This is a genomic window from Raoultibacter massiliensis (genome assembly GCF_900199545.1).
Lineage (GTDB): Bacteria > Actinomycetota > Coriobacteriia > Coriobacteriales > Eggerthellaceae > Raoultibacter > Raoultibacter massiliensis.
This window is the reverse complement of the sequence record NZ_LT962671.1, coordinates 2,374,003-2,431,673: the sequence shown is the minus strand read 5'-3', so window position 1 is coordinate 2,431,673 and position 57,671 is coordinate 2,374,003. Positions and strand designations below refer to the sequence as shown.

The window sequence follows — 57,671 nt, the reverse complement described above, 5'->3', positions numbered from 1 at the left end:
CGGAGGTTCTTTCTTCGGGCGCAAGAGCGCGTGCCATATCGCTGGGTTTCACGGCATCCCTTCCGGATCAAACGGTTGGCCCATTGTACCGCAAGATGATACCGCGGTTCTTCCATGGCGCTTTGATCAGGTTAATTGCGGGGTGACAAGCGGGGTGAGCTGCAAATCACCCGGCGTTTCCGGGGTTCACCCGCGACAAGGCGGACCTTGCGCGGCATGATGGCGATGCGCTGGAAGAGGGCGCATCCCGGCAAAGCGGATCGAGAGAACCCGGGGCCGGGCAATCGATTGGGAATCCTCAGGAGGGATCGACATGACGAAAGAAACCAAAGGTTTGACGCGTAGGAACTTCTTGGCGATGGGGTCGCTTGCTGCGCTGGCTGGAACCGCCGCTTTGGCCGGTTGCGCTCCGAGCGCCTCGTCTTCGGAAACCAAAGCGGGGGCTGATGAGGCCGCCGATGCGAACGCGATGGCAACTGCCGATGAGACCAAGGAATGCGATATCGTGATTCTGGGCGCAGGCGGTGCCGGCATGTGGGCGGCGGTCGAAGCAGCCCGCGCGGGCAAGAGCGTCATCGTGATCGAGAAGGGCAACAACGTGGGCGTTGCGAACGGTTCGCTTGCGGGCGGTCCGTTCATGGTGGGCTCGAAGCTGCAGCAGGAAGCCGGCATCGAGTTTACCTACGAAGAAGCCTTCAACCATATCATGGAGTACAGCCACTGGTCCACGAACGCTGCGGCCATCAAGCAGGCGGTGCTGCTTTCCGGCGACACGATCGACCGTTTCACCGAGGAATTCGGCGTTGCCACGGGCCTTCGCCCCGACAACTACGGAGCGGGCCATGCTTCGGTTCGTGCGAACTTCCAGTCCGATCCGAAAGACTCCAAGACCCAGGCGAAGGGCGAAGATCGCATGGGCCCGCTTCAGAAGTGGGTCGAGGAGAAAGGCGGCGAGTTCATTTTCGATACGACGGGCAAGCGCCTCATCATGGAAGACGGCGTGTGCACGGGCGTGCAGTGCGAGCAGGGCAAGACCGTCCTCGATGTGAAGGGCAAGGCCGTCATCGTGTCGACGGGCGGATTCCTCGGCAACGTCGAGATGATGAAGGAGCGCTTCGGCACCTTCGTGAACCCGCTTGGCAACATCCTCTCGATCGGCGAGGGCATCGACATGGTGCAAGCTGCCGGCGGACAGGTCTCCACGCAGTGGGGCATCGCGGGCAACGAGTTCACCGGTTCCAACCAGAAGGCCGACGGCCTCTACGAGCGCGGCAACGCCGCCTTCACCATCGGCATCTACGGCACGCTTCTGGTGAACAACCAGGGCCGTCGCTTCTCGAACGAGGGCAAGTTCGCGAACCTGCCGCTCGCTCTCGGCGGAGCCATCTCGCTTGTCGGCGGTCAGTACTATGCGGTGGTCGACCAGGCGTACGTCGACGGTCTCAACGCCGGTACCGATGCGTGGACGCTGTGCGGAGCCGACGAGGTGAATTGGCGCACCGGTATGATGACGCTCAAAGACAAGCCGCTCGAGAACGTGCAGGCGAACATGGACGCTGCGGTTGAGGCAGGCTGGGCGTTCAAGGCCGACACGATCGAAGAACTCGCCGAGGCTATCGGCGCCCCCGATCTCGTGAACACGCTCGAGACTTACAACGGCTACTGCGAAGCAGGCAAAGACGAGGACTTCTACAAGCCCGCCTGCTTCCTGCAGCCTGTGACGACCGGCCCGTTCTATGCGTTGCAGTACGAGCCGAGCGCGTGGGTCACTATCGGCGGCATCCGCACCAACGATCGCCTTCAGGCGATCGACGGCGAGGGCATGCCGATCAAGGGCCTCTACGTTGCAGGTGCCGACAACGGTACGCTCATGAGTGCTCCGTACTGCGACTACGAGGGCTTCTCGCTCATGTGCGCCTACAGTGGCGGTCGCATGGCCGGCATGTACGCTGCCGAAGAGATCGACGCGTAAAGCGATTTCGGGCGGATGCAAGCCCCATATTAACCAATCCCGCGAAGCGCGTGCCGACTCCTCCCTCCCTCCTCGCTCGCGCCTTCCGCATGACTCCGCCCGGCAGCTTCGGCAGCCGGGCGGCTTTTCATGTCTGAACCCACCCTGGCTCACCCCGTCTGCAATCCGGGTAAAAAGGATGATCGGCCACATAGAAAATACTTTCTAGTCATTCTGTTCCCTCTTGAAGTAATGGAATCGGTTCTGCCACCATTCATAGAGCAGTGAGGGGAAAAGAGGGAGTACATGGATAATAAGGTAACGGCAGACGATTACTCGCTGTTGGAACGCGCCCTTTCGCTGTCTTCGATGCGGGCGCAGACCCTTGAGTCTCTTTCCGCGGGTCTGGGGGAAACCGTCGAAGATGCTTCGCTTTACTGGTTTGCCGCCAACAAGCTGCGAAGAAGCCAGGGCCGCTACCTTCCCACCCCCTACGATGCGCCGCTCGACGAGAGGGGCGAGCAGCAATGCCCCTCCGACAGCTGGTATTCGCAGACATGGCGCTTGGGTCGGCTGCTCGAACGGTTTCAGATCAACGAAGCCCTTGCGGTCCACTACGTGGACATCCTCACCGATCCCGAAGGCGGCCACTACGAGCTCAATCTTGCCGCAAGCGAGGTCGTGCTGGCGGTCTGTTTCGAGAACGTATCGCTTGACAAGCAGCGGATGAAGCGGGTGTGCGTTCACGCCTGCGAGCCGACCAACGGCATCGAGCTGCTCGTATCGAATGCGGGGAAGATCCTTCTGAGCGTCGAAGACTACCGCGACAAGCCGATTACCGCCGCTTTCATCGAAGGGCTGTACGCGCGGCTTGTGGAAGGAATCTCCATCAAAGAGGTGAGCGAGGTTGAGGAGCACGACGCCAATACGGTAGAGGATCTGCGCAAAAAGGCGCTCGATTCCTTCTGCTGCTGTCTCTGGCCTCGCGAAGGAGGCGCCGCTGAGCTTGGCTTAGACGGTGCCGACTGCCGGCATCTCGGCGATTGCGGCAACCACTCCCTGGTCAATGCGCTCATTGCGCTTCATTACTTCAAAACGTTTCGCCTGTTTCCAGCTGGGAACAACGTGCTTGCCTACTTGCTGTACTTTCTTATTCTGCATCGCGAGGGATATCACTTTTCAGCGCACGTTCCCGTTTTCAAGCTGCTGTACGCGTGCGACGAAGCCGGTGACCCGCGGGCGGGTTTGCCGTGCGATCCCGACGAACTGGCCGTCGAATGCGGCGGCTATCGCGATCTGACTCGTTTTTTCGAGCAGGCTGTCGAAGCGATCGTCGATGAGCAGCGCTGGACCATGACGAAGCTCGACGGCATGAGTCGGCGTCGTGAGCGGTTTCGCATCATCATCGACTCGGACGAAACCATGAACTTCCGCCAGAAAGAAGTGCTGCTTGAGGCTATCCTCCACAGCAACGCGGAATTCACTTACGGAATCCACGAACAGCGCTACGACGTCTCCTATCCGTGTGCGCGAAGCGATTTCGCCCGTCTGCTCGACATGGGATTCTTGCGGCAGCACGACGATGGCATCAGACATTTCTTCGTCGCTGCTGATGGTTTCGAACAAACGTTTTTGGAGTATTTGAAGAACCATTGCTCACCGGCGTTTTATCGGTACTACAACGAAGACGGTTCGCTGCGCAGCGAATACAGGAGCGCCGAAGCGGCATCGTATGCATTCAACAGAGACATCGGGTTTTACGAAAAATCGCTTTTGGATAAGACGTATATCGAGCACCACGATTTTCGGCGTGCTCCCATAGCCGACTGCGATGGCCCGCGAAGGCGCAGCTGTTTGGGAGACGGCTGATCTTTTTGCACGGCGAATCGACGAACGGGGGAAGTTCGGCGATTGCGCCCGGGCCATCGAGGCGATAGAGGAAGGATATCGGAGGAGAAAGGAGAATCGGAGGTTTTGCTTTCTTACCACTAAGGAGGATCAATGAAAGAAAACGCTGGCGAGCGCTCTACGGCGCGCTCGAAGAGCAAAGTGAAATCGATCATCGTGCTGCTATCGGTCGCCTTGGTCGTCTCGGCTGCCATTTGGGGATGCAGCCCGCAGGCGTCGACCGCCGAAACGAAGTCGACCGATGCCGCGAACGAAAGCGCGAAAAGCGCGAAATCCGACGAAGCGGGAGTCGACGAGCTGTCGGCTTTCAGCGGGTTCCCGACGACGGGGCGTTTCGTCGACGGCGTGGCATCGCTGCCCGACTTCTACAAGAATTCCGAAAAGAACGAGGCCAATGCGAAGGCCGAGGCGCCTCGCCGATACACGGACCGCAACGGCTTTCTCGTGCAGCCGGTTCCCTCTGATCCAGTGAGCTGGAACAACACCTACTTGGATGCCGACAATCGCGGCTGCACTTCGTGCCATACGCTGGAAAACGCCCTCATGAGTCTTCCGACGTACCATCGTCTGATATTCTTCGGGTATCCCACCGAGCAGAGCTATCAGAACTGCGTGGCTTGTCACTCCGATTCGTATTCGGGCATCAAGTTGGCCGATATCATCCATACGACCCACATGACGAGCACGATGTTCAACGACGACGATGAGGGCACATGCCAATCATGCCACTACATCAACCCGAACACCGGCGAGTTCGATCGCTGGGATGAAGTGAAGTACAATCTGTACAAGGGCATCACCGATGTAGCGTCCGATGATCTCGAAGCCGACATCTCCTACGACCAGACCACGATCACCCCGGCGGAAAACCGCATCTTCAAAACCGTTAAAGACGAGCCGAGCGAGTGGCTCACCGATGATTCTGTCGTCGACGAGTCTATTTTCGAGAACTGGGTCATCTCCATCGACGGCGACTGCGAGAACCCGGCCGAGATGACGCTTCCCGAAATGGAAGAGCAATTCGGTACCGTGAAGCAGGTTATGAAGATGGATTGCACCATCAACGGCGTAGGCCAGGCCACCATCATGCAGAGCGAAGTCGAAGGCATTCCGCTTTCCGCGATCATCGATTACGCAAAGCCCAAGGCGGGTGCCAATACGGTAAGCCCCATTGGATCGGACGGCTACGACTACGCCCAGATGAGCATCGATTGGCTGCTTGAAAACGACGCGGTCATCGTGACTAAAATGGACGGCGAAAGACTGCCCAACACTCAGGGATATCCTTGCATGATCTGGGTGAACAAAACTTCCGGAGGCAACTTCACGAAGCGCATCTCGAACCTTACCTTCATGACGAAGGCTGAAGAGGATCTCGACAACCAGCTCTATATCGGTCAGTTCACCGACGATAAGACCGGCGAGATATACTCGAAGCCCAACAGCGGCGTCCTCAACTATCCCACCGGCGTGGTGCTTTCGGGCGACGAAGCTAAAACCGTGCATCTGGAAGGCTTCGCCGATGCATGGGACGAGCCGATCGAAAAGATCGAGTACTCGTTCGATCATGGTGAGACCTGGACCGTTCTCGATACGCCGAACAACAACGCGGATTACTGGACGTATTGGAGGATGGACTTCACGCCTCCGGCGGCCGGTGCGTATCTTCTCGATATCCGCACTACGAGCATTACTCCCGATGGGGCTGAGCGCGTATGCCAGTACGACACCCAGTTCATGTTCACGGTAGAGTAGGGGGAACCAGTATGAAGACAACGACTCGATACGGTCGCACCGCTCTCTCTGCCGTCGCTGGGCTCACCATGGCTGTTTCCATGGTTGCCACGCCGGCGTTGGCGAGCGAGCCTGTTCAGGATGCTGCTGCGACTTCCGGGGGCACTGAAGCGAAAGATGCCGGCACGACGGTCGAGAGCGCACAGATCACCGATGCGGTGGTGGCGGGAGAGTTTTCCTTCGACCAGACCACTATCACGCCCAACGAAGTGATCAAGACGTTCTTCCAGCGTGCCACGCAGGCGATCTGCGGAGCGTCGACGAGCATCGCAGCCGATAACCCGCTTGGATGGCAGCTTTCGGTTACGGGAGACGTGCAAAGCGCATTCACTGCTTCCGTGGGCGATCTTGCCAGCGAAGAATCGGTCAACAAAGTTATGACATGCACGTGCGGCGGCAACCCCGCCGGTGGTCGAGCCATCATCACCGCTGATGTGAAAGGCGTTCCGATCGAATACCTTCTTTCGCGCGCGGGCGCGAACCCAGGTGCGAACGCTTTGACGTTCGTCTCGTCTGACGGCACCGAGGCGACGTTCCCGCTTTCGTATGTGGTGGGTCGTCATGCGGTGCTCAGCTACGAGATCAACGACGAGGATCTGTCGGCCTCTGTGGGCGGCAACAACCAGCTTTGGATGATGAAGACGCCGGCCAACTACTTCGTACGCGATGTGGTGCAGGTCGTCGTATCAACCGAAGCGGTTGCGCCCGAAGCTCCCGGGGCAACCGACGAGCACCCCAACAGCCCCAATGCAGGCGTGCTTGCGGGCGCTCAGGAATAGGGTGAGACGATGATCGCTCCTATGCAGGTCGAGGTCGGCAAGCCGGTAACGTTTAGCGGGTACGCCGAAGATTACGGCAGGCAGATCGTATCGGTTCAGTTTTCGCTCGACAACGGCGAGCATTGGACCTCTTACGACGTCTCCGAATCGTCTTCGGAGCTGTGGGTTCACTGGACGTTTTCCTATACGCCCGAAAGACCCGGCTTCTACCGGCTGCTCGTTCGCTCGGTGAACGACGAGGGCGTCGAAAGCCCCCTTGCCGATGTAGCGGAGTTCACTGCCGCCTAGGATACAGTGCAGGGAGGCTGCTTCAGCGGTCTCCCTGCGCATGTTGCTTTGGGTTCCGAGCGCGATCAGAACCCGGAGCTTCTCTTTGTCAACGGTTTTCTTCGCCGTGCACGGTTATGCTTTACTCTTGATAAAGCTTGGTTTGAACGGGTGATTCGTCGAAAGGGAAGCCATGGCCACATTCAAGGAATTCCTGCGCGTTGCCGAAATAACGGTGAAGGATAAAACGTCAGGCAAGCGCATGAAGGAAATCCGGCAGATACTCGCGAAGCATCATGCGATGTCGGGGTTGACCCCTGAAAAAGCCGTGGCAATCCTCGAAGATCTCGGTCCGACGTACGTGAAGATCGGGCAGATCGCCTCGAATCGCAGCGATCTGCTTCCCAAAGGCTACTGCGATGCATTCGAAAAGCTGCGGGCCGATGTTCCTCCCATGCCGTTCGATACGGTGGTGGAATGCCTGGAAACATCTTTCGACGCCTCCTGGCAGACGGTTTTCTCATCCATCGAGGAAAAGCCGCTCGGTTCGGCTTCGATCGCACAGGTGCACAAGGCGACGCTGCACGACGGAACCGTGGTCGCCGTTAAAGTGCGCAGGCCGGGCATCGCCCAAGAGATGGCCGAGGACATCACGCTCATCAAGCACCTGATCGCTTTGGCCGAGTTCTCCAACATGGCTCCCGACAGCCTCATGCTGACCATCGATGATCTGGTTTCGGAATTGGAGAGGACCACGGCCGAAGAGCTCGACTTTACGATCGAACTGGAAAACCTCAAACGGTTCCACGAGGAAATCAAGGATCAGCAGGGCGTTACGAGCCCGCTTCCGTATCCCGAATACAGCACCGACAGGGTGCTTGTTATGGAATACGTAACGGGCACGCTGCTCGATAACAAGAAAAGGTTGCAAGACCTGGGCAAAAACCTGCCTGCCATCGGGGAGCGGATAGCCCAAAGCTACGTGACGCAGGTGATCGACGACGGGTTCTTCCATGCCGACCCCCATCCTGGCAACATCATGGTCAACGACGACGGCATCGTGTGGATCGACCTCGGTATGACCGGAACGCTCACTTCGAGCGAGCGCGCAATCGTGGGCAAGGTATTCCGCGGGGTTGCTCTCAACGACCCCTATGCGCTCAAGGAGGCTCTTCTGAGCTTGGCGAAGGCGGATGGACCGGTGGATCATGGGATGCTGCTCGAGCAGATGGGCGGCATGCTCGATACGTACGCTTCCGCCGATCTGTCGGATATCAACATCGGCATGGCGTTCGTGGACGTTATCGAAATATTGCGGACGCAGAACCTTTCACTGCCCCCTTCGTTTACGATGCTCGCCCGTGGGTTTCTTACGCTTGAGGGCGTGCTTACCGACATCGCGCCGTCCATCAACGTGGTCGATATCGTATCAGTGCATGTGAAAAAGCAGATGTGGACGCTTTCCTATCTCGAGGGAAAGGCGCAGGAGCTGTTCACCTCGACGGCGGCGTCGGCCGAGGCTATGGCAACCCTGCCCTCGCAGTTGTCTCGCACGCTCGACATGCTCGACCGCGGCCAGCTCAAAGTAGCCATGGATATGAAGCTGCCTCACGACGTCAAGGGAACTCTGTACCAGGTGGCGAGCTTGTTGGCGCTTGCGCTTATCTCGGCTGGCCTGTTCGTGGGGTCGAGCATCGTGTGCACGACGCCCATGCAGCCGCAGATCTTCGATGTGCCGCTTTTGGGTGCGCTTGGGTACCTTGGCGCGTTCGTGCTCGGTGTGTACGTGATAGTGCGCGCAGTCGCGATTCGCCATCAGCAGGTGAACGACGAGAAGATCAAATAGCCGATTCGCCAACGCAGGCGGGTCGCGACAGCGGTTGGACGAGCGCGCGGCTTGCAGCAGGCGATCGCATTGTGCCGACGGGTCTATCCGCCGAGCGCATGGGACCTGGGTTGCTTCGGCTTGATTTGCGGGATCGATCGCTGCCCCTGAAAACCCTTAATACCCTTCCTATCAGCACTGTTACCTAATTATCTGTTAGCTGCTTATCGAAAAAATCTTGACATCCATCGGGGGGGGGTATCATTGCAGCTATAACCGATCGGGTTATACGAAAATCAACAAGCAAGAAACCGCTCCGCGGGTGGTTTCGGATACTGCAGGGGCCCATGCTCAGGCATGGTTGTCCTATTGCGGGTAAAAACGGCCGGACGCAATCCGGCCGTTTCCCGTATACGGGCGGCATTTGCGAGCGACGACCCCGGGAAAGGAGCAAGGATGGATACCATATCCAGGCAGATCTCGAGCATCGCGGAGGAGGCGAGATCGAGAAAGCTGCTGTCCGTCATCTTGGCGTTCATCTTGGCCACCACGCTTATGGTTCCCCATACGGCATGGGCCGAAGGCGATGAAGGAGGCGAAGGGGCGCAGACGACGGGCGTTGCCAAGATCGGCGACACCCCGTACGACACGCTGCAGGCTGCCATCGATAAGGCTCAAGCCGACGATACGATCGTCTTGACTGCCGATACGACCGAAAGCGTTACGATTGCCAAGGAAAAGAGCGTGACGATCGATCTTGGCGGCTGCAAGCTGACGAACGTCGATGGCAAGCATACCATCACCAACAACGGTACGCTGACGGTTAAGGGAACCGGCACCGTGGACAACGTGTCCCACGCGAGGGCGGCTCTTGAAAACGTCGAGGGTGCCACGGCGGTTCTCGACGGCGGCGCCTACACGCGCAGCCAAGAGAACGGACAGAGTTCGACCGATGCGGGCGGCAATTCGTTCTACGTCATCCGCAATCATGGAGCGTTGACCATCAACGATGGCGTCGACGTGTCTCAGAACGGCCACTATTCCAGCATGATCGAAAACGGCTATCAGAATGCCGGGGCCGAGAAGAAGGATCCCGAAAGCGTGCCTTCCCTGACCATTGCGGGCGGTACGTTTGCAGGCGGCCTGAACACCGTGAAGAACGACGACTGCGGCGTTCTCGAAATCACGGGCGGCACGTTTACGAACGTGAGCCAGGCGGTGCTTCTCAACTGGAATGTCGCGAAGGTCTCGGGTGGCGTGTTCACGGCAACCGAAAGCAGCGATGGCGTTATCCTCAATGGCATGAATCCCGGTGAAATCAACAAGGGCGATTTGACTATCACGGGCGGTACCTTCACGGCTGCTGCCGATGCGGAGGTCATCTCCCAGATGGGTGGCAGCACGGGCATCGGCACGATATCGATCTCGGGCGGTACGTTCTCCGCTACCGTGGAGGATTTTTGCGCCAAAGGATACTCCTGCACGCTCGTTGACGGTGCATACGTTGTCAACGAGACCCCGGCTCCCATCGTCGCCAAGATCGGCAACGATGAGTATGCGAGCCTGAAAGAGGCTGCCGAGAAGGCGGTCGCCGGTGACGTCGTCGAGCTTTTGACCGATGTCGAAAGCGAGCCGATTGCTTTTGAGAACAACGTGACGGTTGATCTCGGAGCGAAGACGCTCACGATCGTCGGCGATGACGCAGGCACCGTAGACGGTCTGCTGTTTGCGGGCGCTGGCGACAATGCGCTTAAAAACGGCACCGTGATCGATGCCCGCAGCAACGGCAACCAGACGGCAGGCTGGAAGGCCGTTCACGTTTCGGGTGCCGCGAACCTTGCTACGGAGAACGTTGCCATCCAGGCATACAAGCCCGATACCGAGAGCAACTACAATTATCTGATCTACGTAGGCGGAAAAGGCGATAGCAAGGCGAAAGCCGTATCCCTTGGTGCCGGTACGAAGTTGGAAAACCTCGACAACACGGCGAGCACGAGTGCGGTAACTTACGGTGCGGTTGGCGTTGCTCTCATCGGAACGACTTCAGACGCTTCGGCTGTTGCCGAAAAGGTTTCCCTGACGGTTGCCGAAGGCGTTGTCATCGACACCATGGGCTATGCCATTTCCGGTAACGGTACGTTCCATGGCACCGATATCGTCATAAACGGCGGAGATGTCAAGAGCACCGCTTCGGCGGCGGTTTATCACCCGCAGGCAGGAACCTTGGTCCTCAACGGCGGTACGCTCGAGGGCACGACGGGCATCCAGTTCTGCTCGGGCGAGGGCACCGTCAACACGAGCTTCGATTTCAACGGCGGCGTGGTTAAAGGCGTCGGCGAAGACGAGCGTCCCGGCAAAACGGGCGACGGTCTCGTGAGCGACGGTGCGGCCATTTCGCTGGTGAACCGCAGCTACCCCGGTGGCGCTCCGTCTATCACGATCAACGGTGGAGAGTTCTCTTCTGTCCACAACGAGGCTGTTCTCGCCTACACGTGGTCCAAGGGTCAGTCGTCGGACTGGGCCGAAGCATCTGAGAACATCTCGATCGCGGGCGGTACCTACTCGAGCGACGTGTCTGCTTATGTTATCGATGGCCTTGCCTGCTCGAAGATATCCGACGGTGTTTACCAGATCCAGAAGAAGATCGAAGGCGGCGACGGCAACGTTGAGGTTCAGGCTCCTGTCGTGTCTGGCGACAACGTTCCTGCCGACAAGCCCGGCGTGCCCGAGGACGACGAAGCCCTCAGCACGATCGCCGATTCTCTGAGCGATGCCATCAAGGCAGACGAGCCTGCCAAAGACGGCGCAATCGGCGGCAACAAGATCGAGACGGGCAAGGATAGCAAGATCAACGATCTTGTCAAGGATGCCGATGCTGCCGACGTGTCGGCAACCATGGTGGTTTCGTCTATTCCCGTAGCGGCTGGCGACGTCGATCCTGACGAGGCTGACGCCATCAAGGGCGTGGCCGCCGAAAACAGCGCCATTTCGTTCTACGATCTGAGCGTCAAGCTGGTTGTCTCCACTTCTCGGGATTCGGTCGAGGCGAAGGTCACCGAGACCGCCGCTGCTATTCCGTTCCAGATTAAGGTCGAAGACGGTTTGGTGGGCAAGGACGTTCAGGTTGTCCGCTATCACGACGGCAAGGCCGAGGTTCTCGACGGCGTCGAGGCCGATTACGCCACGAACGTCGTGTCGTTTGCCGGCGACAAGTTCTCAACCTACGCTGTTGTTTTGGCTGATGCCGTTGAAGCAACGGTGACGTTTGACTGCCAGGGCGGTTCCGCTGTCGAGAAGGCAACGGTTGACAAGGGCGATTACGTTGCCGAGCCCGCCGTTCCCACCTACGAGGGCTACACCTTCGGCGGATGGTACACCGACAAGAGCTGCGCGGAAGATACGAAATGGGACTTCGAGTCCGATCGCGTAACGGGCGACATGACGCTGTACGCCCTGTGGACCAAGAACGCCACGCCTGTCGTGCCGACGGCCGCTGCGCGTCTCGGCGGCGATGATCGCTACAAGACCATGGAACTCATCTCCCAGGAGTCCTTCCCGACGGCCGGGTCATGCGAGACCGTGATCATTGCACGCGGAAACGATTTCCCCGACGCGCTTGCCGCTTCGGCGCTCGCCGGTGCGAAAGATGCGCAGGTTCTTATCACCGAATCCAATGCGCTGACTGCCGAGACCAAGGCCGAAATCAAGCGTCTCGGCGCCAAGAACGCCATCGTGCTCGGTGACAAGTGGTCGATTTCCGAAAATACGTTCAACGAGATCAAAGCGCTCATGAGCGGTACGACGACCCGCATCGGCGGCGCCGATCGCCTTGAGACTGCTTACGAGATCTACAAGTCCAACGCCGGAAACTGGGGCAAGACGGCCATCGTGGCGACTGGCGAAAAGGCTGCCGATTCGCTTTCCATTTCATCGGTTGCCTACGCCCTCGAAGCGCCGATCTTCCTTGCGGCCAAGGACGGCACCGTTTCGCAGGACGTGCTCGATGCGCTTTCCAAGGGCGGCTTCGAACGCGTTGTCGTGCTCGGCGACAAATGGTCGGTTTCCGACGATTCGGTTGCCAGCATCAAGAAGGTCGTCAGCAACACGGAGCGTCTTGGCGGCGTTGACCGTTATGAGACTTCGCAGATGACGGCTGAGTGGGCTGTGAAGAACTGCAGCTTCGATTATTCGAACGCCATGCTCACGGCGGGTCGCGACGACAAGTACGCCGACGCGCTCGTTTCGTCGTCTCTCGGCGGCAAGAACGCTTCGCCTCTGCTGCTTATCGACGAAGGCGAACCGGCGTCGTTCATCATTTCGAAGGTGCTTGCGCCCAACAAGGATGGTGTCGAGAAAGCTTACGTGCTCGGTGACAAGTGGACCGTCTCCGATGATCTCTTCGCAGCTATCGAAAAGGCGCTTGCGTAAGGCAGAAAACCAATTTCGGCTCATACGGCCCGAGAGACCCCCGTTTTGCGGGGGTCTCGTCGTTTTTTTGCGCAACCGGCATTGCATCGAGGCGGCAAAACAGGAGTCCCTGCGGGAGCGAAGCGAAATCAGACGATTCCCTGCGCATCTCTTCGCTTGGAATCCGAGGCTGAAGACAGGGCGTATGCCAGCCGAAGCATCTCCTCTGCATTGGTTTTCAAGCGGTAGGATTGCTCCCAGTTGCGCCGTGCGGCTGCTCGCATGGCTTCGACCTTCTTTTCGTCCATCGCCACGAACGCTTCTATCGCGTCGGCGAGGTCCTCATCGGTGAAATCTCGGTCGATCAGCTTTCCGCATACGCCATCATGGATGATTTCGGAAACGCCTCCCACATTCGTTGCCACTACGGGGATGCCGAAGCTCAACGCCTCCATGATGGAAAGGGGGATTCCCTCGTATTCGCTTGCGTTCACGAACAGATCGGTGAACGTCGAGCTGTAGTAATCGAACACCTTTTCGTTGGGCAGCGCGCCCTTGATGTCGACCTCCGTCTTCTTCAGAAGCGCCGCCTTTTCTTTCAGCACGCCAAGCTGATCGCCATCGCCGATGAAGGTGAACCGCAGACGGTGGCCTCTTTCCTCCAGCACGAGAAGCGCGTCGATCACCCGATCGACGCGCTTGAGCGAGACGGCTCGGGAACAGCAGACGATCGAGAAGGCGTCCCCTTTTCGCGAAGGGTCCTGCGGCTGGGTATCCGCCGTTCCCAAGCGCCCGACCCGATAAGCGCCCGATACTTCGGGATCCCTTTCTTTCAGGTAGTTCGCTCCGTTTTGCGAGCAGACGAGAACGGCATCGAGCTTTTCTGCCATCCACCGTTTGAAGGCGTTGTAGCCGCAGGGGCTGCGGTAATCGTAGCAGTCGTATCCGTGCGCCCTGCTTATGCAGACCGGGCGCATTCCGCTTTGCTTTTCAATGCGGCGGGCGAGGCTTTGCATGGCGAGGATCGGCTCGTTGAACCAGTAGCTGTAGAGAAGGACGCGACCTGAGAAGACGATTTTCTGCTCGGCGATTACTTCGAGCATGCGCCGCGCTTTCATGTCGCCCAGCTGAAGAAAGGAGGTGGCGGCGAAAAGCGTTTCGCGCGAGGTGATCCTGCGCCGTTCGGACCATAGGGCACCGAGATGCTTCGCGAGGCATCCCAAGCGTTTCAGCCTGCCGGCAAAGGATTCGCTTGGTATCGTCGCGCAGTCGCTTATCCCGAACGCCGACACGTTTTCCGGCAGGCCTGCTTTGATGGGCCAGCCGTCGAACCATCCTTCATGGGCGAACACGATCACCCGGTCGGCGTGCTCGGCGAGCACCTGCATTTCCCGCTCGAGGTAGCTTTCCGCAGATGGCTGCCCTGAAATGAAGGGGCATTCATGTGAAAGAACGACGATGGTGTCGAATCGGGCGGTCTGATTTTTGTCGTTTGCGAGGAGCGTCGGTTGCGTGCTAAGCATAAGAGGGCACCTCGAAGACCAAGCCGGATTTCGCCATGTCGAGCTTGTTGTAGCGGTAGCAATCGCTCATGACGGCCGCGATGCCGACTGCCCAGGTGCGGGAAGTTGCGTACTGGTGCCAGGGATTCGGGTTTATCGGCGCCATGGCGTTTTGGATATCCCACTTCATCTTGTACAGCGTGTTCTGCGGGTTGGGCTGATCGTTGATGTAGTATTTCGCGATCCACCGGGCGGCTCCCGTGATCGCTTTTTCGGGGGAGTTCCATCCGTTGATGATTGCGAGCTTTCGCCCGCCGCTCAAAGGCGTATCGTCGTACGCGCCGATGCCGTAGAAATTGTAGTACGTGCCCGCAGGATAGTATGTGCCGTCGATGGTTCCGCCGCTATAGCGGTAGCCGTTCGCGAGCTCCGAGGTTCCCCATCCGCTTTCCAAGATGGCGTGGGCGAGCAGGTACACTTCGTTTACGCCATACTGCTTGGCGGCATCGATGAAGGTTTGACCTTGTCCGGCGAGCATTCCGTTTGCCCCTTTGGGCACGCTTGCGATGAAGCTGTTGATTTGGCTTGCCGATACGGCATGCGAATAGCCGTCTGAAAGAACGGCGAACTGGTAGAAGGACTGCTCGCCGAAAGAGAAGTTGTCGGGGTCGAGGTATTCGAGAATCTGAGATTTGCTGTAGTTCTGATATCCGACGGACGCTTTTACTTCCAGGTTGGCCATCTTATCGAGCGTGATGCTGTAATCCCGATACGAAACGAGATCGCCCTCGGTTCCAAAGCCGAGCCGTGCTCGGATGAGCGAGCGGGTGGCATCGGTGATGCTGGCGTTTCCTCCGAAGAATTTGATGCTGGAGATCGAGCCTTTGTTTTCGGCCGCCATCTTTATCGTCGGGTTGTTCGATTTGGAGTTGACGAGCAGAAGGACGGATCCGCTCGTTCCCTGCACAGCGCTGCCCGCAAGCGCGTCATACGGTTTGTCACCGGAACTGAAGGCTGCTCCATCCCAAGTGAATCCCTGCGCGGGCGACGTCGCCCAGGCGGCGATATTGGCGCTTGCTTCGTAGCGGTCGGCTCCGCCCAGCCTCGTGACGTGGTTTTGCATCCCCGAAGACAAGGCGGAAACGCTTCCCATGAATGTCTGCGTTGCCTGCGACACGGAATCGAGCCCGCCGACGATGACGGTCTCCTTGAACATGCCCTTTTCACGGGCATCTTTGGTAAGCGTGCTTTTCTGGGCGGCGTTCAATGCGCCGTTGTTCACGAGGAAAATGGGAACGACGTCTCTGTGCGCCACGGGAGAGACGGAAAGGGCGTCGCTGAATCCGTTTCCCGATGCGATGATGACGCGGCTATCGGTCCACAGGCCCTTATCCAGGCCGTATTGGTAGATGTTCAGCTGAACCGCGTACCGATCGGCCCCGCCGAGCCTCTTTTCGACGGCAAACCCCTTGTTCTCAAGCTGGGTCAGCACGCTTTCGGAAACGGTGTTGGGGCCTCCGACAACGATGATTTTCGAGACGCCAAGCCGAGAGAGCGCATCGAGAGTGCACGAGGGAACGGAAGCGGCGTTCGTAAGGAGGATCGGGCACTTGAGCCCGCCGGCGAGACTGGTTGAGGAGAGGGCGTCCGCCCATCCTTCGCTGCCGGCGATGATGGCGTACTCGGAGGAGCCGTAGGCGTACAGGGCCTCCATCGCAGCTACTTCGAAGCGGTCGGCGCCTGAGAAGTACGTAATGGGATCGCTCGATGCGTTTAAGCTGAGGCTTCGCGCCGCAGGCTGCTCGTCTTCGCTGGGTATCTCGGCTAGAACGTCGGAGATTTCTTCATCGGTGATGGTGCTTGTTGCTAGAGGATTGCCGCCGTCATCGGGGTTCGGGGGGGGGTGGTTTCTGCGCCGTTGGTTTCTTGCGCTGCGGCGGAGTCCGTAGCGTCGGCGTCGGTTGCGGGGGAGTCCGCGGAAAGCGCTTCGTTTTCGGTGTCTGCCAAGGCAGAGGAGGATGCTGCGGGAACCAATGCAGCCGATAGGGTCAAGGCCAGGAAAACGGATATGAGGGGCTTGCTGCGTTTTGTCATGTCTGCTCCTTCTGATCGTGTGTCGGTTCGGATCCCGATCGCTTCGGCGTGCGCCCCTTGCCGCGAGCGAGCTGGGATGAGGCCATTATATAACACCATTGGTGATATTACCGAGAAGCTTATCGAACGGGTATCGGCTGAAAGGAGAATCACTGCTGCGCCGGTTCGGGCAGCAGCGACGATGCGAGGTTTCGGGGCTTTCTGCCGAATCGGCTATTCTTCTTCGGGAATCCATGATGCGCCGAACTCGGCGTCTTTGAACAGGGCTGCCAACCCCGTAATCTGCTTGAGGCGCAGGATCTCGTCTTTGTCCATGCCGAGGTGCTTCGATATCCATGCGTCTGAGCGGCCGAGCTCGTGGAGATCGGCGACGATCTTGCTCATGAGGTCGACGTTGTGGGATCCCCGTGCGCGGTTGTGCCTGATCGTCGATGCCATGCGGCAGTCGAGCGGCTTGTCGATCACGGATACCGGCAGCATGCCGCTCTCCCGTTCGCGAATGTCGGGGTGCTCGAGCATAACGCGGTAGCGGTGGAATCCGTCCACGATCACGTATTCGTCGCCCGTTTCGTCGAAGTAGCACACGATGGGCATGGTGTAGCCGTCTTCCCTGATGCTGTCGTAAAGCAGATCGAGTTCGGGTGGAGCCACCGAGTTCGGGTTGTACGAATTCGGCTTCACCTTTTCGATCGGTACGGCGATTACGTTGTATACAGGGCTTCTAGGCTCCATTCTCTCCTCGCTTTCCGATTACCGCCCGGTACTCGCGCTTGAGAGCATCGACGCGCCTTTGCTGCTCGCGCGTTAGCCCGAATCCCATGAAGCGGCAGTTGTGGTCGTTCTTCAGGATGCAGTAGCACATTCTCTTCCAGCTGGGGATGTCTTTGGTGCTCTTCACGTCGTCGGTGTGGTCGGGAAGGTCGCCCTCGAACACGATGCGGGAATTCTTGCGAAGGGTATAGTTGGAAACGCCGTTGCGCCTTATGCGGTAGCCGCGCTCCAAGAGCTCGGATATGACCTCTTCGCTTAGGCCTCCGCCTGTTTCGTACCAGAACTCGATCGAGGTTTTGAACTTGCGCACGTAGCTTTCGCGCAGCTGGCAGGGGAGCGTTTCGAGCAGGAAGAACGTGAACGATTTCCACGTGTGTCCTTCGGGGAGTTCCAGGTTTCGATATCCCATGGCCTTGGTGCGGCAGTAGATTGCGCCGAAGTTCGCACCCTGCACGCGTCCGACGAGCTTGGCCCATATTTCGGGATCGATCACACGGTAGAGGTTGAGGCTGTCCTTCGCCGAATCTCCGAAGGGGGAGGCGACCCGCATTTGATCGGGCGAGAGGCCCGCCATGTGATACAGGTCGTAAAGGCGGTTGTAGTCGTATCCGAAGAGCGCGTTTGCGTGCCAGACGTCGGACACCGACCAATCGTAAAGGGGGCTTGCGGCCCAAACGCCCTTGAATTGCGAAGTGATCCAGCATTTCCCTTCGTAGCCATGGCGCTTGTTGAGTATTCCGCTGTAGCGGTGCAGCGATTCGTCGGCGCGGATCCCGAGCAGGCAGACCGTTTTTCCGCCGCCGTGCGCCATCCGGTACCACCTTCCAAACTGCTTGGCAAGATCTTCTTGGTGCATCCTGTAGCGGTAGGTTTCGATAGGGTTCTTTTCGAGGTTGACGACGTAAGGGCGTTCGGGCATGGGACGGACCCATGCGTCTTCCTTCTCGTCGTCCCACGGATACCAGAACATCTCGTAGCTGCTGAGGGCGGTTCTCGTGGCCATGGGCAGGCACACCCAGTAGGGTTCCGTTTCTCCTTCGATTCTGTCGAAGGTGCGTTCGACGTACTCGGTCGTGGCCGAGTACTGCGCTTCGAAATCCTGATGGAACACGCCGACGATCTTGTTGGGGAAGTGTTTGTTTCTGAAGTCGAGCACCAGGTTGAGCAGAAGGCCGCTGTCCTTGCCTCCCGAGAATGATACGAACACGTTGTCGAACTCTTCGAACACGAACCGAAGACGGTCCTGCAGCGCTTCGAAAACGTTTTGTTCGGTGTATCTTCTGATCATATGGTTGATGCCCGTTGGATGCCGTTTGCGGCTTGCGCGCCGTATTCGCGAAAGCTCCCTTAATGATTAACATAAAACGGCTCTGCTTGCCAGTAAAGCTGACCTATCGGCATAGAATGCCTATCGGGAAGGGCGGTTGGCGATTGGGTGCGCTGAAAACGGAGGTTTGGGATGGGTTGTGCGGGAGAGGATCTTGCGGAAGCCAAGAGGCGAATCGATTCGACGCTGCGCCTGAAAAACGAACAAGTCTTGACAAACATCGGGGGGGGGTATCATTGCCAACTAGAAGTTTAAGCTGTTTGGTTATAGAATGCATCAATCCATGCAAACCCGCCGAAAGGCGGCGACGCAAAGCTACAGGGGCCACACCATGTAGGCGGCCAGCCAGTTGCAGATCGATGGATGCGCGGAGCGCCTCCTTTCCCGTATCGAACTGAAACAAGACCGGTCGAGGCTACAGGTTTCGGCCGTTTTGTTTTTCGGGACGTCGATGCGGGATGAGCGGAAAGGAGCCGGGATGGCGCAAGCAAGGCAAACCTCTCTTGATGCAAAGGGGGCGAGATCGAAGAGGCTGTTCTCTGCTTTCATGGCGTTCGTCATGGCGGCAACGCTCATGATCCCCTCTGCGGCGTGGGGCGACGAGGCGGATGCAGCACCGCCGTATTCTCAGACAGATCAGGTTGAAGCACGATCCGGGAGCGCGGAGGACCTCGGTCAGAACTTTGAAGACGAAGCGGCTCCTTCCGAGGAAGCCGCAGGGCAAGAATCCCCATTCGGCTCTCGCTCGGCGAAGGCGACCGAGGGTACAGCCGATGCGGAGCCGAATCGGGCGGCAGGCCTTTCTGCCGCAGGCGATCCGATCGAAGTCGATACGCTTGAAGCTTTGACCGACGCGCTATCGAGTGCTTCTCAGGGCCAGGCGGTAAAGCTTGTCGCGGATATCGATGCGGGGGTGATCTCTCCAGGCGAATCCGAAGTTGCCGCAGTCTCTGTGGAGGCGGGCCAGGACGTCGTTCTCGATTTGAACGGGCACAGCATCAAGGCATCGCTGGATACCAACGGGAACAACTACAGCAAAGCCCATGTTTTGCTGAATCGCGGCACTCTGACCATTCAGGATGGAAGCGAGGCCGGTGCGGGCGAGATAGCGAACTATAACGAAGCCTCCAATGCTTGCACGCGCACGGTGAAAAACGCAGAGGGTGCCGAGCTTGCCGTTACGGGCGGCAAGATTTCGAGTGCGAGCGCGGTCGGTCTTTTGAATCTGGGCACGTGCGCGCTTTCGGGCTCTGCCTCGATCGTATCGAGCAAAGCCGGCTACTCCGGCGGATGGGACAATGCTTGCGCGGCTATCGAGAACCGGACGAACGGCTGCATGACCATCGAGGACGGTACGTACACGAGCGTTTCCGAATCAGCCTTGTTCTGCGATAGCCCGTCGGCACCGGTTTCGATTTCCGGCGGCACGTTCGTCGGCAATGCGACGTACGGAGCAATGAACGGCACCGCGATTTCGGACGCCGTCACCGTGACGGGAGGTACGTTTTCGAGCGATCCGACGCAATGCGTCGACCTGTCAACCTGTGTGGTAGCCCAAGAGGGCGATTTCTTCGTGGTCAGCAGGGCGGAGGCTCCAGTCGATCTTGCGATAGATTCCGAAAGCGCGCTGAAGGAAGCTTTGGACAACGCCGATGCAGCGCATCCGAAGAATCTCATTTTGAGCGGGGACATCGTTCTCGGCTCAAGTGCGATTCTGCCCTCTACGTGGACGATCGTCGTTTCGAACGGATCCAGCCTCACAATTGCGTCCGAGGCTGTTCTGTTCCAGGATGGGCGCATATCGAACGAGGGAACCTTGGTAGTGAACGGGTTTTTGACCAACCCGGAAAACCTGACGGGCTCGATAGCGAATATGCCCGAGGTGTCTGCCGATGGCTCCTATCTCGTCGATACTCCGATGGCCCTTCAATGGTTGAAGGTGCTGCTTGAAGCGGAGGGTCAATCCGGCATCACGAACATTTCTTTTGCGGACGACATCGTCATGCCCGAAGGCGTTGCGTTCGAGAGCCTCGGGAGGGCATCGAACATCGTCATCGATGGTCGCGATCATGCTGTTGCGGGGCTTGCGCTGGGCAAGGCGAGCGGATACGTGGGTTTGTTCAACGAGCTGTACGGCGCTACCGTCAAGAACCTGACTCTTGCCGAGTGCGATTACAGCACGTCGAGCGGATACATAGGGTCGCTGGCCGGCTACTCGGAAAGCACAGTCTACGAAAACGTTAGCGTGAGCGGCTCGGTAGTCGCGACAGGCGCGTCGTATGGGGTCGGCGGCATCGTGGGCGGCGTTAAGAACACGAATGCAGAAGACGAGACTCTTTTCGTGAACTGCAAGATCGGCGCTCAGATTGGCGGATCTGCCGCCTACAACGTCGGCAGCATGTTCGGTACCGCATCTGGCGCTACCGGGACAATCGGAATCTACAACTGCTCCAATTCGGGAGCCATAACCGCCAAGGGGTCCGTCGGCTACGTATTCGGTTTCGGGTATCTTGAAAGCGCTGCCACTCTCGATATCATCGGGTTCTCCAATACGGGAACCGTGAACGGGGGCGAGGGAACCATAAGCAGCGCCGCAGGCAGCGGCTATGCGTACCAGACCGAGCACAGCGATGGCGCGCTTTACACGGCGGTACGGGCAGACGATGGAACCTGGTTCGCCGACAGCGTATACGGCTCGATAACCGCGACGACGGCTGACGGTGGGGAAATCGGAACGTTCGACGAGATGAAAGACGCTCTCGAGGCGGTCAAGGATCACTCGGGCGCGAAGATAGAATGCGAACCCGGAAAGCTTATCGTTATGGGGTCGAATCATCCGAGCGTCTATCGGTCTTTGACCATCGAGGGCAACGGCGCTACGCTGATCTGCACTAAAGCGGCTCCTGAGGGCGAAGCGACATTCTCGATCGAATCGTACGCAAGCTTGCTTGAAGATACGACGCTCACCATCTCGAATCTGAAAAACGCGACGGTTTGGGGTCAGCGCGGCGGCACCTACGGAACGGACAAGACGTTCACCCTCAAGATGGATAATTGCGACAGCGTCGAGGGCTTCACGGGGCAGCGCGTGTACATCAGCGGAGCGGCGGGCGTCAACAACTATGAACTGACGAACTGCGATTTTGCCGGTGCGGCATGCGCTGTGTACAGCAACGCAGCCGGTTCCATCGTTATCGATGGCTGCACGTTTGCCAACAACCTTGCCGGTGCAGTGAACGTCAAGCTCAAGGCGAACGAGGGGTCGCTTGCGGTCGATATCAAAAACACCGCCTTCACGGACTGCGGCATAGGCGACGAGAACAGCGTGCTGTACGCCGCTCCCGTCCGCTATACCGCCGAAGGCGATGCGAGCCTGACAGGAAGCGTTGCCGATTGTTCGTTCTCGTATTCCGAGGGCGTCGCACCGGCCAACGGCGACATCCTGATCGGCGAAGGCCGCGCTAACGAAACGTCCAAGCTTATCACCGTAACCGTTTCGGGGACTGCAGCCAACGCCCAGATCCACTATCCGGGCGACCGTCTTGACGCCGCTACCAACACCGGTCGCGCGATTGCGGTTGAGGCTGACGAGACCGCCGTGCTCACCAATGCCATTGCCCAGGTTGGCGGTAGCAAGTATGCGAGTCTCGATGACGCGGTTGCTGCGGCGCAGCCGGCGGAAACCGTGACGCTGCTCGATGACTTCTCGCAGGCAAGCGGCATTATCGTCGACAAAGATGTAACGATCGACCTGAACCAGAAGACCTTCACCGTTACCGATGGCAGCAACATCAACAACCGTGGAATAATGCTGAAATCGGGTCATCTCACCATCGTCAACGGAACCATGATCGCCGATGGGAAAGCGATCGATCTTTCGAAGAGCGGCGCCGATGCGGGCACCGGCCTCTATGGCATGTTGCGTGCCGAGGGCGGCGAGCTCGACATGGAGAACGTGACGCTTGAAAATAGCCGTCCATGGGGTCTGAACGTGAAGCTCACGGGGCCTTGTACGGCGCGCCTCAAGAACGTAACCGTCGACTCCGAGTACGGCGGCGGCATCGAAGTGGCCCACGCCGATGCGGAAGCGGTGCTTGAGGATTGCACGTTCATGCAGAAGGGGTATTTCGATTGGACGAGCACCTGCGTGAGCGTAAGCACGGGGGGCACGGTTACCGTGAAAGGGGGCACCTACGTATCGGAAGACGGTTATGCGCTCTACGTGTTCTCTTCGGGCGGAACCCTCATTGTCGACGACGGGGTGTTCCAGGGTGCCAAGGCCGTGCTGAAAGCGGATCTTGACTCTTCGTCGTATCCCGACAACACGCTGAGGGTTGCTCTTAACAATGGAGAGTTCCAGGGCGCTATCAGCCAGAGCGGCGATGCCGAGAAGGTATCCGTAGAGGTGTCCGGAGGCTACTATACGGTTGACCCCGCAGCTTATCTCGTCGACAAAAAGACGGTTTTGCCAAGCGACAAAGCCGAATATCAATACATGGTTAGCGAGAGCAAGGCGGCAACCGATGCCAAGCCCGTTGTCGTGGAGCCGGAAGTGAAGATCGAAAACGAGGAGGCTCTCGGCGACAAGAAGGACGAGATCGTCGAAAGCGTGGCGAAGGCGGAAGTGGCGGGGCTGAACGCTCATGCGAACGCCGCCGTTGAAGAGCTGACCCCCGATGCGGTTGCGGAGGCGGAACAGGCTTTGAAAGACGCCATCTCCCCCGATGCCACCGCGCCGATCACGGTGTACGTTCAGGCGTATTTGGAAATTGCCGCGAAGGCGTATACCGAAGAGGGCGGCGCGAAATCGCTCGCTCTCGACATAACGCCGAAAACACGCGTCGTCGCAACGACGGCAGGCAGCGTTGACGATATCGTGTTCGATGATTCGGGGAGGAACGCCGTTGTCGTCGGCGAGCCTGTTCCGGTTGAGGTGACAACGCAGACAACCGTATCGGTGCCGCTTCCTGCAGGCTTTGTCAGCACGACGGATGACCCGGTATTCGCAAGGCACGTCAAAGACGATGGAAGCACCTACATTTACACGGCTGCGCTCAGCCAGGGTTCTGACGGCAAATTCATCGCTTCGTTTGCGAACCCTCATGGATTCAGCGAAATCACGCTGATGACGAGCAACGACAGTGTTGCTACGACCGATGGCATCGGGTACGAAACGCTTCAGGCCGCCATTGATAACGTTAAGGACGGCGGGACGATCGAACTTCAGAAGGACGCAGCCGATGCAGTAATCGATCGCGCCGTTTCGTTCACGCTCGATGCGAAAGGCTTCGCCGTCGGCTCGATCACGGCAGCTGCGGGCTACGTGCTAGACGTCCAAGGCGATGTGTATACGGTTACCCAGGCGATTGCCGTAACGGGTATCGTGCTCGATCAAACCGCCCTGTCCCTTGAAATCGGAGCCGCGGCAACGCTCAAGGCAACGGTTTCGCCTGCCGAAGCAACCGATCCTTCGGTGACGTGGAAATCGTCGGATGAGGCGATCGCAACGGTCAAGGACGGTGTCGTTACCGCCGTTGCCGAAGGCAAAGCAACGATCACGGCTGCAGCGGGCGGCAAGAGCGCCGAGTGCGAAGTGACCGTCAAAGCAAAACAAGACGAGCCCGGGACCACAAGCGTTAACCGCCTCGGCGGCGCCGACCGCTACGCCACCATGGCCCTTGTCTCGAAGGCCGCGTTCCCCGACGACGGCTCCTGCCCGACGGTCGTCGTGGCCCGCGGCGACAACTTCCCCGACGCGCTTGCGGCCGCGAGCCTCGCGGGTGCGACGGGCGGCCAGGTTCTCCTCACCGAGACTTCTTCGCTTACGGCCGAGACCAGATCCGAGATCGAGCGCCTCGGGGCGACGAAGGCCTACGTGATCGGCGACGAGTGGTCGGTCTCCAAGCGCACGTTTAGCGAGATCGAGGCGATCACGGGCGACGCGGTTCGCCTGGGAGGCGCCGATCGTCTCGAGACCGCGGTCAGGATTTACGAGGCCGGCGAAGGCGGCTGGGGCTCGACCGCGATCGTCGCCACTGGCAAGAAGGCGGCCGACTCGCTCTCCATCTCGACGGTGGCCTATGCACTGAAGGCCCCGGTCTTTCTGGCCGACGATTCGGGCGCGCTTCCGCAGGCTGCCCTCGACGCCATCAAGGGCGGCGGTTTCACCAACGCGATCGTGCTCGGAGACGGTTGGTCGGTCTCCGAAGAGGCCTTCGAAGCAGTGAAGTCCCTGGTAGGTTCCGTCGAGCGCATCGGAGGCGCGGATCGCTACATTACCTCTCAGCGCATTGCCGAATGGGCGCTCGACCATGGATTCGCATGTAGGAACGTGGCGATCACTGCGGGACGCGACGGCAAGTACGCCGACGCGCTCGTGGCTTCCGCCTTCGGCGGCAAAAACCTCTCTCCGCTTTTGCTCGTAGACGAGGGAGACGGCGCCGATGTGTGCATCTCAAAGGTGCTCGCATCGCACGCCGGCGAGATTGAGAACGCCTACGTGCTCGGCGACGAGTGGACCGTTTCCGAGGCGCTTTTCGCAGCCATCGAAAAGGCGCTTGCGTAAAGCGTTTTTTTCGAAGCGATTTCATGCTGCTCGAGGCCCCTGGCATGCTTGCCGGGGGCCTCGGCAATTTCATAGCTGGCAGGATCTGGTCGGGAGGCGAATCCCGTTGGGAATCGGTTGCGCGTCTTCGCCTGGGAGCCCTGTGGTATCCTATATCTGTAGGATACGAGAGACGGGGAGATGCACCGAAGTGTTCGATACGCTGAAAATCGACGAGAAATCGGGCGTTCCCGTATGGGTGCAGATTCGCAACCATATGTACTTCCTCATTAAATCTGGTCAGCTCAAGCCCGGCGACGTGTTGCCTACGGTGCGCAATTTGGCCGTGCAGCTGGGTGTGAACTACAACACGGTACACAAGGTGTATCAAGATCTTGAGGCCGACGGCCTCATCAATTCCGGTCGCGGCAAGCGCTCGACCATTGCCGATATCGATCACGGTTCGATCGAGGCGCCGGGCTCTCCGGTGGACATGGTGATCGATGAGCTTTTGCGCGTGGCCAGAGAATGCAATGTCTCCAGGGAAGATTTGGAAATGAGGTTGCGCGAGCGTTTGTCTGAATGGACTGCGTAGCGCCGCTTGAGGGGAAGGGCCTTTATGGGAAACGAAGCCGAGGCTAAGAAATCGTACTTCGACGAGGATGAAAGCGAGCTGGCGAGCGGAGCGTTCGTCGGCGCCGATACGAGTTTCGACCAAGAGGTCACCAGCCGTTCGGGCGCAGTGGCATTGCGGTGGATCATTTCGCTTGCGGTGTTCGCGGCATGCGAGCTTGCAGCTTGGGCGCTTGCCTCGGTGGTCGTTGCCGTTGCGGGAGCCATCGCCGCGGCGCTGCTGTTCAGCTGCATGCATGTGGTTATGGAATGGGAGCGCGCGGTGGTTATGCGTCTGGGTAAGTTCAACCGCGTGGCGGGGCCGGGCTTGGTGTTTATGATTCCGCTGGTTGAATACGCGGCGTCTACGGTTGACATGCGCATGCGTTCCACGGCGTTCAAAGCCGAGCATGTGCTCACTGCTGATCTTGTGCCAGTGAACGTAGATGCCGTGTTGTTTTGGACGGTATGGGATGCGGGCACGGCATGCACCGAGGTGAAAAACTACGCGAACATGGTGTACTGGGTGGCGCAAACCACGTTGCGTGACGTGATGGGCGGTGTGGCCATCGCCCAGTTGAGCACAAGGCGCACCCAGATCGACCAGGAGGTGGCTGACATTCTTGAGCGCAAGACGCGCGAATGGGGGGTTACCGTAACATCGGTGGAGATTCGCGACATCGAGATTCCCGGTGATCTGCAAGAAGCCTTATCCGCCGAGGCCCGAGCTGAGCGCGAGTACAATGCGCGCATAATACTAGCTGAGGTGGAAAAGGAAGTATCCGAGATGTTCGTGGACGCCGCCCGCACCTATGGGCGTGAAGACGCGGCGTTGCAGCTGCGCGCGATGAGCTTCGTTTCGGAAAGCGTGAAGGAAAAAGGCGGTCTTGTGGTGGTGCCAAGCGCTCTATCAGAGGCTTTCGAGGGCCTGGAGAAGATCGCGAGGGGGTAGGGCTCGGCATATAGTCGAATGCGAAGGAGTCCTCGTGCGCTGCGAGGGTCCCTTGGCGTGCAGTGCATTGGCTATTGGCAAAGCTGGGACCAGGCCGATGCAGAAGAGCGGTTCGTATGCCTCAAGCGAGGAAATCTCGATACGTTAGTCGTTTCGTTGATGCGCAATGCTTTGCACATGCGCCGAGCGTCTTTCGCTTCGGTTGGGCCAGGAGGCGAAAGCATCTTTTTCGGTTGGGCGGGTGCGACGGATGGTTCTTCGGTCGTGCACATCCGTCCCTTGATTATCCGTTGCGGTCGATAGCGCAACGGACGGCAATTTGCCGTTTCTTATTATCCTTCAAAAAGTATCATAGTATAATACGATAAGTATCGTATATTTGTATGATATATGATACTATGCGGAAAACGGGTGATGGCCGGGCAGTGCTTCCGGTTCCGATGCCCAGGGGAATTTCAAACGGAAGAAAGGAGAGGGCGATGGCGATGCGAAAACCGGCCATATGGGGTGCCGCACTCTGCTGCTGCGCTTTGGGAGCCTCCCTCGTCGCATGCGTTCCCGCAGTGGAGCAAGAGACGACTGATGCGCCGCAAAACGGTGCGGTCGAACTTACGGGAGGCGAGAAATCCGCTGCAAGCTTGGAGGAAATCCAGAAAGAGATGACCGGCCTCTGCGAGGATTACGCTCCAACGGTGGAGACGCTTGAGGACGGCCGTCAAGTGCAGAAGGTTCCAAGCGATGCCGGTGGAAGTGCGTTTTGGGCGTTTCCGAGCGCATACAACGTCTACTACCTCGATGCCGAAAACCGCGGCTGCGAATCGTGCCATCAAGATGGCCTCGTCGATGTTTTGGACAAGCTTCCAACCCGCCATTGGGATATCGAAAACGGGCTGAACACCAATACCGATGTCACGGATTGCCTGCTATGCCACAATGAAACCACGGGTGAGACGCTTGCGGGTCCGTATCAGTTCGGCAATCTCATCCACGGTATCCACGGCAAGGATTCCTTCAAGGGCGACTGCATGACCTGTCATGCCGTCACCTCGGACGGTACGGGCATGCAGCTGTGGGAAGAGGCCAAGTACGATGCGTTCAACGGCATGGTCGATGTGGCGGACGTTCAGGGTGAATTCGCTTACGACCAGGATACCCTTGCGGGCGATACCGTCGAGATGACGAAGTATGCCGGACCCAACAGCGAGCCCTTGGACAAAGCCTACCAAGAAGAGCCTGTCGATACGTCCGAATATGAGGACTGGTCCATTGCCGTTACGGGCATGCTGGACAATCCGAGGGAGTGGACGCTGGCCGAGTTGATCGAGAGCGCTCCCAGCGAAACGACCGTCAGCACCATGCAGTGCAACATTAGCGGCGCTGGCGGCGAGTGGATCGTCAACGCCGAAGTGAAGGGCATTCCCATCAAGTGGATCCTCGAACAGGCGGGCGTGCAAGAAGGAGCTACGACCATCACCGCCCACGATGCCGAAGGTTGGGGAACCAACGGTCCTACCGGTTACGGTAGCGGTACGTCCATCGAGGATTGCCTTGAATCGGGCGGCCTGCTCATCTACGAGATCAACGGGCGTCCGCTTACGCGCGCCGAAGGTTTTCCCTGCCGCATGTGGTGGCCTGGGCACGCCATTTCGAACAGCGGGCGTTGGGTGAGTGAGATTTACATCTCCGATGACGAGTATCATCTCAACGACGGCATGGGCTTGGAGAGCGAGCCGACTGCAATCGGACATTGGCATCCCGCCAAGGAAACCGATGCCGGATTCGGCAACAAACCCGTTACGGGCATTATGGGTACCCCGGAAGGACTGATTATCACCCCTGGCGAGGAATACGAGTTCGAGGGCTATGCCTACGCCATGGACGAGCAGGTCACCTCGGTCGAGTTCTCGATGGATGGCGGCAAGACGTGGACGAGCTTCGATACGTCCGATTCCGATAAGTACCGCTGGGTGTACTGGCACTTTACTTGGACGGCTCCTGAGCAGACGGGCGGTTATCTGCTTCAGGTCCGTGCGACCACCGACCAGGGTCGCGTGAGCTACGAGCCCGATAAGGTCATGGTCAACGTCAAACAGATGTCTTAAGCATACGGTCCGAAAGCCCGCGAGGGCGGGCTTTCGGCAAGGAGGTAGAGAATGGATGCCTTGAAAAAGACGCTTGCCATGGGGGCAAGCTCGATACTGGCGGTTACGGGCATGGGCGGCGTTGCACTGGCCGCCACCGCTTCGACCGAAGCGCAGCCTGTATCCGATCCTCAGGCCGCGGAGTGGCAGGAGGGCGGTTCCGTCAACGATTTCATCGTGCGTATGGACAAAGTGGGGGGCGAGTTTTCCTTCACTCAATCCAAGGTGACGTCAACCGATGACATCAAAAGGAACCTGGGCGAGGCTTCGGCCTATTTGTGCGGCGCAAACCCGATGGGCGACGGGAAGGCCGTTGCAATAGAGGACTGGTCGATTGCCGTGCAGGGCGATGTCGAAAACGCGTACACGGCAACGTTCGGGGAACTTTCCGAGAAGGAAGAGCTTCAAAACGTGGTCATGGGCTGCTCGTGCGCTGGCAACCCCTCTGACGGGCGTGCTGTCGCCAATGCCGAAGTCACGGGCATTTCTGCGTTGAAGATCATCGAGCTGGCTCAGCCTTCCGCCGATGTGAATACGGTCGTATTTGCTTCGTCCGATGGTTACGAGGTAGCGCTGCCGCTGGACTATCTCAGAATGCGCTACTGCCCGTTGGTGTTCGACGTGAACGGCTCACCGATCGCCGATGTGATGGGCGGCGTGAACCAGCTGTGGCTGGGCTCCACCGCGGCGAGCTATTTTGCTCGCGACATAGTGAGCATCACGCTTGAAGAGCGCGAAACGCCACCGGCGAACCCTCATTCCGATGAGGCGCGTGCGGCGTATCAGAGCCTGCCGAACGTAGGCGTACTGCTCGGAGGAGAAGTTCGATGATTCCCCCAGTGCAAGGCACGGCAGGCCAGGTTCTGCGGTTGAGCGGTACGGCGTACGACTTCGGGCATCGTATTGCGGCAGTCCAGTTTTCGCTTGATGAAGGCGAGCACTGGACCACGCGCCCGACCGAAGGCACGAACGATTACCAAAACGTGATGTGGACGCTTGATTTCACGCCGCCGCGAGCGGGCGCGTACCGTATGCACGTGCGCTCGGTTAACGAGCGCGGCGAAGTGAGTCCGCAGCCCGCCCTTGTCGAGCTGGACATACGGTAGGAAGGGGAAGACATGCGACAAACCGTGGATGTTTCGCGCAGGACGCTTGTGAAAGGCGCTTTTGCATTAGGCGCTTCGGCGGTCATCGTGGGTGGCATCATGGCTCCCCGTCGTGCAACGGCAAGCGACGACGCATCGGTGGCCGACGAGGCGAACGCCGGTGTGCAGTATGGCTTTCTCGTTGATGCATCAAGGTGCGTGAACTGCGAGAAGTGCATTGATGCGTGCCGCCAGCAGAATGGCTTATCGGACGAAACGCCCGACCGTCGCCGCATCACGGTGATCGTCAATGCGAAGCGCGAAAAGGTGAGCGTATCCACATCGTGCATGCATTGCGCTCAGCCCAGTTGCGAACGCGTGTGCCCGGCGGGCGCTATTTCGAAGGGAGCGTGCGGCATTGTCTCGGTGGATCAAAGCAGCTGTATCGGCTGCAAGTATTGTTACCAGGCATGCCCTTACGACGTGCCGCGCTACAATGCGGAAACCATGGACAAGTGCGACTGCTGTCTGGGTGCGGGCATTGAGCCAGGCGATACGCCGTATTGCGTGCAGGCGTGCATTTTCAACGCGTTGAAGTACGGCCCCATAGAGGAGCTGAAGGAGCAGGCGCCCGATGCGGTGGTCCTTGCGTCCGCCAATGATCCGTCGTGTCTGATTCGCGGATAGCCGCGCAGCGAAAGAGGAGGTGATTTCATGCTTCAAACAATTTGGGGATGGCAACCAGCGCTCTATCTGTTCTTGGGCGGCATGGGCGCCGGCACGTTCGTCATGGCGGCGGTGCTCTATCTCATCGACCGCAAGCGCCATGGTCTGATTATCTGCGCGTCTATGTGGGCTGCCGTGGCAAGCCTCGGCGTGGGTTTGCTGTTGTTGCTTTCCGAGCTTACCCAACCGTTGCGCGGTATGATGATGTGGAGCGCGTTTGACCACTTCACGTCGTGGATGACCTATGGTGCATGGGGCGCATTCGGCGCGCTGGTCGTGTTCGGCGTATCAGCCCTTTTGGCTACGCCACCCATCGTGAAGAGGCTTTCGTCGAAAGAGACGTGGTACGCCAAGCATGGCGGATCCGTGCGTCGCGTGCTCGCCGTCGCGGGCATCGCGCTCGGTGCGTTCGTGGCGGTATACACGGGCATGTTGCTTATGAGTTCGGGCGGGGTGCCGCTGTGGGATACGTGGCTTCTGCCGTGTTTGTTCACGGTGTCGGCGTTCGACACCGGCGTTGCACTTGTCGAACTCATTTCGGTGGTCGTCTCGAAAAAGGAGCGTATCGCCCATAAGGCGCAAACGCTCATGGAACGCATCGTCATCGTGCTCGTGCTGCTCGAGCTCGCGGTGCTTGCAGCGTTCTTTTCCGCGATGCTCGGCGCCGATACCGCCACGGCTTTGGGCGCCACAGCTGCTCAGTCGGCTGAAATGCTGACCGCTGGCGTGCTTGCTCCGTACTTCTGGGGCATGGTGGTGGTATGCGGTTTAGCGCTGCCGCTGATCATGGCTGTTATCGGTCTCGCATCCAAGAAGAAAGACGTGCGTGCGGCAACGGCCATCGGCGCCATCGGCGCGCTCGTCGGCGGGTGCGAGTTGCGCTTTCTCATCCTTGCCGCCGGGTTGCACGCCAATCTGGCGGCAGCTGCCCTTATGGCGGTGGCTGGATAGCGAAGCTCACATTGTTTTCAAAAGCGGGCCTCTGGCCCGCTTTTTTTGCGTCCTGTTCGCCCTGGCCGGGTGCGAAGGTGCCGAGCGGGAAGCGGGCTCGGGTTCAGTCGGGAAGACCGCTTTGCAATGCAGTCTACTTTACAATGTAAAGAAAAGGCGCTACTATTTGCTTTACGTTGTAAAGTAAGAAAGAGCTACCAAGGAGGAGCAATGGGAGGAAAGGAATTTTCCAGACGAGATTTCCTGCGAGGTGCGGGAGCCGTCGGGCTTGCTTCGGGTGCGCTTGGCGTATTCGGAACCACGGGTTTTGCGTTTGCGGATGATGCGGCGTCACCCGAAGAGGCTGCCAGCATCTATCAAACCATCATCCCAGGCGAAACGACCCTTTTGCCTCTTAAGAAGGCAGAGTGTCCGGGCCCTCGCGGCCCGATCGCCTACGAGGACCGCGAAATCGCGGCATCCGAGATCTCGTCGACCGAAGAGTGCGATGTGCTTGTTGTCGGGGCGGGCATCGCGGGGTTGACCGCCGCGCTGAAGGCGGCAGAAGAGGGTGCTCGGGTGATGTGCATCGAGAAGATGACCAAGGGTCGCGGTTGCTTCGAATGCTTCGGCGCCTACAACGCCCAAGCTCAAAAAGATGCCGGGGTGGAAGTGGATCCCGCCCAGCTGCTTGATGAGATATACCGTTCTGCGTATTGGCGCACGCGTCCCGAGCCGGCGCGCACCTACGTGTTCCATTCAGGTGAAGCGACCGACTTTTGGCAGCAGATGCTCGACAAAGGCGAAAACGGCTTTGTCATCACAAAGGTGGAACAGGCGCCGAACACCAACGGCATGCCGCTCATCGATTCCGAACTCGGATTCTACGACAGTCCTTCGCTTCCGCCCGATGCGGGTGTGCGCTCCGGTCTTTCGGGCATTTACGTCTGTCGCGAGATGGCGGAGGTTGCAAACCAATACGACAACCTCGACATCCGCTACAGCACTCCCGCCGTCCAGCTCACGCGTGATGGAAGCGGGCGCATCACGGGAGCCGTTGCGAAAGCAGGAGAGGAATACGTTCAGATCAACGCGGCAAAAGGCGTTATTCTTGCAACGGGGAGCTACGATGCCAATCCCGAAATGATGCAGGCGTGGGTTCGTCCTGAAGATTATGCGACATCGAGCTGGTGGAATCCCGGCTGGGGAACGACGGGCGACGGGCATATGATGGGACTCAAGGTGGGCGCGAACATGGATTCGCTGCCTCATCCGGTCATGAACTTCCGCTGGGGCAATCCCGATTCCTTCTACGATGCGCGCGTATGGACGGCGATCTGGCTTGCCATCAACGTCAACGCAAAGGGCATGCGCTACGTCAACGAAGATCTGCCGTTCCAAGCCGTGTCGAACGCGCAGAACGCGCAACCCGGCTTCGGTGCGAATTGTTGGCAGATCTTCGACGATGGCATGCTCGGCGCCAGCGAAGAGGAAATCGCAGGGGCAAAAGAGGCCATGGACGAGTTCATCGAGAAGGGATGGGCGTTTTCGGCCTCCACCCCGCGCGAGCTTGCCGAAAAGTGCGGCATAGATCCCGACGGACTCGAAGAGACGATCGGGTTGTGGAACGGGTATTGGGATAGCAAGAAGGATATGGATTTCAACCGCTTCATGGAGTCGACGGCTCCGTTTGCCGGGCAAACGATCTATGCGCTTACCACGAACAGCTGCATCCTTGCCACAGGAGGCGGGCTGATGATCGATGGCAGCTGCCGGGTGCTCGATACCGAAGATAACGTCATCGAAGGGCTGTACGCTGTCGGCAACGTGTCGGGCAGCTTCTTTGCGGGCAACTACCCGCGCCATATTCCCGGAACATCGATCGGCCGTGCGGTCACCTTCGGGTTCGTTGCCGCCGAACATGCCGTGAAAGGAGCGTAACCCATGCAAAACGTTAAGCGATATCCCTTTGCGGCCCTTGCGATAGCCGCACTCGTGCTTTGTCTGTGCTTCGGCCTTGTCGCGTGCGCGCCGCAGGCGACCGAGCAGTCGTCTTCGCCTTCTTCCGGGTCGTCTTCGGCTGCGACGACGGGGGTTGCGGGCGAATACGTTTCTGACGAGCAGTGCCTGAGCTGTCATGGCGGCACGTACGACGCGCTTGCCGAAACCACGGCAGGCTTGGGCGATTGGAATCCGCACGATCCCATTCACGGCGGTTACAATTCCTGCCAGAACTGCCACGCCAAGGACAAGGAGATAACCGACAACTATTGCGAGCATTGCCATTCCTATGCGCCGTCGCAGGAGGCAGCCGCATAAGTGCCAAGCCGCGCTGCCTTGCTGCAGTCTTCTTCCTCGGCTCGGTGAGTTTTCTTCCAAGGCCGGCGCGCATCGATTGCGCGCCGGCCTTCCTGCGCGGTGCCCATGCGCGGCGGCGATGCTTGGATTTCGTGTGGTTCGGCGTGAGGAAGGAGCGCCTCGCGTATACTTTTCGAAACGATATCGAACGAACGACGCGTTGCACGAAAGCCGGTACCATGCCAGAAACGAAGCAGCAGAAACAACCGCTGAGCCGCGAGCTTATAGTCGATACCGCATTCCGCATGATCGACGAGAAGGGCTATCGCGCTTTTACGATGAGGGCTCTGGGGGCCGAACTGGGCGTTTCCGCCATGGCGTTCTACGCTCATTTCTCTTCCCGCGAAGAAATGCTTGCAGCCGTGTGCTCGAAATTCATGGATACGCTCGATACCGATCCGATTCCCGGGGAGCGATGGGACGATACGCTCAGGCGCACGATGCCCTCGCTTCGCAACGGGTATCTCAGGTATCCGAACATCGCTGAGATCAGCTTGGATGATTCGGTTGCTTGGCTCGGCTTGGCGAAGCATACTGAAAAGATCGTGAACCTTCATCTGTCCCAGGGCATGCCCGAAGACATTTTCAGGAAAGCGTGGGCGATGGTCGATGCTTTTTTGACGGGCTTTACGGGAAACGAAGCAGCCATGATCAGAAGTGCGACGCAGGATGATTTTCCCGACGAGGACTCTCTGCCCGAGTGGCAGCGCGTCGTGCGCTCGGCCTATACCGATGAATCTTTCGTCAATGGCATCGAGATCATCATCGAGGGGGTAAAGAGCATCGCCGCCCCCGATCCGTGCGAGTGGTATACGCCTCTTGGCGCTGCCGATGGCGGGGCGGGGCAAGGCGATACGGGCGAACCCCTGGCTAGCGAGGCCCGATGATGGCGAAAGACGGCGGCAAAGACAAACGGGATTCGGCGATGGCGAACGGCGTTGGACGGGAGGCCGTCAAACCTGCGGAGTCCCAAACGCCGCTTGCGGCGTCCCTCGATGCGGCGCGCAAGGCGGCGGCTTCAACGGCGGCGGTTTTGCGATCGCGAACCGATTGCGCCGATATCCGGCGCATCGGCATTCCCCGAGCTCTTCTCTACTATCGTTACGGCATTCTGTGGAAAACGTTTTTCGAGCAGCTTGGACGCGAAGTGGTGATCAGCGACGTTTCCGACAAGGATGTATTCGATGCGGGTGAGCGAGCTTCGGTTGACGAGTGCTGCCTGGCCTCGAAGCTCTATCTCGGTCACGTGCAAAGCCTTGAGGGGTCATGCGATGCCCTGTTCGTTCCCAGCTTGGTCAACAAGGGGCACCGGAAAGGGTACTGCACCAAGTATCAGGCGCTGCCCGATTTGGTGGCAAACACGTTTCCCGATGCGGGAGTGCGCATCGTTTCGCTGCTGGTTAACGAAACGGAAGAGAAGCTCGACGAGAAGAGCGCTTTCATAGCGCTTGGCCAGCGTTTCGGCGTGAGTGCGGCCGATGCGAAGAAAGCATATCGAGCGGCCCATGCCGCGCAGCAGCGCGCGGATCGCGTTGCTGCGCGAGCGCAGGAGCGGCGGATTGCGGAGATAGAGCAATCGCGCAAGCATGCAGGCGAGCGGGATGCCGACGGCGTGCCGTATTCTGGCGAGGCGGCGCCTTTGGCCATTCTGCTCGTTGCCCACCCCTACGTAGCGCACGATTCGTTTGTGAACGGCGGCATCGTCGATCTACTCGAAAGCATGGGTGCCGCCGTTCTCTATGCCGACGAAACCGATCATGCGAAAGCGCTCCACGAGAGCTTCGAGTTTTCCGAAACGCTGCCGTGGCTCGTCAATCGCGAACTGGTCGGTTCGATGACGCTTCTGCACGAACATGTCGATGGCATCGTGCTGGTAAGCGCGTTTCCGTGCGGCCCCGATTCCATGACCAACGATGCGGTGGCCCGCTGCATTCAGGGCAAGCCCATCCTCTCGCTTACCGTCGATGCCCAAAGCGGCACGGCGGGGCTCGAGACGCGCGTTGAAAGCTTCATCGATATCTTGCGCTACCAGCAAAGGGGAGGGTATCTCAATGGCTGAAAAGCTGCGGGCCGCACGCCAGGCGGCGGATTTCGCCTCAGACTCTGAAAAGATCGACGGGCATGCGGGGCTATCCGATGCCGTGGGCGCTTCGGTGCGCGGCGGTGATGCCGACGTGCGCAACGCGCGCATCTGGCTGCAGCTCGACAAGCTTCGCCCCCCAAAGCTCGTCGAGCCGCGCAAGCGGAAGAAAAAGGACCGCCACGCCCGCACGCGGGTTGCTTTTTTTCGCTACAGCTATTACGACATCGCGTTCAAATACTTTGTGGAACAAGTGCTCGACGCCGATTACGTCGCGCTTCCCGAACCGACGAAGCGCACGCTTGAGCAGGGGACGCGCAATTCGAACGATTTCGTGTGCGCGCCGTTCAAGCATATTCTCGGTGATTTCATCGATGCGCTCGAAGCGGGGGCCGATGTGCTCGTGCAGTTTGCGGGGCCGTGCAGGCTCGGCTACTACGGCGAGCTGCAGGAGTCGATTCTGCGCGATATGGGCTACGAATTCGAGATGCTCAACTTCGCCACGCTGACGGGAAAACCCTTAAACGAATACATCGGCGTGTGCAAGAAGAAGATCAACCCCGATCTTTCGGTGGCGCATGGCGTTCGATGCATGCTTGCGGTGTTCAAAATGATCGAAAACCTCGACGAGGCGAATGATTTCTATCTTGCCCATGCGGGCTTCGAGGTGGAACCCGGATCGTTCGATCGCGCGCTGGCCGCCTATCACGACGACATGCGCGCGGCGGTGACCGAGCGCGACATAGCCGATGCTCAGCGAAGAGGGCTCGATGCCATGAAAGCCGTTCCGATATCCAAGCCCGTTGATCCTGTGCGGGTTGGCATTGTGGGCGAATACTTCACGGCCGCCGATGCGGCAAGCAACCTCGGGGTCGAACGGAAGCTGCTGGGAATGGGGGTGGAGCTGCACCGCATGCTCAACATGACGAACCGCAACCTGCGTTACAACGAGAAGAATCTGCGCGCGGGAATTTCTGACTATGTGAAATTCGATATGGGCCCCACGTCGTCTATGACCATTGCGGCTGCCAAGCGATACGCGGAGGAAGGGTTCGACGGCGTCGTTCATCTGAAGTCGTCGGGATGCACCCCCGAGATCGATTGCGTTCCCGTATTGCAGAGAATCAGCCGCGATTATTCGATTCCCATGCTGTTTCTCAGCTACGATTCGCAAACCAGCGATACGGGGCTCGATACGCGCCTCGAGGCGTTTTACGACATGATCGCACGAAGGAAGAAGGTTCTGCTGTGACCGAAGCGTACCTTGGGATCGACACCGGTTCCATATCCACGAAAGGCGTCGTGATCGACGCCGACCGCACGATCATCGCCCGGTCGTATCTGTGGACCGAGGGCAACCCCATGCAGGCGGCACGGCGCGTGATCGAGGATCTCGGAGGCCAGATAGACCATGACTTCGTTCGGGTGATGGCGGTGGGCACCACGGGAAGCGCGCGCCGCCTCGTCGGCGCCATGACCGAGGCCGCCGTAATAAAGAACGAGATCACCACCCATGCGGTGGGCACGACGTTTCTGCATCCCGATGTGCGCACCATCTTCGAGATAGGCGGGCAGGATTCCAAGATCATCTGCGTGGAGGGCGGCATAGCGGTAGACTATGCGATGAACACGCTCTGCGCTGCGGGAACGGGCGCCTTTCTCTCGAGCCAGGCGCATCGCTTGGGCCTCGAGGTCGAGCAGTTCGGCGATATCGCGCTCGCCTCGAAGCGGCCGGCGAACATCGCGGCTCGCTGCACGGTGTTCGCAGAGTCGGATCTGGTGCACAAGATCCAGATGGGCTACTCGCGCGAGGACATCGTGGCGGGGCTCTGCAAGGCGGTCGCTTCGAATTACCTCAATAACGTAGGCAAGGGCAAAAAAGTTGTCGCTCCCGTTGTTTTCCAGGGCGGGGTGAGCAAGAACGCCGGGGTTGTGCGGGCTTTCGAAGAGGCGCTCGGCATGGAGGTGCTCGTTGATTCCGACGGGCACCTGATGGGCGCCTTCGGTGCGGCGCTGCTTGCCGCCGATGCTGCTCCTGCCGGGGTGCGCGGGGCTGCGCCAGGCGCATCGGGGGCGGCTCATGCGGCAGCCGCCGACGCCGCTCGTCCGTTCGATTTCGACGTGGCCGAGTTCGAGTTCAAAACGCGTGAAATCGAGTGCGGCAAGTGCTCGAACCACTGCGAGATCATCTGCGTCTACCGAGATGGCGAGGTCATCGACGCATGGGGCAACCGCTGCGAAAAAGGCGCCGTGAAGACTGCGCGGTAGCTTTGGCGCGGTCGCTTGCGTTTCGATAGTGCGATAAGGGTTTATTCCTTTGGCTTCTCGTTGATGATGTCGATCACATCCTGCTTAGAGTGCACGCCGAGCTTTTGGTAGACGTTTTTGACGTGCGATTTCACGGTGTTTTCCGAAACGGTGAACTTCTCCGCCATGTACTGGGTCGAACGGCCCTGGGCAAGACAGCCGAGGATGTCGCTTTCTCGCGGTGTGAGCTGGGCCTGTTTGGAAATTTCCCGGCAGCGGCGCTCAACGCGGTCTTCGACGATGTAGGTGGGACCGTTCTTGCGAAAACCGCCTTCGGATGCATCGTCGTCTTCTCGATCGGCCGAGTAGTCGGCGATGCTTCGGTCTTTGAGCACGAACAGCACGATGGTTGAGAGCAGGTAGACGGCGACAAGGGCCAGCGCCATAATGGCGACGCCCCCCGTTTCGATGAATCCCGAGAACGTGAAGCCGATTGCAACGCCGAGCAGTGAAGCGAACCCGATGACCGCTTCGCTTGCTCCGTAGAGGATGAGCGCGGGCAGTTTTGTCTGGTGCACCACATTCGCGATGATGCACCAGGAAATGACATCGGAGATGAGCCAGCCCATCGCCACCATCGAATTGGCTACCCCGCCGCCGCTGTTCCAGAAAAACGCAAGCAGAAGAAAGCCTCCCGCCGCAATCGGCAGGGCGATGCGGTAGGCAGCTCCGATATCGATGCGCTTCGGGAAAAGCAGTGCGGGCAGGATCATGGCCACGACGACGAGCAACGTTACCACGGTGGATGTCCAGCGCGCCTCGTCGACGTTGACCGATTGCTGGCCCGAAACGAACAGGGTGAGGTTGCTCATGAAGGCGAACGTTGCGGTGATGAACACCGGACGCCACAGCGAGCTCAGTGCGCCGCGCAGCGCTGCGCGCGACGGTTCGATTGCTTCGATCGCGCGGGTTTGCATGCTTCGCTTGAGCATTGTGGGGATTACGGCGGTTCCGACGACCGCGATGACGAGGATGATGAGCGGCGGAAGCTCTACGAAGAGCGCGTAAAACAACAGGGACACGATGTACGAGGACAGCACGAACAGGTAGACCGCGCGAAGCGACAGCGTTCCGCAGAATCTTCCCCATAACACTAGCATCAGGGCATCGCCGACGCCGAGCAGGCACGCCGCGATGCCGAGCATAAGCGTGCTTTCCGCAGGGCCGAAGCTGAATTCGCCCACCCTCAGGATGATGGTGGAAAGCGCGATTCCGATAACGATGAGAAGTGCGGCGCATGCGGAAAGCGTGCCCGTTGCGGAGAGCGCGGGCTTTTTGTATGCGGCAATGGCGCAGATTGAGAACACGATGATTTTGATGGCGAAGAATATGCCGAGATACCATGCAGGCGATGAGCCGGTCAGTCCGGCTTGACCCATAAGCGGCATGACGTCGTGCAGATAGGAGAAGCTGAACGCGAGGTAGAGGGCGAAGCCTATATGGAACGGCCTGACGCCTCCGATCAGATCGCGTATGCGGGCGACCGCTGAGCCCATGGTTCTTCCCCCGTCTCGATTCAAGAGCTTCGAACAGATTGTAGCCGAAAACCCGTATTGGAGCGCCTCCCACCCGTCACGGGTGAGATTGATGATAGCTTACTTTCCTCCCGATTTCATCACCCGCGGGTGTAGCGTCGCCTTTTCGGCACCCATAGGATGGCGGTAGCAGTGAAAGCTGCCGGACATGCGGCCGACCGGGAGGATCGGAACCGCGCCGATCGTGCGAAGTATGGGAGGTCCGGCAAAATGAGAGAGGATCATAATGAACGAAATGAAGCAAGGTTTGAGTCGACGTGCGTTTCTGGGCCTTGGAGCGACTGCTGCGGTGGCGGCGGGCGCGGCGGGTCTTGTCGGCTGTGCGCCTGGCTCGGGAACCGATGCGAAAGAGCCGGCCGGCCAATCGACGGCGGCTGGTCCGGCATCGGGAGAGCCCGCCTTCATGGCCAAGCCCGAAGTTCCCGCAGATGTTAAGGAAACCAAGAGCTGCGACGTGCTGGTAATCGGGCTGGGCATCTCGGGCATCGTTGCCGCCCGTGCGGCTTCCGAGGCGGGCGCGAGCGTCATCGGCATTGAAAAGCAGGCGCAAATCGGGACCATCGGGCTTTCCGGCGACTTCGGCATCTACGGCTCGAAGGTTCAAGAGGAGCTCGGTATGGAGCTCGCAAGCAAAGAAGAGGTTGTAAACCAGCTCATGAAGGACATGACGTTTCGTCCGCATGCCTCGCTGCTGGGGTATTGGTACGATCATTCGGGCGAGGACTTCGACTGGCTCATCTCCGAATCCGATTACGAGCTCGTTCCGACTTCGGCAACTCCGGCAAGCGGCGAGAAGGAAAACGTGATTCGTCCGAAGTGCTATCCGGTGCTCGAGGGCTACGATCGTTCCAAGGAGCTGTTCCCGTTCTTCAACGGCTCCGTTACCACCGAACCGAGTGTGGGCTGGTGCCTCGAATCGTGCCAGCAGATTGCCGAGGCAAACGGCGCCGAGCTTATATTCGGCATGTTCGCCGAGCAGCTGACCACCGACGAGTCGGGACGTGTGACGGGTGCGTACGTATACGACAAGAGCGGCGAATACACCAAGATCGAGGCCTCCAAGGGCGTTATCCTGTGCTGCGGCGATATTTCGGGCAACCCTGAAATGCTCGACTACTATGTGCCGTGGGTTGAAGGCATCGCCCCGTTCTATCCCAACGTCGACGTGAAGGGCAACGTCGCCAACAGCGGCGACGGCCACCGCATGGGCATGTGGGCTGGCGCACACATGGAAAAGGGTCCGCTCGCTCCGATGACGCATCATATGGGCGCAGCGCTCGGCGTGGATGCGTTCTTGCAGCTCAACGTGCGTGGAGAGCGTTTCATGAACGAAGACATTCCCGGCCAGAACATCATGGACCAGTTGAGCACCCAGCCCGAGATGCGTTCGTGGCAGATTATCGATTCGAAGTGGCCCGAGCAGCTGAGCGTGCAGGGAACGGGCCATGGCTACGTGAACTACTACATCCCCGATAGCGAAGCCGATCAGTGGCCCGCTGTTGTGGGCGAGGAGATGAGCGCGAGTTTCTCCGGCTATACGACCGACAGCATGTTCGAGGCCGCGATTACTCACAAAGCCGATACGCTCGAAGAGCTCGTCGAGATGATGGGTCTTCCTAAAGAGACGGCGCTCGCCTCGATCGAGCGGTACAACGAGCTATGCGCGAAAGGGGTAGACGAGGACTTCGGCAAGGATCCGCGCCGCCTATTCCCCGTCGAGAACGGGCCGTTTTACGCGTGCGAATTCGGCGATGCGGGCATGCTCGTTTGCATGGGCGGCCTCGATACCGATGCGGAATGCCGTGCGCTCGACGATGGCATGGAGCCGATCCCCGGCCTCTACGTTGCCGGCAACACCATGGGCAACCGCTATAAGGTCGAATATCCGGTTACCGAAGCGGGCATCAGCCTTGCCACGGCGCTCGTGTTCGGCCGCCTTGCGGGAACGAAGGCCGCGGCGGGCGAGTAGCGGCATTGGTTTCGGCTCGGTCGAAATCAACGAAAACCATTCACGTACCGGGCGCATCCGATGCTCCTCCTCCCTCCCGATCGGATCGCCTGCGTACCTATGCGGCTCCCAAGAGACCGCGTCGTGCGACCCTCGCTTCGGCGGGGTCGCCGTGCGTTTACGTTGGGGTGGGGCCGCCTTCGGAAACGTTTCCGTCGGGAACGAATTCCATGAGATCGCCTGGCTGGCAGTTGAGGGCTCTGCACAGGGAGTTGAGCGTTGTGAAGCGGATGGCTTTGCCCTTGCCGGTTTTGATTCTCGAAAGATTGACGTGGCTTATCCCTATTTCATCGGCAAGATCTTTCAGCAGCATTTTTCGATCGGCCATTATCTTGTCGAGTCTCATGATTATCGGCATGATCGCCTCTCTCTATCCATACGGTGTGGGTTTGCATGCAAAGGGCGTGCTTGTTTTGCGTAAAAGCTGATCGAAAAGGTTTGATTATTGCTATCGCAATGATAGTCGCCCGCATATCATCACGTCAAACAGGTAAAAGCAATACTCGAAGCTTTTGTTTTACGTTACCCATTATCGATTGAATGCCAAACGATAAAATAGCAGTTGCTTGTGTGCTAGCCATGGCTATATACTTTAGTCATACATGTAACTGCAATTAGAATCGAAAGGGGAGTCAAATGCTGTTTCATAGTGATGCAACGCCGTACGGATCATGCACGGTCATCGGTTGGGCTGGGGTTTGCCTGAGCATCGGCCTCTAAGGTGCGTTCGTGCGTCGAGAACCTTGTTGCAAAGAGGCTTAGGCGATTGCAGCAAGGTTCATTTTTTTTGTTGCTACTTTGTACCGGGCTTCTGTATTCTTAATTAGTTAGTAATTGGCTTACGCATGTGAAAAGTAGCAGTTACGTTCGTCTAAATATGAATGGGGAGTTATGGTCAACGAGGATATGCTTGAAACCGAGAAAGCTTTGCGTCGGTTGATGATGATTAGCGGAATGATTAGGCTATTCTTGATCGCATTTGCTTGCTTGCTCTCCGTGTTGCTTGTTGTCAAGATCGGGGCAGCCGTTGCTGCGCTTAGCGCCGAATCATCTAATGGGATATTTCAAGCCGTCGCAAAGATTGTTCTTATTGTCATCACCGATGGTATTGGAATCGTCTGCCTTTTGATTGGCTCAAGTGTTTTTGCTGCACTCAAGAAAGGTGACGAACCCTTTTCTCGGCGTCAGTCTAGGGTGATTCGGATTGCGGCGCTGCTGCTTCTGATTGACGTTCTTCTTAGTACGCTTGGCGCAGTTGGGCTTCCTTGGTTTGCGCAATATGGGCAGGCGACCGTGGGCATATTGCCATCGTCAGGGGAGACAACCCTTATTCCCATCAATGCGGGAGAGATCGTTATTGCCGGCATTCTTTTGGGACTTTCAGTTATCTTTGATTATGCGAGGATTCTTCAGAAGCTTTCCGACGAAACCTTGTAGGACCCTGCGAAATCGTGGTGGGCTTCTTCTTGCGGTAGAGCTCGCTTCCCGATGCTCGAAGCGTCTCGATACGTCATTTCGAGAAGCTTCCCCTGATAACCTTTGGGATTCGTGCACGCCAAAGGGTCGATTTTGCCAAATTGTCTCGACAGTCCTGCGGAATGTAAGAAGTTCTTGATTTGGTAAGCTTCTGTCCAGTCACCTGAACTGGGATTTCTTTAGTGCTTAGTTTGGCGGGCGGCGTGAGCATGGATAAATGCAAGCAAAATCATCGATCGAAGCGATGTTGCGGCATAATGGAAGAACACTTCGATTTGAAACGAGGATGTCCGTGGACGCCGATTTCGTAAACCTCACTCCAGAGAATCTAGCCAGCGAGCATCTGTGCTGCATCATCCGCACCAAGAAGCTTCATCCCGGTGTCGAAGCGAAGCGGCAATGGCTTTCGGATCGGTTGAGCGAAGGCCATGTTTTCAGAAAGCTCAACGCAAAAGCAACGGTTTTCATCGAATACGCTCCCCTGGAAACGGCTTGGGTTCCCATCGTCGGCGATAACTACTACTACCTGTACTGCCTGTGGACGTATGGAAGTTTCAAGGGCAAGGGGTACGGGGAGGCGCTGATGAAGCATTGCCTGGCCGACGCCAAGGAGAAGGGCAAATCCGGCGTATGCCTGCTCGGCGCGAAAAAGCAGAAGGGGTGGCTCACCGACCAATCGTTCGCGAAGAAGTTCGGTTTCGAGGTTGTGGATTCCACTGACGATGGATACGAGCTGCTTGCACTGTCGTTCGATGGCACGAAGCCCGCGTTCGCTCCAAATGCCAGAAAGCAAGAGATCGAAAGCGAAGAACTGACGATCTACTACGATATGCAATGCCCCTATATCTACCAGAATATCGAAAAGATTCGCGAGTATTGCGAATCCAACGACGTTCCTGCATCGCTGATTCAGGTGGATTCCCTGCAAAAAGCAAAAGAACTGCCCTGCGTCTTCAATAACTGGGCCGTGTTCTACAAAGGGAAGTTCGTGACAGTAAACGTGCTCGATGTCTCGTACATCAAGAAGATGATCGAAAAGTAGGCGGATCATCCCTTACTTACTCTGTTCGCTCATGCGAGTCCAGATTGCTCGTCTTTGCGCGAGACGAGGGTTCGCTCAAAGGGAAAGGCCGCCGGTTTTCCAGCGGCCTTCTCTGTGGCGCTAAAACGGGTTTACGAGAATACGACGATAGCGCGTGGATCTTTGATGCGCAGCGCAGCGGTTTCCATAACGCGGAAGTGGTGGTTGAAGTCTGCGAGCTCAACATAGCCCACCGAGAAGTCGAGGCCTACGGCGAGGTCGATGTATTCGGGTTCGGCGCAGACGAGAACGGCCTTGCCGGTGCCGAAGCTCCCGTACATGTACACGTTGTCGCCGATAAGCTTTTTCACGCGGTCGATTTCGAGCATGCCGAGCGAGGGCTGCAAGCGCTGCAGATCGAGATACACGTCGGGGCTCACTACGAGAGCGTAGCGTCCGAGATAGCCGTTTTTCGCCAGTTCGGCGACCGCCTTCGCTACGTCGGCATAGCCGTTTTCTCCTTGCTTCCAATCGGTTTTCTTGATTTTGGCCGCGCCCTTGGCGTTCACGAGCCCTTGGGTTCCCAGAGTGGAGTTGCCGAGCAGAATCAGCTCGTCCTCGCGACGCGCTGCCTGTTTGGCGGCGCGAGCAGCGCTTGACAGATCAAGCGGGTAGCCTGTTTGCTTGGCATATTCGAGATCCCGTCCGAGGATGGTGAAATCTTCGAAGATCATGGGAAGTTCGAGCTGCGTGCGGCCGACGATGCGGCCGAGCCCGTTTTCGAGCACTTCTTCCTTCGCAACGCCGTCAACTGCGACCGAGGTGGGGCCGGGGCCGATGGGGCCGAATAGCTTGAGAAAGCGTCGGCAGACGATCTGTTCCTTGATTGCGTCGATGACGGTTTTGTCGATCTGCTGCCAGAGGGCCTCGGGCAGATCGGCGCTTTCGCGTGCCAGATAATCCATAGTGATCACTTCCTGTTCGGGTTATTCGGAAAGGTCGCCGACGGTCGGGCCTGATGCGGGCTTCGGGGCGGCATCGATCCTCAGGTCTTCGAGCATTTCGTTGACTTCGCCTTCGCCATCCAAGAACAGTTCGGTTTCCTTTGGATCGAGGTAGCGCATGAGGGTGATGAGTTCTCCCATGTGGGCTTTTTCTTCGTCGCGGATGTCGGCGAGCACTTTTTTGGCAGCGGGATCGTCGGTTGCCAAGTAGTGGGATTCGTAAAGGTAAATCGCCTCGAGCTCGCCTGCGATATCGAGGCGAAGGGCCTGCATGAGTTCGGCGTTCGACATCTTACGGTCGACGTTGCCTGCAAAGGGGTTCGCAAATGACGGCATGATGGTCTCCTTCTTTCTTCGCTTCGGGCGCGCGGCTGCAAAGCTTCGGGTTCTTTCGCCATTGAACCATCATAGGCTCGCGGCAGGGCGAATGCGAAGAGCGTTCCCGAACGGTGCTGGCGCTGACACCGTTTCGTGATTTCATATGCATGATTGTGTGATATAGGGTTGCGGGCGGTTGCCGATCGCCTATGTGGCTGCTTCGAGCATTTGCAGCAGGTAGTAGGGAAGTCCGTAAGTGATCGCCGTCAGCAGAAACACGGCAATGACCACGGCGACGAAGCGTTTCTTGCGCATGACCAGCAGTGCGATGAATTCTCTGAGCAGTGCGTTCGGAAGGTAATACCATGCCGTCGGTGCGCCGATCCCGTCGATCTTGAGTCCCGCCCTGCGGGCGTAGATGCCCGCTCTCATCACGTGGTAGCTGCTGGTCGAGAATATGGCCCGATATCCCTGTGGCGAGCGCGTGTCCATGATCGCTTTCGAAAACGCCATGTTTTCGGCGGTGTTGGTCGATTTCGTTTCGGCGATCAGATGCTCGGCATCGTATCCGGCTGCAAGGGCGAAGGCGACCATCGCTTCGGACTCGGGAAGGGGTTCATCGGCTCCTTGGCCGCCCGACATGACGAGCACGGGGAGCTTGCCTGTTATCTTCTCCTGTTTGCGGGCGAATTGGATTGCGCGGCGAATCCGTCCTGCGAGCAGCGGGGTAACGCGACCGTCGATGAGGCCGCTTCCCAGCACGATGATGTAATCCTTGTCCTTCCTCGGGTGAGCAATCGAGCAGAGGGCGGAAGTGGTAAGGAAGACGAACACAACGAAGGTGTAGATTGTCACGATCGAAAGAACGCCTGCCCAAAGGGCTTGCAGCCACATCGGCAGCGATTGGGACGACATTGCCCAAGAAACAAGCAGAAGCACGATGATGCCTATGGCGGCGATGAGCGTCAGGGAATTGGAAAGCGAGCGCCCTTCCTTGCGAAACACGGTGCGAGCATTGTGCAGCAAAAAGGCAATCAGGATGTATATTCCGAAGAGGGGTACGATGAGGGCAAGCCCGAAAAGTGCGATAAGCGGGTAGAGGAGAAACGGGCTTTCGGGATAGGTTATGACGATGATCGCGTAGGTCGAGATCATCGCGAAAAGGAACGCGCCAAACGTAAATCCTGAAAGAAGACTCGTCTTGTTTGTGCGATACACCAGCAAAAACAAGACGAAAAGGATTGCCGTTGCAACGAGCGATAGGGCGATGACGTTCATGGCGCAAGCAAGTTCGGTTACTGCTTGACGATCATGACGGGCATAGGCGCGGTGCGGAGCACATGGTTGCTGACGCTGCCGAGGATGCCGCGCAAAGCGCCCAGGCCGCGCGATCCCATGATTACGAGGTCGGCGCCATGCTCTTTCGCGTAAGCGACGATCTGGTCGCCGGGAAGCGTCTCTTCGACGATGTCGATGCTTACCCGATTGCCTCCGGCGGCGATGACCGGGTCGATGCGATCGTGCAGTTCGGCATCGGCTTCGCGGATTACTTCGTCGAACAGCGCCCTTAGCGCTTCCGACGAGGGCTTAGGAGCATCGGGCATTCCGCTCTTTTCCTCGAGCTTGTCGATCACGCGTTGTTCGGTATCGACTATATGGAGGATGCGCACGTTCGAGTCGAAATCGATGGAGGCGATTTTCATCGCCTCAAGCAGCGCTGCATGGGCCGATTCCGAATTGTCGTACGGTACGACTATGGTTTTGTACAGCATGCGATTGCCTCCTCGATAGCGCCGATGGAAAACATTATAGCGAAACGCGTGCTCCCGCGAAGAGCGTGCATGTTCGGTTACCGATTCGAGAAGAAGAGGGCGGTTTCTCAGGCCGCCGCAAAGCGAGAAGCCTGCGGGCCGCAGCACCGCGCAGGCTTCTGCATCAATGAAGGCTTGCGTTTGCGAAGCAAGGCTATTCGCCGAACATGTCCTTTGCGAGGGCGAGACCCTGGGACATGACGGCAACGCCCGCCATTCCGCACGCGCATTCGCCGAGGGCGCGCAGGCCTTCGATAACCGTGCCGTCTTCGCGAAGCGCGCGGTAGCCTCCGACGACGTCGGTGGTGATGCCGCCTGTCGTGATGTGCATGGCCCAAGTGCGCGGCGAGGCGTAGAACGGTGCGTTCTCGATCGGGCTCAATTCCGAAAACACGGTTCTGCCGAAATCGGGATCATCTCCTGTGCGGGCGATTTCGTTGTACCGATCGATGGTTTCCTTGAGCGTGGTCGGGTCGCAACCGATCTGCTGGGCAAGATCTTCGATCGTATCGGCAACGTAGAGCTGCTTCTGATCGATGAGGTTTTGCATGTCTCGTCCGTAGCGGTTCTTGTCGCCTTCGACGCGGCTCGTATCGGCATCCGAAATCATGAACATCATCTGGTCGGGCTGGGCCATGATGTTTTCGGTCATGGTGTATCGGTCGAGCACTTCATTCATGAAGCGCTTGCCTTCCTTGTTGACGATCACGCAATCAATGTCGTCTCCGACGGTGGTTTCATCGGTTGCGTTCTGGCAGTCGGCGAAGGGAAAGGGCATCTGCAGGTGCATGAGCGCAAGCCCGCACCCGACTGAGAGGCCCATCGTAATGCCGTCGCCGTCATGGCCGTAGCAGTTGGTTGTTGGAATGGCTTGCGTGTCCGACCAATTCCAGATCTGGTTGTATTCGCGAAGCATGTCGGGATTGCCCGAGAAGCCGCCCGTTGCCAGCACGACTCCGTTTTTGGAGCGGATGTTGTAAGTCGTCCCGTCTTCGCCGACGGCGACCAGTCCGACGACCGTATTGTTTTCCGTGATGAGCTCGGTTGCGGGCGTGGTCAGCATGACCTGCACGTCGCATCCGTTCTCGATTGCCTTATCGTAGAATTGGAAGTAGCTTTGCCCGCAGCGGCCTTCGGCGGGAACGGCCCAGCGCGGCCAAGGGTATCCGACGATGCCGACGGTCTCTTTGAACTTGAAGCCCGAATCGACGAGCCAATCGCCGAAATCTTTCTCGCGAGCGGTTACCTGGTGGGAGTTGTCGAAATCTTCGCAATCGGGGAGATTGTACTCGACGGATTCGAGGATGGCAGAATCGAAGCATTTCGTTTCCCCCGAGGCCTGCCAGTCGGCCCATTGCCGCTTGAGCTCGTCGAGGTAGCTTGCGGGGATCGAAGATTGCTCTGCGGCGGCGATCTTGCTGTCGACCTCTGCTTTTTGCGCTTCGGTCATATCGGGGCGCAGTTCGACGGGGGCCTCGGGGTATTCAAGGTATCCCCCGCAAACCAGGCCGTTGCCGCCGATGTTGCAGCTCTTTTCGACCACTATGACCTTTGCTCCGCGCTGTGCGCAGCAAACGGCTGCGGCCATGCCCGATGCTCCCGCTCCGGCAACGACGACATCTGCTTCGAGATCAACGACTTCGGTCGATTTCGCGGGGGGTTCGTAGTTTGATTTGAGCGCCTTCGCATCGCCGCCCGCCTGCTTCACGCAATCTTCAGCTGCCGTGAGAATGGCCATGCTGGTGAGCGTTGATCCCGTGACGGTGTCGATGTTGAGGGTCTGATGCTCGACGATGTTCGCAGGGATTTCTTCGATTGCCCGATCGGAAATGTATTCGGTCTCTTCGTGCTTCACCACGCGTGCGCTGGCGATGGAGCCGTCTTCGAAGGTCATTTCAACGGTGATGGGCGCAAACTTGCCCTGCGCGGCTGCCGTGTAGGTGCCGGCCGCATAGCCGGCTTGCTGATCGCTTTTTGCTGCGGGCGCGCATCCCGCAAGGCCCATGACGGCGATCGATACGCCGGCGATCGTTGCCGTCTTGACGAACGTGCGGCGACTCATGGGTGCATGCGATGATGCGGATGCTGGTTTCGGTTCCATAATTCCTCCCGGGTTGTCCTGTGCGGATTGTGCGCCAACTTTGAGCGGTTGGCCGTTCGGGTCGCAGTATGCAGGCAAACGGAACGGCGCGCATCTCCCCATGGCGCGTTGCGGGGTGTAAATTTGTAACCCGCGTGTAAACCGACCCGCGAAACCCTTGGTCGCTGTATATAATGCTTGCGGGGGTGGAAACCGTGCAAACCGAAGCCATGTTGGACGATAAAGCTGAACAAGGTGCCGATCAGCCATTTGCGGTGAGGCGGAAGCTCGGCGATCTCAGGCATCTTTCCCTGTGCTTTTTCGGCTTTGCCTTCATTCGGGCGTGGGATGACATAGCGTTCTACCGCTTTTCGTCGCTGGTGCCCGATCAGGCGTGGATTGGACAAGATCTGTTCCTCCTCATGATGATCGCGGTATTCGCTCCGTTGGCCATCTTCGCGCGCAAGATCGCGCCCCTGTACGAAAAGCGCTGGGCCCTGCCTGTTGCAACCGGTTCGCTTATCGCTTCGGCGGCGCTCTGGGTCGTCGGTGCGGGTGCGGGCGGGTTGAGCGTGGGACTTTCGGGCGCTTCGATCGTCTGCGCGGGCATCGGGGCAGCGCTCTCGATTCTTATGTGGGCTGAACTGCAGAGCTGCTTTAATCCCTTTCGCGTGGTGATCTACGTTTCGGGCGCGTTTTTCCTCGGCGCCATCATGGGTTGGCTGTTCGTGGGGATGGGGGTCGAGCGGCTTTCGTTTGTTATGGTGGCGCTGCCGCTGCTTTCGTTCGCCTGCCTCAAGATCGGATTTTCCAAGATCCCGAAAACGGATTTGCCGAAGAAGACATGGGGTAAGATGCGTTTTCCCTGGGGTCTCATCATCGTGCTCGGCATCTACCAGTTTATCTTCGGGTTTCACAGTGCGGACGACATCTCGATGGTGAGCCCCTCGGTGTGGGGCACGATCATCGCTTCGGCGGCGCTGTTTTTGGGAACGTACCTGCTGTCCCATCGTTTCGACTTCACCTTTATCTACAGGACGCCGTTCGTTCTCATGACATGCGGACTGTTGATTACCCTTTTGGCGTTCTCGAAGAGCAATGTGGTGGGAAGCCTGTTCATTTCAACCGCGTATACGTCGATGTTTCTCGTCATCACCATACTTCTGTGCGACATATCGCATCGCTACGGCATTTCGGTGCTTGTGCTATGCGGTATCCAGGAGGTCGCCACGATCACGGTTGTCGGTGGAGATTTATTCGAAAGTGCTATGAATTCGGGCATCCTTCCCGTGCGGGCCGACGATACCATTGTGATCGTGGCCCTGACCATCCTCGTTGTCATCGCAACGGTGGCGTTGCTGTTCGAACGCAAAACATCGGAGGAATGGGGTCTCGCGTTTTTCGGCGCCGACAAGATTGCCGAAGACGGCGATGCAAGGGGAAGGTTTGCGCTGCGCTGCTCCGAGCTTGCGGATCGCTATCGGCTTTCGCCGCGTGAAAAAGAGGTGTTCTGGCTGCTTACCACGCAGAAAACCCTTCCCGAGATAGCCAAGGATCTCTACATCGCAACCGGTACGCTCAAATCGCACACACGGCGGATCTACCAAAAGCTTGATGTGCACAGCCGCCAGGAGATGATGGATTTGGTCGAGGTTGATTCGGTTTCCGAAGAAGAAAAGCTATCGTAGAGGAAGTGCGGCGGGGTTCAGCCCGAACCTCTTTACGCAGTGCCGAGCGCTTCCCGTAAAGCAAGCACTTCGTCTTGCTGGTTGCGCACATCTATACGCATGCGCTGGAAATTCCATGCGGTCATGATGAAGCAGAAGATGGTGTAGGCGATGGTGATGATGCTCTTCTCGGTCTCGAACAGCGCAACGATGCCTGCTTTGCTCGCAAAAGCGTACGCCATGATGAGCAGGTAGGGCACGAGCATGAGATACTCGAAGCGATAGTAGCGCGCCACGATGTAGGTGCAGTTCTTGAACAGGCGCTTGCTCACGATGAACAGGGCGATACCGCAGTGCATGGCGATGAGCGCACCGAAAAACCAGGGCATGGGAACGAACTGGAGCAGCGTGATGAACCCGAAGGTGAGCAATGCTGCAAGCGCGAACAGCGTGAGCCCCGTCTTCGTGGTGCGAGGAATATCGGTCATATCATCCCTTTCTTGGTGTACGGCATGATTAAACCGTCTCAGCCTTCTCCCCGATGCGAGATCGCCGATTTCCTCGAAAAACTCATTACCTTGGAAGCACGTGGCCAGATGTCTGCGGAATGTCGGGAAGGGCGCCCCTCGAGTGCGAGGCGGCTGCTTGCCGAAGGCTTTGGCAGGCCTTCGGCAAACGAAGAGTCTGCTGCCCGCCGAAGACTTGATCGACAGGCGGCATCGGGGCGAACGTTTCGGACATAGCGCCGGTTGGTTCTCTCTTGCCGGAAAGATCGTCGAGCTGCACGGGACCATCGGATTCAAGGGCGGACTGAACGGGATGCAGATGTAATCGTGAGATTGCCTGGAAATCCGAGCGTCTGACGGACCGCGTGGTATTCTTGACGGATTCGAAGTTGCTTGATGCTAACAAAACGGTTGATACGATGCTGATTGCCGTGCGCTCGACCGTGCGAAAGGATCCGATATGGAAATGTTCGAGCTGATTTTGCTCCTTTTGGCGGCGGTGCTGGTTTCGACCGTCTTGGATCAGGTCACTCCTCGCGTTTCCCTGCCGCTCGTGCAAATTGGGCTCGGCGTTGCGATAGCCGTCATCGCAGGTGCGCCTTTGCAGGTGGAGATAGATCCCGAGCTTTTCCTGGTTCTCTTCATCGCGCCGCTTCTATTCGACGAATCCCGCCATGCGAGCAAGCGGGCGCTGTGGGAGAACAAGGGTGCCATCGTATCGCTTGCGATCGGCCTTGTTCTGATAACTGTGCTCGTGGTGGGTTTTGCGCTGCACTGGCTTGAGCCGTCGATTCCGCTTGCTGCCGCCTTCGCACTCGGCGCTGCGCTCGGTCCCACCGACGCGGTTGCCGTTACGGCGCTTGGCAAAGATATCAGCTTGTCCGACCGCCAGAAGGCGTTGCTTTCTGGGGAAGCCCTGATCAATGATGCTTCGGGCGTCGTTTCGTTCCAGTTTGCCATCGCAGCGGCCGTAACGGGGGTGTTTTCGATTGCGGATGCGACGGCAACGTTCGCCATCAGCTTTTTCGGCGGCATCGCCATCGGCCTTGTACTTGGGCTCGTGGCAACGATCGCCCTGCGCGTCATTCGCAGCCGTGGTTTCGAAAGCGCGACGGTACACGTTGTGTTCGAGGTGTTCACTCCTTTCATCGTATTTCTCGCGGCCGAGCACACGGGCACGAGCGGCATCCTGGCCGTTGTGGCAGCGGGTTTGCTGATGACGCTCTTGCCTCGCAAGACGACGCCCGTTTCGGCGCGGCTTCAGATTGCATCGACGAGCGTGTGGGATGCGCTTGTGTTCGTCATCAACGGCGTGGTGTTCGTGCTTCTGGGCATGCAGTTGCCGAAAGCCATCATGCCCTCGTGGGACAGCGGGCAGGTGAGCGCATTTACGCTTATCGAGTTCGTGCTGCTCATCACCCTTTTGGTCGAAGGAATTCGGTTTGTCTGGGTTCTTGCTATGGAGGCGTTTCATCGCGATCCGAAAACCGGAAAGCTTGCATTTTCTCTGAACGCCCAGACGGTGAGGGGGTCTCTCGTTACCACGCTTGCCGGGCCCAAAGGCGCCGTGACGCTCTCGATTGCTCTGACGATTCCCTTCTACCTTGCAACCGGCGAGGCGTTCCCGTACCGCGACACTTTGATATTCCTTGCTTCGGGAACGATTCTCTGTACGCTTTTGCTTGCCAACTTCGTCGTGCCGCTGCTTGCGCCGAAGGCGGAGGCGGAGCCGAAAGGCGATGACGGATCGGCGAGTATCGAGATACTCGATAATGTCATACGCGAGCTCGAGGCGCAGCAAACCGAGGAGTCGAGAGTTGCCTATCAGATCGTTATCCAGCAGTACCGGGAGCGCGTGAGGAGATTGCGCAGACAGAACGCTTCCTCGGCGTGTATGGCCGAGCTTCGAGCGGAAGCGCTTGATTGCCAGCGTTCGTATGTGGAATCGAGCATGGAAAGCAAAACGGTCGATCGCGTCGAAGGGCAGCGTTATCTCGAGCAGATCGAGCACATGCGCAAGATGCTCCTGCGTCGTCACGCAGGACGCGAAACGATCGGAGAACTGTGGGAGCGTTTCAAAGTTACCGTCGTGCGGCTTGCAAGGACTGTTTTCCATGTGCTTAAGCGCCTGCAGCCCGAAGAAGCGTGGCAGGATGCTTCGAGACCGTTCAGGATCGGTTTGGAGCAATGCTCCCTGGAATTCTACGAGTCGAAGATGGCCGATTCCGACCTCGAGGTTTCCGAAGGCGCGGCAGTCCTTGCCGCCGAATCCCGCGCTATGCTTGCCGCGTTCAGAGCCCAAGACGAGGCGGAATCCGAGGGGTTTGCGTCGTCGGTCGATCCTCGTTCGCTGCGCAGGGGTTCGGTTGATAGGGACGAGTTGAAAGAGATCAAGGCCCGCGTTGCCGATGTGGAGGCCGAGGCGCTCCGGCTCGAACTCGACGAGATTCAGCGGTTGCGTGAAAACGGCACGTTGGATCGAAATACCGCCCGCGGTCTTCGCGAAGAAGTGTACCTGCTTCAGATGGCGACGGGGGAATAGGCTGCGGGCTTGTGCGCTTTGCCGGGCTACCCCGCCCTCCCGTGTTTCCGCACCGCTTCTCGCAGCTGATCTAGAAACAGCTTCGCAGGGGGGGAGAGCACGCGGTACTTCTTTGCGGCGATGCTGAGACCGACCGTCATGAGCGGGTCGAGCGGTCGAAACGTCAGGTTGCGATTTCCGTCGGTTGAGACGAGGCCGTCGATGCAAAATGCGTAGCCGAGTCCCGCTTCTACCAAAAAGGTTGCATTAGTGAGCAGGTTGTAGGTGGCCACGATATTCAAAGATTCGAAATCGGCTCCGAACCAATCAAGCCGCTGATGCCCGCTATAGGGCTGGTTGGGGAAGATGAGCGGTAGATCGCGAAGATCGTCGAGCGGGATCGATTTTTGCTCGGCGAGCGCGCAATCGCGCGGCATGAGCAGGCCGTAGACGTCGCTCATTCCCAAATCAAGGTAGTCGAACTTTTCATGATGCAGGGGGCCGAGCAGAAGGCCGAAGTCGAGAAGGCCCTTGTCAAGCCGCTCCATAACGGCATCGGCGTCACCGCTGTGCAGATGCAGCCGCATGTTCGGATGGTCTTCGCGCAAATGCGCGAAGATATCGACTACGAACTCCATGATCCGCGTTTCTCCGCAGCCCAGGTAGACATCGCCGCCCGCGGTTTCCCCTTCGTCGCGAAGCGCCGCTTCGGTGTGCTCCATCAAGTCGAGCATTTCTTGGGCGCGATTGCGAAGATAGGCGCCCTCGTCGGTGAGCGTGACTTGTTTTTTGCCGCGAACAAGCAGTTGAACGTCCAGTTGCCGCTCTAGATCCATCATCTGTTTTGAGAGGGTCGGCTGCGTGACGTGAAGAGCTTCGGCGGCTCGCGTGATGCTCTGTTCGCGAGCAACGGCCAGAAAATAATGAAGCAGTCGGGTTTCTATCATGGGTGCTGTCCAATCATTCTTTTTAGCTATGTTTAAACATAGTACATAACTATTGGCTATTTTTAAAGAGCATGCTTACCATTCATATGGGAGGCGAAACCATGAAACGATCGAGCGATTGCTGGCCTTGCGATTCCGATGCGGACCTGAAGAGAATGCTGGGCGAATGCGGATGCGATGCCGAGAGCATCGAGCGGCGTCTGGCGCGCGGCTGCGACGACCGCATCGACGACCTGATCGAGATGCTCAGGGGAAAACGCCGAACGTACATGGAAGATCTGCATGCGGCGCAGAGAAGGGTTGACCGCCTTGATTATGTTATCCGCCTGCTAAAACAAGAAAAGAGTTGAGAGATGACGGCGGCACTGAAAAGCAAAAGAATGCTCCTGATACTTACCCTGGGGGTGTTCAGCATCATCAACACCGAGATGGGGGTGGTGGGCATCCTTCCGATGCTCGCCGAGCACTATCAGGTTTCCATCACCGAGGCCGGCCTGTTCGTGAGTTTGTTCGCGCTTGCCGTGGCGATCAGCGGCCCCGTCATGCCGCTTTTGTTTTCGGGCGTGAACCGTAAAAAGCTCATGGTGATCGTCCTCGGAATGTTCTTCGTCGGCAACATTGTGCAGGCGTTCACCGACAGCTTTCAGGTGGCGCTCGTCGCCCGCGTCGTTCCTGCGATATTCCATCCCGTATACGTGTCGCTTGCACTCTCGCTTGCCGCGCAGACGGTCGAGCCGAAAGACGTTCCGCGCGCAGTGTCCCGCGTGATGATGGGGGTCTCGGGGGGCATGGTGCTCGGCGTTCCCGTCGTCAGTTTCATTGCGAGCACGGTTTCTCTGTTCGCGGGCATGATGGTGTTCGTGGCGGTGAGCGGGGCGGTGCTTCTGGCGACGTGCTTGTTCGTGCCGTCTATCGAGGTGACGGAGCGGCTGACGTACGGCGAGCAGGTGGGCGTGTTGAAGCGGCCTACCGTTTGGGCGTCTATCGTCGCCGTGTTCTTCTTGAACGGCGCCGTGTTCGGGGTGTACAGCTTCTTTGCGGAATACCTGAATGCGGTTACGGGCATAGAGCCGCAGATGGTGAGTGCGATACTGCTGGCTTACGGGCTTGCGAACATGGTGGGCAACGTGATCGGCGGCCGAGCGCTCAGCGAAAGCCCGGTGCGCACGGCGGTGCTGTTCCCGATTCTGCTCATGGGCGTATACGCATGCCTTTTCTTTACGGGAAACCTGAGCGTGCTCACGGCGGTCGTCACGTTGGTTTGGGGCGTGCTGGCCGGTGCGGGGTCGAATGTGAACCAGCATCTCATCACCTCTGCTGCAAAGGAAGCGCCCGATTTTGCAAACGGGCTGTTCCTGGCAACGACCAATCTGGGCACGACGGTGGGCACGAGTCTGTGCGGCGCGCTGATAGCCGGTATGGGTACGGGAAGCATCGTGCTCGGCGGCATGACCTTCGTGGCGAGCGGGTTTGCAGCGGTGCTCGTGCGGCAGTGGGCGCTTGGGCGCGCGAATGCGCAGGTGAAAAACTCGAAGCGATCCGTTGCTGCGACTGCCGGCATGGATATGAAAGCAGGTGAGGCGAAGTGAGGAAAGCGGCAGCCATTTTGACAGCCGTCGCGCTGGCGATCGGCGTTCTTGCGGGGTGCAGCCACTTCGCGGCGTCGGAGGATGCGGGCGAAGCCGCCGATCATGCAACCGAGCGAAACGGTTACCAAGCGGGATCCGAGCATTCGGGTTCCGAGGGGGATGCGCCGTCTGCCGCCGACGCGGTGGGTGACGATACGGCACGCGATTCGGCATCGATTGAAGCGGATGCGGGGAATGCGGAAGGAGGCGATGACATGCAGACGAACAGGATCGAAGTGAAGGCGGACGATGCGACCGTCGGGTTCGGGAGCCAAGTCAACATGCCGATGGGCGGATGCGGCAGCGGTGCGCGAGCTCCCGAGCATTTTGTGGGGCAGGTTTGCGAATCTCTCTTGCTTCAAGAACCCAAGTCCTGTATCATTTTCACTTGCTTTCGGCCGAGGTCGAATGGCAAAACAAATGCGGGTGTGGCGGAATTGGCAGACGCGTACGGTTCAGGTCCGTATGGGGGCAACCCCATGAAGGTTCAAGTCCTTTCACCCGCACCATTTTAAAACAGCAGGTCAAGCAATGAAAATGCTTGGCCTGTTCTCTTTTTGCGGCGGCGAATGTGCCAAACGTGGGGTTAGGGTTATAGGCCAAACGTGTGTGCCAAGCGGAGTTGGGCGCATGCCTCGTCTCCGTTTGGCGCTGCCGCCTTGTCATGTGGGTTCGCCCAGCGATGCGTGCCTTCGGCCTGACAGGAACCGCATCGCCGAAAGCCGTTTCCGCTCGGCAATATATCATCGGGCCTGTTGTATATTCGTTGCAACCGATTTGCTATCTTGG

The 57,671-nt window shown here is 58.4% G+C and carries 43 protein-coding genes, 1 tRNA gene and 1 riboswitch (1 of these 45 running past the window's edge); of the genes, 29 read left to right on the top strand and 15 right to left on the bottom strand.

The features are described from left to right. On the bottom strand, positions 1 to 52 hold the start of the coding sequence (locus C1719_RS14605; protein WP_102375768.1) for a helix-turn-helix transcriptional regulator. The gene continues 1,412 nt to the left of window position 1, outside the view; 52 of the gene's 1,464 nt are visible here — the first part of the coding sequence; it begins with the start codon at positions 50 to 52; its stop codon lies beyond the left edge, outside the window. A 261-nt stretch (positions 53 to 313) separates the two neighbouring features. Here C1719_RS14605 and C1719_RS14600 point away from each other — a divergent pair, with 261 nt between their 5' ends. From C1719_RS14600 to C1719_RS14570, 7 genes are all read left to right on the top strand, one after another. After that, positions 314 to 1,972 (top strand): FAD-dependent oxidoreductase, encoded by a 1,659-nt coding sequence (locus tag C1719_RS14600; RefSeq protein ID WP_102375767.1) that lies wholly within the window; start codon positions 314 to 316, stop codon positions 1,970 to 1,972. Between the two features lie 285 nt (positions 1,973 to 2,257). Then, positions 2,258 to 3,820 carry a Fic family protein gene (locus tag C1719_RS14595; RefSeq protein WP_102375766.1) on the top strand — a complete coding sequence of 521 codons (1,563 nt, stop codon included), beginning with the start codon at positions 2,258 to 2,260 and terminating at the stop codon, positions 3,818 to 3,820. A 132-nt stretch (positions 3,821 to 3,952) separates the two neighbouring features. After that, a complete protein-coding gene (locus tag C1719_RS14590; RefSeq protein ID WP_102375765.1) occupies positions 3,953 to 5,614 on the top strand; it encodes a molybdopterin-dependent oxidoreductase in 1,662 nt (553 codons plus the stop codon). Between the two features lie 11 nt (positions 5,615 to 5,625). After that, complete coding sequence (locus C1719_RS14585; protein WP_102375764.1) at positions 5,626 to 6,432, top strand: molybdopterin-dependent oxidoreductase; 807 nt, start codon at positions 5,626 to 5,628, stop codon at positions 6,430 to 6,432. Between the two features lie 9 nt (positions 6,433 to 6,441). Beyond that, positions 6,442 to 6,720: a molybdopterin-binding protein gene (locus C1719_RS14580; protein WP_102375763.1), complete on the top strand. Its 279-nt coding sequence runs from the start codon at positions 6,442 to 6,444 to the stop codon at positions 6,718 to 6,720. 172 nt (positions 6,721 to 6,892) lie between these two features. After that, complete coding sequence (locus C1719_RS14575) at positions 6,893 to 8,545, top strand: ABC1 kinase family protein (protein ID WP_102375762.1); 1,653 nt, start codon at positions 6,893 to 6,895, stop codon at positions 8,543 to 8,545. A gap of 435 nt (positions 8,546 to 8,980) precedes the next feature. Beyond that, the gene (locus C1719_RS14570) at positions 8,981 to 12,952 is read left to right on the top strand and encodes a cell wall-binding repeat-containing protein (RefSeq protein ID WP_180963643.1); all 3,972 of its coding nucleotides are present in this window, start codon (positions 8,981 to 8,983) and stop codon (positions 12,950 to 12,952) included. Between the two features lie 128 nt (positions 12,953 to 13,080). Here the strand turns inward: C1719_RS14570 and C1719_RS14565 are convergent, their stop codons facing one another. The 5 genes from C1719_RS14565 to C1719_RS14545 all read right to left on the bottom strand — a co-directional run bounded on the left by C1719_RS14565 (position 13,081) and on the right by C1719_RS14545 (position 18,586). Then, complete coding sequence (locus tag C1719_RS14565; protein ID WP_102375760.1) at positions 13,081 to 14,454, bottom strand: glycosyltransferase; 1,374 nt, start codon at positions 14,452 to 14,454, stop codon at positions 13,081 to 13,083. Next, the gene (locus C1719_RS14560; protein ID WP_281255992.1) at positions 14,447 to 16,189 is read right to left on the bottom strand and encodes a cell wall-binding repeat-containing protein; all 1,743 of its coding nucleotides are present in this window, start codon (positions 16,187 to 16,189) and stop codon (positions 14,447 to 14,449) included. The genes C1719_RS14565 and C1719_RS14560 overlap by 8 nt, the downstream gene beginning before the upstream one ends. Positions 16,190 to 16,299: 110 nt before the next feature. Next, the gene (locus C1719_RS14555) at positions 16,300 to 16,527 is read right to left on the bottom strand and encodes a hypothetical protein (RefSeq protein WP_102375758.1); all 228 of its coding nucleotides are present in this window, start codon (positions 16,525 to 16,527) and stop codon (positions 16,300 to 16,302) included. A 213-nt stretch (positions 16,528 to 16,740) separates the two neighbouring features. Continuing rightward, positions 16,741 to 17,259: an IbrB-like domain-containing protein gene (locus C1719_RS14550; RefSeq protein ID WP_102375757.1), complete on the bottom strand. Its 519-nt coding sequence runs from the start codon at positions 17,257 to 17,259 to the stop codon at positions 16,741 to 16,743. Then, positions 17,249 to 18,586, bottom strand: a complete 1,338-nt coding sequence (locus C1719_RS14545) for a phosphoadenosine phosphosulfate reductase (protein ID WP_102375756.1) — start codon at positions 18,584 to 18,586, stop codon at positions 17,249 to 17,251. The genes C1719_RS14550 and C1719_RS14545 overlap by 11 nt, the downstream gene beginning before the upstream one ends. A gap of 313 nt (positions 18,587 to 18,899) precedes the next feature. Continuing rightward, a riboswitch (cyclic di-GMP riboswitch) is annotated at positions 18,900 to 18,982 on the top strand. A 121-nt stretch (positions 18,983 to 19,103) separates the two neighbouring features. Here C1719_RS14545 and C1719_RS14540 point away from each other — a divergent pair. The 14 genes from C1719_RS14540 (at position 19,104) to C1719_RS14460 (ending at position 38,321) form a co-directional block, all read left to right on the top strand. Next, complete coding sequence (locus C1719_RS14540) at positions 19,104 to 25,190, top strand: cell wall-binding repeat-containing protein (protein ID WP_180963642.1); 6,087 nt, start codon at positions 19,104 to 19,106, stop codon at positions 25,188 to 25,190. Between the two features lie 190 nt (positions 25,191 to 25,380). Then, entirely contained in the window at positions 25,381 to 25,764 is a 384-nt protein-coding gene (locus tag C1719_RS14525; RefSeq protein ID WP_102375755.1) for a GntR family transcriptional regulator, read from the top strand. A 24-nt stretch (positions 25,765 to 25,788) separates the two neighbouring features. Then, entirely contained in the window at positions 25,789 to 26,733 is a 945-nt protein-coding gene (locus C1719_RS14520; RefSeq protein ID WP_102375754.1) for an SPFH domain-containing protein, read from the top strand. 479 nt (positions 26,734 to 27,212) lie between these two features. Continuing rightward, positions 27,213 to 28,835, top strand: a complete 1,623-nt coding sequence (locus tag C1719_RS14510; protein ID WP_180963641.1) for a molybdopterin-dependent oxidoreductase — start codon at positions 27,213 to 27,215, stop codon at positions 28,833 to 28,835. 51 nt (positions 28,836 to 28,886) lie between these two features. Next, positions 28,887 to 29,705 carry a molybdopterin-dependent oxidoreductase gene (locus tag C1719_RS14505; RefSeq protein ID WP_102375751.1) on the top strand — a complete coding sequence of 273 codons (819 nt, stop codon included), beginning with the start codon at positions 28,887 to 28,889 and terminating at the stop codon, positions 29,703 to 29,705. Next, the gene (locus C1719_RS14500; RefSeq protein ID WP_102375750.1) at positions 29,702 to 29,980 is read left to right on the top strand and encodes a molybdopterin-binding protein; all 279 of its coding nucleotides are present in this window, start codon (positions 29,702 to 29,704) and stop codon (positions 29,978 to 29,980) included. Before C1719_RS14505 ends, C1719_RS14500 begins: the two co-directional genes overlap by 4 nt. A gap of 12 nt (positions 29,981 to 29,992) precedes the next feature. Then, on the top strand, positions 29,993 to 30,646 hold the full coding sequence (locus C1719_RS14495; protein ID WP_102375749.1) for a 4Fe-4S dicluster domain-containing protein: 654 nt from the start codon (positions 29,993 to 29,995) through the stop codon (positions 30,644 to 30,646). A 27-nt stretch (positions 30,647 to 30,673) separates the two neighbouring features. After that, entirely contained in the window at positions 30,674 to 31,636 is a 963-nt protein-coding gene (gene nrfD / locus C1719_RS14490; protein ID WP_102375748.1) for an NrfD/PsrC family molybdoenzyme membrane anchor subunit, read from the top strand. 210 nt (positions 31,637 to 31,846) lie between these two features. Continuing rightward, entirely contained in the window at positions 31,847 to 33,556 is a 1,710-nt protein-coding gene (locus C1719_RS14485; RefSeq protein WP_102375747.1) for an FAD-dependent oxidoreductase, read from the top strand. Positions 33,557 to 33,559: 3 nt separating this feature from the next. Next, entirely contained in the window at positions 33,560 to 33,934 is a 375-nt protein-coding gene (locus C1719_RS14480; RefSeq protein ID WP_102375746.1) for a cytochrome c3 family protein, read from the top strand. A gap of 218 nt (positions 33,935 to 34,152) precedes the next feature. After that, a complete protein-coding gene (locus C1719_RS14475) occupies positions 34,153 to 34,860 on the top strand; it encodes a TetR/AcrR family transcriptional regulator (RefSeq protein WP_102376107.1) in 708 nt (235 codons plus the stop codon). Beyond that, positions 34,857 to 36,032, top strand: coding sequence for an acyl-CoA dehydratase activase-related protein (locus C1719_RS14470; protein ID WP_245874559.1), 1,176 nt, complete (start codon positions 34,857 to 34,859; stop codon positions 36,030 to 36,032). Before C1719_RS14475 ends, C1719_RS14470 begins: the two co-directional genes overlap by 4 nt. Next, positions 36,025 to 37,305, top strand: a complete 1,281-nt coding sequence (locus C1719_RS14465) for a 2-hydroxyacyl-CoA dehydratase (RefSeq protein WP_245874558.1) — start codon at positions 36,025 to 36,027, stop codon at positions 37,303 to 37,305. The genes C1719_RS14470 and C1719_RS14465 overlap by 8 nt, the downstream gene beginning before the upstream one ends. After that, positions 37,302 to 38,321 (top strand): acyl-CoA dehydratase activase, encoded by a 1,020-nt coding sequence (locus C1719_RS14460; protein WP_102375745.1) that lies wholly within the window; start codon positions 37,302 to 37,304, stop codon positions 38,319 to 38,321. Before C1719_RS14465 ends, C1719_RS14460 begins: the two co-directional genes overlap by 4 nt. 41 nt (positions 38,322 to 38,362) lie before the next feature. Here the strand turns inward: C1719_RS14460 and C1719_RS14455 are convergent, their stop codons facing one another. Beyond that, positions 38,363 to 39,856 carry a LuxR family transcriptional regulator gene (locus C1719_RS14455; protein ID WP_102375744.1) on the bottom strand — a complete coding sequence of 498 codons (1,494 nt, stop codon included), beginning with the start codon at positions 39,854 to 39,856 and terminating at the stop codon, positions 38,363 to 38,365. 265 nt (positions 39,857 to 40,121) lie between these two features. On the opposite strand from C1719_RS14455, the gene C1719_RS14450 reads away from it, so the two are divergent. Further along, a complete protein-coding gene (locus tag C1719_RS14450; RefSeq protein WP_102375743.1) occupies positions 40,122 to 41,864 on the top strand; it encodes an FAD-dependent oxidoreductase in 1,743 nt (580 codons plus the stop codon). A 157-nt stretch (positions 41,865 to 42,021) separates the two neighbouring features. Here C1719_RS14450 and C1719_RS14445 read toward each other — a convergent pair whose 3' ends face one another. After that, entirely contained in the window at positions 42,022 to 42,261 is a 240-nt protein-coding gene (locus tag C1719_RS14445) for a helix-turn-helix domain-containing protein (RefSeq protein ID WP_102375742.1), read from the bottom strand. Between the two features lie 533 nt (positions 42,262 to 42,794). Between C1719_RS14445 and C1719_RS14440 the strand changes: the two genes are divergently transcribed. Both C1719_RS14440 and C1719_RS14435 read left to right on the top strand, forming a co-directional pair. Further along, positions 42,795 to 43,340 (top strand): hypothetical protein, encoded by a 546-nt coding sequence (locus C1719_RS14440; protein WP_102375741.1) that lies wholly within the window; start codon positions 42,795 to 42,797, stop codon positions 43,338 to 43,340. Between the two features lie 331 nt (positions 43,341 to 43,671). Next, complete coding sequence (locus C1719_RS14435) at positions 43,672 to 44,421, top strand: GNAT family N-acetyltransferase (protein WP_102376104.1); 750 nt, start codon at positions 43,672 to 43,674, stop codon at positions 44,419 to 44,421. 131 nt (positions 44,422 to 44,552) lie between these two features. On the opposite strand, the gene C1719_RS14430 is transcribed toward C1719_RS14435, so the two are convergent. The 5 genes from C1719_RS14430 to C1719_RS14410 all read right to left on the bottom strand — a co-directional run bounded on the left by C1719_RS14430 (position 44,553) and on the right by C1719_RS14410 (position 49,634). Further along, entirely contained in the window at positions 44,553 to 45,365 is an 813-nt protein-coding gene (locus tag C1719_RS14430; protein WP_102375740.1) for a family 1 encapsulin nanocompartment shell protein, read from the bottom strand. A gap of 21 nt (positions 45,366 to 45,386) precedes the next feature. After that, the gene (locus C1719_RS14425; RefSeq protein WP_102375739.1) at positions 45,387 to 45,740 is read right to left on the bottom strand and encodes a demethoxyubiquinone hydroxylase family protein; all 354 of its coding nucleotides are present in this window, start codon (positions 45,738 to 45,740) and stop codon (positions 45,387 to 45,389) included. 189 nt (positions 45,741 to 45,929) lie between these two features. Beyond that, the gene (locus C1719_RS14420) at positions 45,930 to 47,000 is read right to left on the bottom strand and encodes a YdcF family protein (RefSeq protein ID WP_102375738.1); all 1,071 of its coding nucleotides are present in this window, start codon (positions 46,998 to 47,000) and stop codon (positions 45,930 to 45,932) included. A 17-nt stretch (positions 47,001 to 47,017) separates the two neighbouring features. Then, positions 47,018 to 47,494 (bottom strand): universal stress protein, encoded by a 477-nt coding sequence (locus tag C1719_RS14415; RefSeq protein ID WP_102376103.1) that lies wholly within the window; start codon positions 47,492 to 47,494, stop codon positions 47,018 to 47,020. Positions 47,495 to 47,687: 193 nt separating this feature from the next. Next, positions 47,688 to 49,634 carry an FAD-dependent oxidoreductase gene (locus tag C1719_RS14410; protein ID WP_180963640.1) on the bottom strand — a complete coding sequence of 649 codons (1,947 nt, stop codon included), beginning with the start codon at positions 49,632 to 49,634 and terminating at the stop codon, positions 47,688 to 47,690. A 209-nt stretch (positions 49,635 to 49,843) separates the two neighbouring features. On the opposite strand from C1719_RS14410, the gene C1719_RS14405 reads away from it, so the two are divergent. Beyond that, a complete protein-coding gene (locus C1719_RS14405; protein WP_180963639.1) occupies positions 49,844 to 51,301 on the top strand; it encodes a helix-turn-helix domain-containing protein in 1,458 nt (485 codons plus the stop codon). 32 nt (positions 51,302 to 51,333) lie between these two features. Here C1719_RS14405 and C1719_RS14400 read toward each other — a convergent pair whose 3' ends face one another. Next, on the bottom strand, positions 51,334 to 51,768 hold the full coding sequence (locus C1719_RS14400; RefSeq protein WP_102375736.1) for a hypothetical protein: 435 nt from the start codon (positions 51,766 to 51,768) through the stop codon (positions 51,334 to 51,336). Positions 51,769 to 52,246: 478 nt separating this feature from the next. Here C1719_RS14400 and C1719_RS14390 point away from each other — a divergent pair, with 478 nt between their 5' ends. Beyond that, positions 52,247 to 54,328 (top strand): Na+/H+ antiporter, encoded by a 2,082-nt coding sequence (locus C1719_RS14390; protein ID WP_102375734.1) that lies wholly within the window; start codon positions 52,247 to 52,249, stop codon positions 54,326 to 54,328. Positions 54,329 to 54,354: 26 nt separating this feature from the next. Here the strand turns inward: C1719_RS14390 and C1719_RS14385 are convergent, their stop codons facing one another. Next, positions 54,355 to 55,254 (bottom strand): LysR family transcriptional regulator, encoded by a 900-nt coding sequence (locus C1719_RS14385; protein ID WP_102375733.1) that lies wholly within the window; start codon positions 55,252 to 55,254, stop codon positions 54,355 to 54,357. Positions 55,255 to 55,409: 155 nt separating this feature from the next. On the opposite strand from C1719_RS14385, the gene C1719_RS14380 reads away from it, so the two are divergent. The 3 genes from C1719_RS14380 (at position 55,410) to C1719_RS14370 (ending at position 57,391) form a co-directional block, all read left to right on the top strand. Continuing rightward, a complete protein-coding gene (locus C1719_RS14380) occupies positions 55,410 to 55,604 on the top strand; it encodes a hypothetical protein (protein ID WP_219717875.1) in 195 nt (64 codons plus the stop codon). Between the two features lie 3 nt (positions 55,605 to 55,607). Further along, positions 55,608 to 56,843: an MFS transporter gene (locus tag C1719_RS14375; RefSeq protein WP_102375731.1), complete on the top strand. Its 1,236-nt coding sequence runs from the start codon at positions 55,608 to 55,610 to the stop codon at positions 56,841 to 56,843. Between the two features lie 461 nt (positions 56,844 to 57,304). After that, positions 57,305 to 57,391 (top strand) — tRNA-Leu (locus C1719_RS14370). The last annotated feature ends 280 nt before the right edge of the window (positions 57,392 to 57,671 follow it).

Coding starts and splice junctions, on each gene's coding strand:
- C1719_RS14600 (WP_102375767.1), top strand. CDS start 314: ATGACGAAAGAAACCAAAGGTTTGACGCGTAGGAACTTCTTGGCGATG.
- C1719_RS14595 (WP_102375766.1), top strand. CDS start 2,258: ATGGATAATAAGGTAACGGCAGACGATTACTCGCTGTTGGAACGCGCC.
- C1719_RS14590 (WP_102375765.1), top strand. CDS start 3,953: ATGAAAGAAAACGCTGGCGAGCGCTCTACGGCGCGCTCGAAGAGCAAA.
- C1719_RS14585 (WP_102375764.1), top strand. CDS start 5,626: ATGAAGACAACGACTCGATACGGTCGCACCGCTCTCTCTGCCGTCGCT.
- C1719_RS14580 (WP_102375763.1), top strand. CDS start 6,442: ATGATCGCTCCTATGCAGGTCGAGGTCGGCAAGCCGGTAACGTTTAGC.
- C1719_RS14575 (WP_102375762.1), top strand. CDS start 6,893: ATGGCCACATTCAAGGAATTCCTGCGCGTTGCCGAAATAACGGTGAAG.
- C1719_RS14570 (WP_180963643.1), top strand. CDS start 8,981: ATGGATACCATATCCAGGCAGATCTCGAGCATCGCGGAGGAGGCGAGA.
- C1719_RS14565 (WP_102375760.1), bottom strand. CDS start 14,454: ATGCTTAGCACGCAACCGACGCTCCTCGCAAACGACAAAAATCAGACC.
- C1719_RS14555 (WP_102375758.1), bottom strand. CDS start 16,527: ATGACAAAACGCAGCAAGCCCCTCATATCCGTTTTCCTGGCCTTGACC.
- C1719_RS14550 (WP_102375757.1), bottom strand. CDS start 17,259: ATGGAGCCTAGAAGCCCTGTATACAACGTAATCGCCGTACCGATCGAA.
- C1719_RS14545 (WP_102375756.1), bottom strand. CDS start 18,586: ATGATCAGAAGATACACCGAACAAAACGTTTTCGAAGCGCTGCAGGAC.
- C1719_RS14540 (WP_180963642.1), top strand. CDS start 19,104: ATGGCGCAAGCAAGGCAAACCTCTCTTGATGCAAAGGGGGCGAGATCG.
- C1719_RS14520 (WP_102375754.1), top strand. CDS start 25,789: ATGGGAAACGAAGCCGAGGCTAAGAAATCGTACTTCGACGAGGATGAA.
- C1719_RS14510 (WP_180963641.1), top strand. CDS start 27,213: ATGGCGATGCGAAAACCGGCCATATGGGGTGCCGCACTCTGCTGCTGC.
- C1719_RS14505 (WP_102375751.1), top strand. CDS start 28,887: ATGGATGCCTTGAAAAAGACGCTTGCCATGGGGGCAAGCTCGATACTG.
- C1719_RS14500 (WP_102375750.1), top strand. CDS start 29,702: ATGATTCCCCCAGTGCAAGGCACGGCAGGCCAGGTTCTGCGGTTGAGC.
- C1719_RS14495 (WP_102375749.1), top strand. CDS start 29,993: ATGCGACAAACCGTGGATGTTTCGCGCAGGACGCTTGTGAAAGGCGCT.
- nrfD (WP_102375748.1), top strand. CDS start 30,674: ATGCTTCAAACAATTTGGGGATGGCAACCAGCGCTCTATCTGTTCTTG.
- C1719_RS14485 (WP_102375747.1), top strand. CDS start 31,847: ATGGGAGGAAAGGAATTTTCCAGACGAGATTTCCTGCGAGGTGCGGGA.
- C1719_RS14480 (WP_102375746.1), top strand. CDS start 33,560: ATGCAAAACGTTAAGCGATATCCCTTTGCGGCCCTTGCGATAGCCGCA.
- C1719_RS14475 (WP_102376107.1), top strand. CDS start 34,153: ATGCCAGAAACGAAGCAGCAGAAACAACCGCTGAGCCGCGAGCTTATA.
- C1719_RS14470 (WP_245874559.1), top strand. CDS start 34,857: ATGATGGCGAAAGACGGCGGCAAAGACAAACGGGATTCGGCGATGGCG.
- C1719_RS14465 (WP_245874558.1), top strand. CDS start 36,025: ATGGCTGAAAAGCTGCGGGCCGCACGCCAGGCGGCGGATTTCGCCTCA.
- C1719_RS14455 (WP_102375744.1), bottom strand. CDS start 39,856: ATGGGCTCAGCGGTCGCCCGCATACGCGATCTGATCGGAGGCGTCAGG.
- C1719_RS14450 (WP_102375743.1), top strand. CDS start 40,122: ATGAACGAAATGAAGCAAGGTTTGAGTCGACGTGCGTTTCTGGGCCTT.
- C1719_RS14445 (WP_102375742.1), bottom strand. CDS start 42,261: ATGCCGATAATCATGAGACTCGACAAGATAATGGCCGATCGAAAAATG.
- C1719_RS14440 (WP_102375741.1), top strand. CDS start 42,795: ATGGTCAACGAGGATATGCTTGAAACCGAGAAAGCTTTGCGTCGGTTG.
- C1719_RS14430 (WP_102375740.1), bottom strand. CDS start 45,365: ATGGATTATCTGGCACGCGAAAGCGCCGATCTGCCCGAGGCCCTCTGG.
- C1719_RS14425 (WP_102375739.1), bottom strand. CDS start 45,740: ATGCCGTCATTTGCGAACCCCTTTGCAGGCAACGTCGACCGTAAGATG.
- C1719_RS14420 (WP_102375738.1), bottom strand. CDS start 47,000: ATGAACGTCATCGCCCTATCGCTCGTTGCAACGGCAATCCTTTTCGTC.
- C1719_RS14415 (WP_102376103.1), bottom strand. CDS start 47,494: ATGCTGTACAAAACCATAGTCGTACCGTACGACAATTCGGAATCGGCC.
- C1719_RS14410 (WP_180963640.1), bottom strand. CDS start 49,634: ATGGAACCGAAACCAGCATCCGCATCATCGCATGCACCCATGAGTCGC.
- C1719_RS14405 (WP_180963639.1), top strand. CDS start 49,844: ATGTTGGACGATAAAGCTGAACAAGGTGCCGATCAGCCATTTGCGGTG.
- C1719_RS14400 (WP_102375736.1), bottom strand. CDS start 51,768: ATGACCGATATTCCTCGCACCACGAAGACGGGGCTCACGCTGTTCGCG.
- C1719_RS14390 (WP_102375734.1), top strand. CDS start 52,247: ATGGAAATGTTCGAGCTGATTTTGCTCCTTTTGGCGGCGGTGCTGGTT.
- C1719_RS14385 (WP_102375733.1), bottom strand. CDS start 55,254: ATGATAGAAACCCGACTGCTTCATTATTTTCTGGCCGTTGCTCGCGAA.
- C1719_RS14380 (WP_219717875.1), top strand. CDS start 55,410: ATGCTGGGCGAATGCGGATGCGATGCCGAGAGCATCGAGCGGCGTCTG.
- C1719_RS14375 (WP_102375731.1), top strand. CDS start 55,608: ATGACGGCGGCACTGAAAAGCAAAAGAATGCTCCTGATACTTACCCTG.